Raw genomic sequence first — 55638 nt, forward strand, 5'->3', positions numbered from 1 at the left:
TCGCCCACGCCGCGCAGGTAGCCGGGATCGCGACAAGGGCCGTGGCCGCGTCAAGGAGCGCCGGGGTCATAAAACTGATATCGGCGCCGATGATAATGCCGCCGAAACCATCGAAGCAGCAGCACCAGCAAAGGCCGAAAGCGTGAAGCACGAGCGCAAAACAGAAAACAAGCCGCAGAACAACGCGCGCAACTCTCGGCCCTATCCGGCAAACGACGATAATCGTGAGCGCCGCCGCTATCGCGATCACGACGACGGCCCGACGCCGGTCGGCTTCGGCGACGACATTCCCGCCTTCATGCTGATCGCGGCAAACGCCAAGGTCTGATCGTCCGATGGGCAAGCCTGGCATTCATTTTCCAGGTCTCGGCGTCGGCCTGGTGATTTTGCGCGACGGCAAGATCCTGCTTTACAAGCGCATTCGTGTGCCTGAGGCCGATCACTGGAGCATCGTCGGCGGCAAAGTCGATCATATGGAGCCAATAGCCGAAGCCGCGCGCCGGGAAGCCGAGGAAGAAACCGGATTGACGATTGCTCGAACCGAACTTCTCGGTCATGCGGAAGTGATTTCAGGCGCCGATGCGCAGCATTGGGTCTCGTTTCTCTATATAGCTAGAGAAGTCAGCGGCGATGCGCAGTTGACGGAACCGGAAAAACTCTCGGATTTCGGCTGGTTCACGCGATCAGAACTGCCGACACCACTTTCCGACTTTGCCAAGGCCGCAATCGGTTATCTCGACAACGAAGACTTCCGCTGATCATTCGGCTCTAAGCGCCGCCTCATAGGCAAGCCGCACCCATTTAGCCATTTCATCCGGATCGTCATAAGCCGCGTCCGGGATCGACCAGTAAGGCATTTTCACCGGATTGCCCTTCTTGCCCTCATAGAACCATTGGCTGGAGCCTGCTGCGGCAAACTCCGGCGAGCTCTTGTCGTCGGCCTTGAGCAACACCTCGCCGCCAACTTCGACCGCAACGATACGGCCGAGGTGATAGATGCCCTTGCCGCCGAACATACGCTTGATCGTGACGGGGCCGAGCCCCTGAAACATTTCCTCTATACCGGCCGCGTCCATTGCTATCCCTTCAATATGCCGCCTGCTGCGGCAATCGCCTCCGGCGTATCCACGTCAAGATGCGCACTTTCGCCGATATCGACATCGACGACCGGCAGCCGCGCCGTCTCGACGATGTGGCGCGCGCCGACATCGCCTTCGAGTGAAAGCACTGCATAATACAATGATCGCGGCAGAATGACCGGATTTCCGCGTTTGCCTCCGGAGACCGCCCGAACGATCGCCCGGCCCTCGGCCTGCTCGAATGCGCCGATCAAGTGATCGAGGTCCGCCGTCGAGACCCCCGGCATATCAGCAAGCATGACAAGGACGCCCTCCGCGCCGTTCGCATGGGCATGTGCGAAGCCGGCCGCGAGAGAGCTTGCCATGCCGGAGGCATAATCGGCGTTGAAGACCGGCTGCACGCTCAAGCCTTCAAGTGCTGCTTCAATCTCAGCACGGCGATGCCCCGTTACGGCCGTAACCGATAAAGCCCTGCTGGCAACAGCAATGGATGCCGAGCGGCGCACCAGCGGCATGCCATCGAATTCCGCCAGCAGCTTGTGCTGGCCGCCCTCGCCCATGCGGCGCGCTCTGCCGGCGGCAAGCAGGACGATCGCAACGGAAGCGTCGGCACGTTTCCTGGCAGGCACATCGCGCGGCTGCGGCCGCGATTGTATCTCCATTAGCAGGCCTCCGACGCCCATTCCGGTCACCTCATGCGCGCTCGGCTCTTCACCGGCCAGAATGCGGTCGAGAACCCAGTCAAAACCGTTTTCCTTCGGACTGCGGGCGCAACCAGGCGCACCGACGACATAAGTCTCGCCGATGCTGCCGAGGACCATCAGATTTCCCGGATCGACGGGCATGCCGACGCTCAAGATACGCCCGCCCGCCTCGCGTATTGCCTGCGGAATGACATCCGCCGCGTCGATGACCGCCGAGGCACCGAAGACGATGACGAGCTTCGGCGCCTTCTCCGGAATCCTCATGATATCCTGGATCGAAGCGGCAAGAGCCTTGGTCTCATGCGGCACGCGCCGCTCCCGCAGCAGACGATTGCCGCAAGCAGCCAACCGCCGCTCAAGGATGCGCGCCGTCTTGTCCATCACCGACACTTTCAGCGAAGGCAGTTCCGTGGCAACCAGCGAAACGGCATGGTCGGCAAACGGCTTCACCTGAAATGGCCCACTCGCGCGAAGCTCCGCACAGGCGGCAATTATCTTCGCACCCGGAACCGCCAGGGGAATGATCTTGAAGGTCGCCACCATATCGCCGGCGCTGACATGTGTATGATCGGCAAGACAGGCGAGCGTGATCGCCGGGTCGATGCGGTTCAGGCGATCGACGGCCTCCCGGTCAGCCACGAAAAGCCCGTCCGCCGCAGCATAGATGTTGACGCGGCCGGTCGCAGCCTCCGAAAAGCGGAGATGATCGGGCGCGATTGCCTCACTCAGCCGTGCGGCCGCTTCGTCCTCGCCTAGATCGCCGTCCTCCAGGCGTGCCGCAACAATCTTCTCGATGCCCGAGCTCTTCAGCCGCTCGACGTCGGCAGCGTCAACCACATGCCCTTTGGGCAGAGTCCCATCCGGCATCTTGACGGAATGGGCGAGCATGAGCCCTTCCGCACCGCCGACATCGAATTCGCCAAAGATCATGCTTTGTCACCTTTCGGCGAGGAGACGTCGCGCGAGCGCAAGGCTTGGATGATCTGCGCAAGGATCGCAACGGCAATCTCCGCCGGGCTGGAGGCGCCGATATCAAGCCCGATAGGGCCATTGATCCTCGCCAGTTCGCCGTCGGAACAACCCTCCTTCTTCAGCCGCTCGAGACGCGAACCGTGGGTCTTGCGGCTGCCGAGCGCACCGACATAGAAACAGCCCGTTCGAAGCGCCTCGGCGATCGGGAAATCATCGATCTTCGGATCATGCGTGACCGCGACGACAGCGGTATAGGTATCGAGCGGACGGTCCTTCAGCACATCGACCGGCCAGTCGGCGGTGAGATCTATGCCGGCGAAACGCTCCGGCGTTGCAAAGGCGGTTCGCGGATCGATGATGCGGACATCGAAGCCGGCAAGCGCCGCCATCTGCGCCAGGACCTGGCTAATATGGACCGCGCCGATGATGACGATATGGGCTGGCGGCAGGTGCACGTTCAGAAAGTACCTGCCGCCATCGATGTCGCAGATGCCGGACTTGCCGGAGCGGAATGCCGCAGCGACGGTATCGCTCAGTGCGCTATCGACCGGCCCGCCTTCGACGATCACGCGATCCGTTCCATGCTCCAAGTTGGTGACCAGCATCACGGCCTTGCGTGCTCGGCGGGCGGCGTTCAGCCGCTCCAGATTGGCGGCGTCCATCAGGTAAGCCTTTCGACAAAGACGCGGATCCGGCCGCCGCAGGATAGCCCGACGCGCCAGGCGGTCTCGTCGGCAACCCCGAATTCCAGCATCTTCGCCTTGCCGTCGCCGATGACGTCCATCGCCTCCGCGATCACCGCACCTTCGACGCAACCGCCGGAGACCGAGCCCTCGAAATTGCCGTCACCATCGATTACCAGATGGCTGCCGGCAGGACGGGGCGCCGAGCCCCAGGTTTCGATGACGGTCGCGATCGCCACACTGCGGCCGCTTTTCATCCATTCCTCCGCCGTCATCAGCGGATCGAGGTCGAAAGACGTCTCGCTCATGCAAAACCTCTCATTCTGTCGAGATAGCGCCGCGGATCGTGCGCCGGTGATTTGCCCGCGTCGAGCGCCGCAGCAAGGTCGCTCAAGGATGATAGATTGTGAACCGGACGGAGTTCGTCAACATGCGGCAACATGGCGCGAACGCCGCGAGCCCGCGGCTCAAAGCCCTCGAAGCGCAGAAGCGGGTTCAGCCAGATCAGCCGCCGGCAGGATCGGTGCAGCCGGTCCATTTCTTCGGCCAGCAATTCGATGCCTTCCCGCTCCAGCCCGTCGGTGATCATCAGCACCAACGCGCCCTGCCCGAGGACGCGGCGTCCCCACAGCCGGTTGAACTCCCTCACCGTTTCGCCGATACGAGTGCCGCCCGACCAGTCCTTCACCGCGGCGGCACATTCGTTCAGTGCCTCGTCCGGATCCTTGTGGCGCATCTGCCTGGTGACATTGGTGAGCCGCGTTCCGAAAAGGAACGTATGGACGCGGCGCCGGCTCTCCGTCAGCACGTGCAGGAAATGCAGGAAGATACGGGTGTACTGGCTCATCGAGCCCGAAATATCCGCAAGCACCACCAAAGGCGGTTGGATCTCTTTCTGTTCGCGATAGCGCGGCAGGATCAGCGACCCGCCGGTGCGCAGCGCCGAGCGCATCGTCGCGCGCGGATCGACCTGCCGGTGAACATGCGATTGCCTGAAACGCCGAGTTGGAACGCTGTCGAGCGGCAGTTGCAGCCGGACCAGTTCTTTTCTCGCCAACGCAATTTCCGCCGCCGACATTTGCGCGAAATCCATCCGGCGAAAGACTTCGTTCCCGGAGGTGGTGAACCGCGCGTCGATCTCGATATCCGGCTCATCACGAGGGGGCCTATTGTCGCGCCGATCACCGAGAAGCGCATCGCTGGCGCGCGTTTCGCCCGCCTTCGCCTTTTCCCTTCGACGGTTGTCCGGCGCCTGCGGCAACATCATCGCAATCATCTTCTCCACGAGATCGCGGGAGCGCCAGAAAAGCCGGAAGGCTTCGTCGAAGACAGGCCTGTCCTCGTGCCGTTTGACGAAGACCGAAAAGAGCGCCGCGTGGAATTCCTCGCGCGAACCCATGCCGATCGCCTCGACAGCTTCGATAGCATCGGCAATGGATCCCGGACCGATCTTGAGCCCGGCGTTACGGAGCGCCCTGGCGAAGAAGACGATATTGTCGGCAAAGCGCCCCTCGGCCGGCGGCGGCGGAACGACGATCCCATCCTGCGCAGGTTGCGTTTTCATCTTTAACCCGCTGCCCTCAACTCGTCCTTGACCTCGGTCAGCACACGAGCGCCTTCGCCGCCATGAATGCGCGCAATGTCGTCCTGGTATTTCAGGAGCGTGCCGATCGTGTCGGAAATGGTCTCTGGATCGAGCGCCAGACGGTCGAGTTCGGTCAGCGCCGTCGCCCAGTCGATCGTCTCTGCCACGCCGGGGTTCTTGAAGAGATCGAGCGTGCGCAGCTTCTGCACATAGGCGATAATCTGCTGGGAGAGAGCCTCGTTGCAGCCGGGCACCTTCCGGCGGATGATCTCCAGTTCCTGCGCGGCCTCCGGATAATCGACCCAGTGATAGAGGCACCGGCGCTTCAACGCATCGTGCACTTCGCGCGTCCGGTTGGTCGTGATGATGACGATCGGCGGCTCGGCGGCCTTGATGGTCCCGAGCTCGGGGATCGTCACCTGGAAATCCGAGAGCACTTCCAGCAGGAAGGCTTCGAAAGCCTCGTCGGTACGGTCGAGTTCGTCGATCAGGAAGACCGGCGCACGGCCTTCCGCAGACGAAAGCGCCTGCAACACAGGGCGGCGGATAAGGTAGCGCTCGGAAAAGATATCGGATTCGATACGGCTGCGATCGGTCAATCCAGAGGCTTCGGCAAGCCGGATCTCCAGCATCTGCGCCGGATAATTCCACTCGTAGACGGCGGATGCGATATCGAGGCCTTCGTAGCATTGCAGCCGGATCAGCGGCCGGTCGAGCGCCTTCGACAGCACCTTCGCGATCTCGGTCTTCCCGACGCCGGCCTCTCCTTCGAGAAACAGCGGCCGCTTCATCTTCAGGGCGAGAAAGAGGACCGTCGCCAGCGACCGGCCTGCGAGATAATCCTCTCTTGCCAGCATGGCGATCGTCTCGTCGATAGACGCGGGCGGCGGCGGATGATCGGGCATGTCTCCTCCCTTTTAAGGGAGTTATAGCGTGTGGTAGTCGCGGTTCATATAGAGCAGCGCCGGTTTTGTTTCGTTGAAACGCACGGCCACGACCTCACCGAAAATGATGTGGTGGGTCGACATCTCCTTGATCTCCATCACCCTGCAATCGAAGGAGGCAAGCGAATCCCAGAGCACGGGCGCACCGGTGACCAGCTTGTCGAACTTGCCGGTCGCAAACCGCTCATCGTTGCTCATCGGCGTTCGTCCGGAAAAGGCGTCGGCCAGCGCCTGATGGTGCGCGCCGAGCGTGTTCAGCGCGAAAATGCCGCTTTGGAAGAAGATGTCGTTCTTCGGATTGCTGTTGTTGAGGCAGACGAGCACGCAGGCCGGATCGTCGGATACCGAACAGGCTGCGGTGATCGTCACCCCGCGGCGTGTCTCGCCAAGCACCGTCGTCACGAGCTGCACATGACCGCCGAAACGGCTCATGGCATCGCGATAGAGCTGCGGATCGATCGGCTGCCTGTTCAACAAATGCGGTCTCCTGCGGCCGCGCCGCCTATTCTTGTGCCGCTAATATGGATGCCATCGGTTACCTTTTCTACAATGAAGCCGACGAAATGCGGCGCATTCCGCCTGTTTTTCTTTGACGATTGCCGAAGGGCAGCTAAAAGGGCATGAAGGGCGACAGGGAACCGGCGATTTTCATGAGTATTCTGCGTGGCATAGCGGCTTTTTCGATGCTGTTTCTTGCAGCAGCCGAAAGCCATGCTGCGGGCGTTACGATCGGCGTCGTCGCTCCCCAGGGCGGCAACCTGCAGCAGCTTGGCGCGCAGGTCTTCGCCGGAGCGAACTATCAGATCACCAAGGATGGCAATACCGTCGTCACAATCAACGAGCCCTGCGAGGAAAACAGTGGTGCCGCGATTGCCGATGCGCTGGTGAACGCCAAGGTGCAAGTCGCAATCGGCTTTCTCTGCAGCGAAACGCTGGAAAGTGCATTGCCGAAGCTCAAGGATGCGAACATTCCGGCGATCACCGTCTCGGTACGCGCACGCATCCTGATGGAAGACGCATTGAAGAACGGCTGGCCGTTGTTTCGTCTGGCGCCGGCCGATGGCGCCGAAGCCGCACGCATCATCGACGCGATCCTCAACGACTGGGAGGCAGCGCCGATCGCCCTCATCGAGGACGGCACCATCCATGGCCGCGAACTGACCGAGGCCATCCGGAATGCGCTTGAGGAAAAAGGGCTGAAGCCCGTCTTTACGGACACCTATCGCCCGGGTCAGGACCAGCAGATCGCCCTCGTCCGCCGCCTGAAGAAGGCCGGCGCCACCAAGGTTTTCATCGGCGGCGACCGCGGCGACGTCGCAGTCATCGCCCGAGATGCCGCAGCTGAGAAGATTCCGCTCGCTATTTTGGGCGGAGATGCAATGCGCGCGGCAAACCAGCCGCTGCCGCTTCCGGACGGCGTGCGTGCGGTCACCATGCCGGAATTCGACACTCTGCAGCCCGCACAAGCCGCAGCGGCGGCATTGCGCGCGCAAGGCATCGAGCCTGAAGGCTATGTCCTGCCGGCAGCCGCAGCAGCGGCCGTCGCGCAGCAGGCGGCAACGGCCGCCACGGCAGAAGGAAAGACGGTGGCGGAAAAACTCGTCGGCACGAGGTTCTCTACGCCGATCGGCGATCTAACGTTCACGGCTGGCCACGAGCTTTCGGAGAACCCTTACAGGCTGCTGGAATGGCGCCGCGGCATTTTCGCCGCGCCCGCCGCGCCCGGCGATTAGCCCGAGACGAGAATGCCGTTTACGCAGAGTTCACGAGTGCAGCGTTGATGCTGTTGCCCGTTCGATTGAGCCCTGCTAAACCGCCGCAAGTTCCCCACGGAGAGAGAAGAGTGCCATGACCCTGCCGATCCGGATTGCCCCCTCCATTCTGGCTGCGGATTTTGCCAAGCTCGGACAGGAAGTGCGCGATGTGACGGCGGCAGGCGCAGACTGGATCCACCTCGACGTCATGGACGGCCATTTCGTGCCGAACATCTCCTTCGGCGCCGACGTCATCAAGTCGTTGCGCTCCTATACGGACGCGACCTTCGATTGCCACCTGATGATCTCGCCGGCCGATCCTTATCTGGAGGCTTTCGCCAAGGCTGGCTGCGACCGCATCACGGTTCATGCTGAGGCAGGACCGCATCTTCACCGCTCGCTGCAGACGATCCGCAATCTCGGTAAGAAGGTCGGAGTGACGGTCAATCCGGCAACACCGCTGTCGGCGATCGAGAACGTTCTCGACGACGTCGACCTCATCCTCATCATGTCGGTGAACCCTGGCTTCGGCGGCCAGAAATTCATTCCCGCGATGGCCGGAAAGATTGCAGCCGCGAAATCCCTGATCGGTGACAGGCCGATCGAGCTTGAGGTCGACGGCGGCGTCACGGTTGAGACCGCACCGATCGTCGGCAAGGCGGGCTGCAATGTGCTCGTCGCCGGTTCGGCGATCTTCAAGGGCGCCTCCGTCGAAGCCTACCGCACCGCCATCAGCGACCTGCGAAGCGCTGCAAAGGCCGGGCGCTCATGACATTGGCATATCGTTGACGATGGACCGGATACGCGCTGCCAGACCACCCATTTTCGAGCTGTTTGGCGGCGCCGCGCTTTGGGGCTTCATGATGATGGCCTCGGCGATGTCGGCGCTTTACATGCGCAATCGCTTCGAGACGGAACACACGGCCGAACTGGCGCTTCTCTATTTCGCCGGCGGCCTTTTCTCCTGGCCCTTCATGCTGCCGATCGGCCGCTTCTTCGCCTACCGGCGCCGGATCGAAACGCGCTTTGCCGCCTTCTTCGTCTGCCTGACGGCGGGCACGATGCTGATGACGGCATTTCTCTTTTCCATGGACTACCGCATTTTCTATTCGCGCTGGCATGCGCCGTTCGGCAGCCTGGTATGGACCTACCAGTTCATCTTCACCGGCGCGAACGCCGTCTATCAGTTCCTGGTCCTCGGTCTGCGGCTCTTCCTGCCGTTCGGCCTCGTCTTCCTGCTTGTAACCAGCTACGCGCTTGCAAAACGCATGCGTTGAGATTACCGCGCGTCTTTGCTACAGGGGCGCCAGAAAGTCTTCCTCGCAACGAAAGCAGTGAGCCATGATCCCGCGTTACTCCCGCCCAGAGATGGTCGCCATCTGGTCGCCCGAAACCAAGTTCCGCATCTGGTTCGAGATCGAGGCACATGCGTGCGACGCGCTGGCCGAACTTGGCGTCATTCCAAAGGAAGCAGCAAAGACGATCTGGGAAAAAGGAGGCGCGGCAGAGTTCGACGTCGCCAGGATCGACGAGATCGAAGCCGTCACAAAGCATGACGTCATCGCCTTCCTGACGCATCTTGCCGAATTCGTCGGACCGGACAGCCGTTTCGTGCACCAGGGCATGACCTCGTCCGACGTGCTCGACACAACGTTCAACATCCAGCTGGTGCGCGCCGCCGACATTCTGCTCGCCGATATGGACCGCGTACTCGCAGCGCTCAAGACCCGCGCCTTCGAGCACAAGGACACGGTCCGCATCGGCCGCAGCCACGGCATCCACGCCGAGCCGACCACCATGGGGCTCACCCTCGCCCGCTTCTATGCCGAGATGGGCCGCAACCACGCCCGCCTCGTCGCCGCACGCGCCGAGATTGCCACCGGTGCGATCTCCGGCGCTGTCGGCACCTTCGCCAATATCGACCCGCGCGTCGAAGAACATGTCTGCGCCAAGCTCGGCCTCACGCCTGAGCCGGTCTCGACCCAGGTCATTCCGCGCGACCGCCATGCGATGTTCTTCGCCACACTCGGTGTCATCGCTTCGTCGATTGAGAACATCGCGATCGAGGTCCGCCACATGCAGCGCACCGAGGTACTGGAGGCCGAGGAATTCTTTTCGCCGGGCCAGAAGGGCTCGTCTGCTATGCCGCACAAGCGTAACCCGGTGTTGACCGAAAACCTCACCGGCCTTTCCCGCTTGGTGCGCATGTCGGTCGTTCCGGCACTGGAAAACGTGGCGCTGTGGCACGAGCGCGATATCAGCCACTCGAGTGTCGAGCGCGCCATCGGCCCGGATACGACGATTACGCTGGATTTTGCCCTCAACCGCCTGGCCGGCGTCATCGAAAAGCTCGTGATCTATCCCGAGAACATGGAGAAGAACCTCAACAAGTTCCGCGGCCTTGTCCATTCGCAGCGTGTTCTCCTGGCCCTCACCCAGGCAGGCGTTTCCCGCGAGGACGCCTATCGCCTCGTGCAACGCAACGCCATGAAGGTCTGGGAACAGGGCAAGGACTTCCTCGAAGAACTGCTCGCCGACCAGGAAGTCCGTGCGGCACTTTCGGAAGATGATATCCGAGAGAAGTTCGACCTCGGTTACCACACCAAACACGTCGACACGATCTTCAAGCGCGTTTTCGGCTAACCCCCCGGCTGCATTCGAAAACGGCGCCGGAGCAACGGCGCCGATGTCATTTCTGCTTGCGCGTTTTCGATGGTGCAGCGCGTTTGCTTCCCTGCGATCTTTTGCGGCGTCCTTCCACCGCCGGCGATACATTGCTCGCCTCCGTCCGGCCTTTCCCTCTGGCGGCTTTCGCCACCAGCCGGTCTAGATGTTTCAAATCCTCCTCGTCGAGGTTTTCGATACCGATGAAGCGGTTCTCGGCATGGCTGGTCAGGATGAGTTCATCGAGCTTGGCCTGGATGGCTCGCGTGTCGCGCATCTGCGCGTTCTGCAGCACGAAAACCATGAGGAAGGTCACGATCGTCGTGCCTGTATTGATGATCAGCTGCCATGTTTCCGAATAGTCGAAGAACGGCCCCAACACCGCCCAGACAATGACGACCGCGACCGCGAGAACGAAGACGGCCGGCTTGCCCGCCCATTCCGACACGTTGGTGGCAAAGCGGGTAAAGACGTGCCGCGGTGCTGGCATGGAAGCCTCCTTCAAAGATATCGTCAGATTAACTTTGAAGGAGGTTGCAGGTTCCGCTCGCTTAACGCACAGACTGCATCGTGCCTTATACAGGCGTGACCAGTTTTCTGTAGAGATGCCATGTTGCGTGGCCGAGGATAGGCATCACCAGCGCCAGCCCGACAAAAAGCGGGATCGTGCCGATGACCAGCGCCGCAGCAATGATCAGGCCCCACAGCATGACCGGTACCGGGTTGACGACAGTTGCGCGGATCGAAGCCGCCATAGCAGCCACCAGCCCTACATCGCGATCGAGAAGCAAGGGAAACGTGACGACGGTCGTCGCCAGAACCACGATGGCGAAGACCAGCCCCAGCAGATTGCCCCAGATGATCAGTTGCATGCCTTCGGGCGTGCCGAAAATCTGCGAGGTGAACACTTCGATCGACCGCGGGAAAACATCGCCGAACAGGTTCGTGTATAGCGTCTGCGCTGCGACGAGCCAGACGATGAAGCAGCCGAACAGCAGCAGCCCGCCGACGATGATCGACGGCAAAGCCGGCGATTGCCTGACTTCGAGCGCATGCCTCCACGACGTATCGAGACCCGCCTCGCGGCGGCGGCTGATTTCATAGAGCCCGATGGCGGCAATCGGCCCGATCAGCGCAAACCCGGACATCAGCGGAAAGATCATCGGCAGAAGGTTTGCGTCCGATGACGCAAGGGCAAGAAAAATGCCGGCAATCGGATACATGAGGCATAAGAACACGTAATGGGAAGGCTTTTCGCGAAAATCGTCCAGCCCGCGACGTAACGCGTCGAAGACGTCTGCGGTGCTGATCTTGTTAATAGCGAGACGTGCGTAGCGCTCGCCTGATCCTGTCATAACATGAAATGCCGACATGGCTTTCTCCTCCGTAAGCCGATCGGCCGGCGGCGGAAATGCATCGGCATTGACGCAGCCGACACGAGAAACCGCAACCGGCAATGGCGCGAGCATAACGAATTTCACTGCCGTTGTCGCGCTTTCCCTTGACAGAACGGCCAAGCTTTCTCACATCGGCGGGATCATGAAAGCTTCTGACGTCGACATTCTCATCATCCCTGGCTACACGAATTCCGGCCCCGACCACTGGCAGACGCGCTGGGAAGCAAAGCTCAGCACTGCGCGGCGCGTCGAACAGGCTGAATGGTCAAAACCGGTCCGCGAAGATTGGGTCGCCCGCATCGCCGAGGAGGTGAACGCCTCGTCCCGCCCCGTCGTCCTTGTCGCCCACTCGCTCGGAATACCATCGGCGATCCATGCGATCCCGCATTTCAGGAAGAAGGTGGCCGGCGCTTTCTTCGTGGCACCGCCCGATGTCGCCAACCCGAAGATTCGCCCGAAGCACCTCATGACCTTCGGTCCCTACCCGCGCGATCCGCTGCCGTTCCCTGCAATCACAGTGGCAAGCCGCAACGATCCATTCGGCAGCTACGAGCATGCCGATGACGTTGCCGCAAGCTGGGGCTCGCTTCTGATCGACGCTGGTGAATCCGGCCATATCAACGCGGAGTCAGGCCACGGCCCCTGGCCGGAGGGAACGATGGTCTTCGCGCAGTTCCTGAGCCGCCTGAAGCCTTAGGCTCTGGAAAACCGAAAGTTTTCCACGTCTTTCAGGCACGGCTTAACAGTTATTTTATTCAATGACTTCAGACTGCCTGTACGCGAATTGAGCGAGTGCGCAGTGAAGCAGCGAAAACAGGTCAGCGCGATCAATACTGACAACAAGCTTGCGGTGAAGCAGGCACCGGATACCTCCGATCTGGCGGAGCGCGAGAGCCGTTGGAACTATGCGCTCGTCGGCTCTGGCCTCGGCGTCTGGGACCACAACAACCTGATCGGCACCAAATACTACTCCGATACATGGAAAGAAATCCGCGGCATGGCTCCGCACGAGGAGGCCGACGGAGACTACGAGGAATGGCTCAAGCTTCTTCATCCCGATGACCGCGATTTCGTCATCGGGGCCATTGAGAAGCAGATCGCAGGGGACCCGGATTATCACGTCTTCGAATACCGGGAGCGCCACAAGGACGGCGGCTGGGTCTGGATCGAATGCCGCGGCGCCTGCGTTGAATGGGACGAAAACGGCGTCCCTGCCCGCATCGTCGGCACGGATACGGACATCACGGCCCGCAAGCGATCCGAGGAGATGCTCGAGCACCTGTCGCGCAGGCTGGATCTCGCTCTCGAAATCTCGCGCATAGGCGTTTTCGAAGCCGATCTCAACGCCGGAACAGTCGAGTGGGACGACCGCTTGCTGGCGATGTACGGGCTTGAAGGCACGCCGCGCGTAAAGTTGAGCGAGGCATGGGAGCAGGCGCTGCACCCCGACGACCGCGAGCGCACGCTGAAGAACCTGGAGGCAAGTCTCGAAAAAGACCGCGGACTGCTGCAGGAGTTTCGTATCATCCGCGGCGATGGCGCCGAACGCGTCATTCGCGCCCGCTCGGCTTTCTTCCTGGATGCCGACGGCAAGCGCAAGCTCATCGGCGCAAATTGGGACGTCACCGAAGAGGTCAGTCTTCGCAACGATCTGCAGAAGGCAAAGGATCTCGCGGAAGCCCGCAATCAGGAACTCGAAGCCGCCAGGGAAAGCATCGAGCATCTGGCGCTTCACGATTATCTCACGGAACTGCCCAACCGCCGCTATCTCGACCGCATGCTTGACGAGCGTTCCGCCGGATGCCGCGAGAATGGCTTGACGCTCGCGATCCTGCATATCGACCTCGATCGTTTCAAGCAGATCAACGACACGCTCGGCCACCGCGCCGGCGACGCCATGTTGAAACACGCGGCCAGGGTGCTGAAGGAGAGCGTGCGCGCGAGCGATTTCGTTGCGCGCATCGGCGGCGACGAGTTCGTCGTACTTTGCACGATCGACAGCTCTCCGAAGAAGCTTTCCAATATGGCAGCCCGCATCATCCGCGAACTCAGCAAGCCGGTCCGCTACGAAGGTCATGACTGTCGCTTCGGCGCCAGCATCGGCATTGCCGCGGAAAGCGGCAAGGACCTCGATGCAAAGCAGTTGTTGCTCAACGCCGATATCGCGCTTTACCGCGCCAAGGGCGCAGGCCGCAACCGCCATGAATTCTTCTCGAAGGACGCCCGCCGCACCATCATCGCGGCGAAGCGCCTGTCGGACGAAATGCTGCTGGGACTGGAGCGCAACGAATTCATTCCCTTCTATCAATTACAGTTTCATGCCCAGACCCTGGAGGTTGCCGGCGTGGAGACGCTGGCACGCTGGCGGCATCCGGAGCACGGATTGCTGACACCAGGCCACTTCCTGACGATTGCCGAAGATCTTGACGTCGTCTCAGCGATCGACGGCCTGATCCTCGAAAAAGGGCTGGCTGATCGCGCCGCCTGGGCGAGAGACGGTTTCGTCACACCGAAGCTTTCGGTGAATGTCTCCTCTAGGCGCCTGGCCGATCCGGGCCTTGGCAAGAAGCTGCGGGTGCAGAAGATCGAGCCGGGGATCCTCTCCTTCGAGCTCTTGGAATCCATATCGCTTGACGATTGCGATGATGCAGTCCTGACCAATCTCAGGCAATTCCGCAAGCTTGGGATCGATATCGAGATCGACGACTTTGGTACCGGTCACGCATCGATCGTCAGCCTGCTCAAACTCAGTCCTCGCACGCTGAAGATCGACCGGGAGCTGATCCGCATGCTGCCGCAGTCGGCCGAGCAGAGAAAGCTCGTCCGTTCCATCATCGATATTGGCCGTTCGCTGAACATCCTCGTCACGGCCGAGGGTGTCGAAAGCATGGATCATGTCCGCATCCTTGGCGATCTCGGCTGCGACATGCTGCAAGGCTATGCCCTGGCGCGGCCGATGCCGGCCATGCAGATTCCGGCTTTTGTACGCAATGCGGGCTGGCGGCGGCACGACGGCGGCGCCTACGCCCTTCAGGGCGTTCTTCGCCAGCAGATCAAAAGCAACCGCAGCAAATAAAGCCTGCATAAGCGGCCGTGCTGGCGGCTTTGATTCCACCGCATCACAAAAAACTGTAAGCTTATCTCCAGAAAGTCTTCGATTCTCTTGGGCCGCGTTCCTACATATCTGGAATCCGGGGAAGGAGTGATAGGCGCATTGTGAAACTCTCTCTTTTCCTTTATGGGGACGCCACGAGATCCATCCACTCGCGCTATCCCAAGAGCGCCAACGACAGAGAACAACTAAAATGAACCGTCGCCGCCGTATCTACGAGGGCAAGGCCAAGATTCTATATGAGGGACCGGAACCGGGGACTTTGATCCAGTTCTTCAAGGATGACGCCACGGCCTTCAATAAGAAGAAACACGAAGTCATCGATGGCAAGGGCGTTCTGAACAACCGCATTTCGGAATACATCTTCAGCCATCTGAACAAGATCGGCATCCCGACGCACTTCATCCGCCGGCTCAACATGCGCGAGCAGTTGATCCGGGAAGTGGAGATGATCCCCCTCGAGATCGTTGTGCGCAACGTCGCTGCCGGTTCGCTGGCCAAGCGCCTCGGCATCGAGGAAGGCGTGGTTCTGCCGCGCTCGATCATCGAATTCTACTACAAATCCGATGCTCTCGACGATCCGATGGTCTCGGAAGAACACATCACCGCCTTCGGCTGGGCAAACCCTGCCGAGCTCGACGACATCATGGCGCTCGCCATCCGCGTCAACGACTTCATGACCGGCCTCTTCCTTGGCGTCGGCATCCAGCTTGTCGATTTCAAAATCGAATGCGGCCGGCTGTTCGAAGGCGACATGATGCGCATCATCCTTGCCGACGAGATTTCGCCTGATTCTTGCCGCCTCTGGGACATCGAAACCCACGAGAAAATGGACAAGGACCGCTTCCGCCGCGATATGGGCGGGCTTCTCGAAGCCTATTCCGAAGTCGCGCGCCGCCTCGGCATCATCAACGAAAACGAGCCTGTGCGCGGCACCGGCCCGGTTTTGGTCAAGTAAGACGTTCTGGTCAAAGACAGGGAAGAAGAAGTGATCAAGGCTCGTGTAACCGTCACGCTGAAAAACGGCGTTCTCGATCCGCAGGGCAAGGCAATCGAAGGCGCGCTGAGCGGCCTCGGCTTCACAGGCATCGGCCATGTCCGCCAGGGCAAGGTCTTCGACCTCGAGCTCGAAAGCGCCGACAAGGCCAAGGCCGAAGCCGACCTCAAGGCCATGTGCGAAAAACTCCTCGCAAACACGGTGATCGAAAATTACACTATTTCTCTCGACTGACGGTTGCGGAGAATGTGATGGCTGACCTGACGTAGGAATTGCTGTTTGAATCTTGAGGAAAATTCAGTCCGATGTCTCTACATTGAAGGAAGGACAGAGGGGCATTCGTCGAGATATCAACAGCCTGCGCAACCATATTGCACGTCATGCAGGGCGACACCAACAATCTGCATGGCACGATGAGCCAGGTACTTGATCGCCTGGGCCGCATTGAAAATCGTCTCGAACTTCGAGAATTGGCAGAAGCACAAGCAAGGTTTGAACCGCACCCATGAAATCAGCCGTCGTTCAACTTCCGGGCCTCAACCGCGATCGCGACATGATCGCCGCGCTTACGAAAATTTCCGGCCACGCGCCGGTGACAATCTGGCAGACGGAAACTGACATTCCCGACGTCGATCTGATCGTCATTCCGGGCGGCTTTTCCTATGGCGATTATCTGCGCTGCGGCGCGATTGCGGCCCGCATGCCGGTGATGCAGGCTATCGTCGACAAGGCTCACAAAGGCGTCAGGGTTCTTGGCGTCTGCAACGGCTTTCAGATCCTCGTGGAAGCCGGCCTGCTGCCGGGTGCGCTGATGCGTAACGCCTCGCTGAGGTTCGTCTGCCGCGAGATCAAGCTTGAGGTCGCCAACGCCGATACGGATTTCACCCGCGCCTATGCCAAGGGTCAGGTCATACGTTGCCCGGTCGCCCACCACGACGGCAACTATTTCGCGGATGCCGAGACGTTGGCTGAGATAGAAGGCAACGGCCAGGTGGTTTTCCGATATGCGGAAGGCACCAACCCGAACGGTTCGATCAACGACATTGCCGCGGTGATGAACGCCAAGGGCAACGTTCTCGGCATGATGCCGCATCCGGAAAACTTGATCGAAGCAGCCCATGGCGGCTCCGACGGCTGCGGGCTGTTTGCTTCGGCGCTCGAGGTAATCGCTGCTTAACCTTCGGCGCGTAAGACGCACTCAAGAGGTCCACCGGAGCAAGATTGATGCGCCCTTCCACGAATATCGCAGCGGTTGCGGCGGCAAGCATGCTGTGCATTTTGATCGCGTCGTGCCAGTCCAGGGCACCCGCCTCCGGCCCGGATCGCAGCGCGCTTTCCACCATGGAGCGCGTTGCCGTCGGCGCCAATTCGTGCTGGTTCAAATCCGGCGATGCTGCATTTTCAGCCTACCGCCTGGCGCCGGAACTCAATTCCTTCTCCGGCCGCCCACGAATCCTGGTTGTCCACAAGAACAGCCCGGAAGGCAGGCCACTGCTCGTCGTTCAGGCCGAAGGCAACCCAGCCCGCCTCCAGGCCTTCGGACCGATGATGTCCGAGCCGGTTTCCACCCGCATTGCTAGCGACGTGACCCGCTGGTCCGGCGGCGGCAAAACCTGCCGCTGATCAATCCCAAAAACGCGACTTGCTGATTTCTTTCGCCGCATCTGCCGGCGAAAGCCCGATGTCGCGCAGCTGCCAATCCGCCATCTCGCGCAGGGCTCGCCGCCCTTCGCGCTTCATGCTCCAGCAAGACAGTATGTCCTGAATCTTGGCAAGCAGCCCTTGGGTTGGCCTGGGTTGCAATTTGTACCGCTCGCCAATGGGAACAATTGATACAATATGCTGATCGATCTTCTGATTGATAGACATCGTCATGAAGGTCCGCTTCGTTACTGACGATTGTTCATACTCTTGACAGGTAAATGGTGACAATCTATCAAATTGTTACCATGACAAATTGGCTCCCTGATCTTTCGCGCGGCTCCGGCCCAGTCTACATGCGTCTGGCGGACAGCATCGAGTCCGCCATCGCCAGCGGCGCCCTCCCCGCAGGCAGCAAACTGCCGCCGCAGCGGAACCTTGCCTACGATATCGGCGTGACGATCGGCACAATCGGCCGGGCCTATGCTTTGGTGCACGAACGTGGACTGGTGGCGGGCGAAGTCGGGCGTGGAACCTATGTGCTTGATCGCGCGGAGACGGCGCCGGGCGAACAGGCCGATCCGCTGACGATTTCGCTTGGCGGCACGCGGGTTCTCGACGCGCCGGCAAACAAGATCCGCTTCGACACTACCGCGGCTCCCGATCTCGGCCAGGGCCGCATTATCGGTCAGATCCTCGCCGAAATCGGGGAGCAGAACATTTCGGAGATATCCTCCTACTCCCGCAATTTTCCGCGGAACTGGTTCCTGGCCGGGCAGAGGTGGCTGGCGCGAAATGGCTGGACGCCGGAGACGGAGAATATCGTTCCGACGCTAGGCGCCCATGCGGCCGCGGTTTCGATCATCTCAGCCGTGTCCTCGCCCGGCGATAAGATCGTCTTTGAGAACCTGAGCTACACGCAGGTGAGCCGCAGCGCCCGCCTGCTGGGTCGACGGACGATCACCGTCGATTCCGACGAAAACGGCGTGCTTCCTGATGACTTCGAGCGGCTATGCCAGCAGCAGCATCCCAAGCTCGCCTTTTTGATGCCAACCGCGCACAACCCGACGCTTGCAACCATGCCCTATGAACGCCGCGCCGCGATTGGTGCGACGGCCCGCAGGCATGGCGTCTGGCTAATCGAGGACGACCTTTATGGCGGCATGACGGGTGACGAAATCCCTTTGCTGGCGTCGCTGGCGCCCGACCGTACCTTCCTCGTCAACGGGCTTTCCAAATCGGTCGCTGCCGGCGTCCGCGGTGGATGGGTCGCCTGCCCGCCGCATTTTGCCCAGCGAATCAAGGTCACGCACAAGATGATCACGGGTGGCTTGCCGTTCATTCTCGCGGAGACCTGCGCACGCCTCGTCGAAAGCGGCATCGCCCATGCCATGCGCAAGGCAAGTATCACCGAACTTGCCACACGAGAGCGGCTCGTCCGCGAATTGCTGGACGGGTTCGATTTCGAATCACACCCGCATGTTCCCTTCCTCTGGCTGAGGCTTCCCGATCCCTGGATGTCCGGCACCTTCAAGAACGCCGCGTTTCGCGATGGCGTGCTCGTCGATGACGAGGATGAATTCAAGGCCGCCCGCGCCGACAAGGTCTATCACCGCGTGCGCATCGGCTTCTCCTCGCCGAAGAGCAAGGACGCGCTTGAAAACGGCCTGATCATTTTGAGAAGCCTGCTGGAAGGCGGCGGCTCGGCCTATGTCGGCGAAATTTAACATCTTCGCCGCCCGAAAGGATGGGGATTTTCAGGGGCGGCTCGGGCCGCCCTTTCGCGTTCTCGGGCGACGGGTTTAACCGCCTTCGATGGCCGTGTTCGGGCCGCTAGGATGTTGTTGTTGACCGCCGCGTTGACAGCTTAACATCTTCCCCCGCTTGAAAGCGGGGGATTTCCGAGGGGGCGCGAAGCTCCGGCGATCGTTATCGCTTCAACGGAGAGCCGCTGCCCTTCCTCCACGATCATAGACGCCGTGTTCCGACGCAGGATGTTGATTGCAGCATTGTGGTCGGCATGGGCGCGCAAGCCGCATTGGCAACAGCGGAAAGACGCTTGGCTTTCGCGGCTTTCCCTGTCCACGGCGCCGCAGGCCGAACAGGTCTGCGAGGTGTGGCGGGGATCGACCTTGCACAGGTATCCGCCCCGTTCTTCGAGCTTGTCGGCCAACACGGTTTCAAAGCCGTGCCAGCCTTGTTCGAGGATCGCCCGGTTCAGGCCCGCCTTCTGGCAGACGTTGGTTCCGGGCGCGTCCACGGTTCCCCTGGCGCTGCGCGTCATGTTGCGCGTGGCGAGGTCTTCCAGCACGACCGTTGCGAAGCGACGGGCGATATCAAGACTGGCCTTGTGCCGCCAATCCTGCCGGATGCGGGCAGCACGGGCCTGCAAGGCTGCAACCCGGCGGCGGGCCTTCGCGTGGCGACGCGACCCGCGCTTGCGCCGCGCCAGAACGCGCTGGGCCCGGCGCTTCCTGCGCTCGATCTCCGCAAGGCCGGCAGGCATCCACCAATGCTCCCCGGTCGAAAGCGTCAGCGTGTTCGCCACGCCCCGGTCGATCCCCACGGCGGGCAAATCGTTTTGCGGGACGGCATGGTCGATTTCGCAGGCGAAGGCGATGTGCCAGCCGTTCGCCGCCAGGCTCACCGTCACATTCATGGTCTTGCCACGCAGGCCGCATCTTCGCCAAGCTGTGTCGCGACTTCGAGGCCGAATTGATCGAGCGACGGCGAGGACGATCATGTTCACCTCTGGTGCATTACCCTCCGAAGATCGCCCTGTCGAAGCTGGTCAACAGCCTCAAAGGCGTATCCAGCCGACGTCGGCGCGAGAGCCGCCCGGAAATCACCGGGCGCTACTACAAGGGCGTTTTGTGGTCGCCGTCCTCCTTTGCGGCAAGCTGTGGCGGCGCACCGCTCTCGGTGATCGCCGAATATCTCAAATCCCAGCGGGAAGCGGCCCAAGGCCGCTCTCGCGTTCCTCCCCGGCCTGAACGCCGGGGTATCCCGCGAGGTTCACGATGAACATAAGACAGCGTGCTGGCTTGGCAGCGACTCATGCTACCAATCCTCCTGTTCTGCCCTTGGCGCGGAACAAGGAGGACACCGGATGACGATCCCTAATCGCGGGTTGGTGCTGCGTTCCTTGAGTATTTTGCTGGCGTCATTGATCGCCGACGTCTCGGACGTCTCGGCATCCGCTCATGCGGAGGAACGAATTTTCGATGAACTGCGTTTTGGCGCGTCAACCTCGACCCAGGGCGGCGACGAGCGTGAGGACGGCGTCTTCCCCGAAGTTACGGCATTCTTCGATCCCTTCGGCGCCGATTCCGCTACCGATTGGAAGCAAAAGCTGATGCGCCCCCGCATTCACCTCGGCACGTCGATCGGAACCGGGGGTGAAGCGACCCAGGTCTTCGCCGGCCTTTCCTGGACCGCCGATATCAATGACAAGCTTTTTGCCGAAGCCGGTTTTGGGGGCCTTATCCACACTGGCGATCTCGATGACGACGGCGATGGGCCGGCACTCGGCTGCCGACTGCTGTTTCATGAATATATTGGTCTGGGGTACCGTTTCGACACCCACTGGAACGTCACGGCGCAAGTTGCCCATTCCTCGCACGCAGATCTTTGTGACGGTCCGAACGACGGCATGACGCGCGCAGGCGTCCAGATCGGGTATAAATTCTAGGCGAACGCCTGGCCTCAAAGGCACTTCGTCCGCTCTTTGTTGACGGTGGGCATTTTCCTGTCGCGTGTCGCCCTTACATAGGTTAAAGACACCGCAAAACGCGCAACGGCAGGGACTTTCGAGAGCTCATGACCATATCCAATACCCGCCCGATCACCCCCGAACTCATCGCCAGCCACGGCCTGAAGCCGGATGAATATCAGCGGATACTGGACCTGATCGGCCGCGAGCCGACCTTCACCGAACTCGGCATCTTTTCGGCCATGTGGAACGAGCACTGCTCGTACAAATCTTCCAAGAAGTGGCTGCGCACGCTGCCGACCAAGGGGCCGCGTGTCATCCAGGGCCCAGGCGAGAACGCCGGCGTTGTCGATATCGACGACGGGGACTGTGTGGTCTTCAAGATGGAGAGCCACAACCACCCCTCCTATATCGAGCCGTACCAGGGCGCTGCGACTGGCGTCGGCGGCATCCTGCGCGACGTCTTCACCATGGGCGCCCGCCCGATCGCAGCGATGAACGCTCTTCGTTTCGGCGAGCCGGATCATCCGAAGACCCGCCATCTCGTCTCTGGCGTCGTCGCCGGCGTCGGCGGATATGGCAATTCCTTCGGCGTTCCGACGGTCGGCGGCGAGGTCGAGTTCGACGCCCGCTACAACGGCAACATCCTCGTCAACGCCTTTGCGGCGGGGCTCGCGAAGTCGAATGCCATTTTCCTGTCGGAAGCCAAGGGCGTCGGCCTGCCGGTCGTCTATCTGGGCGCCAAGACCGGCCGCGACGGCGTCGGCGGCGCGACGATGGCCTCCGCCGAATTCGACGAGTCGATCGAGGAAAAGCGCCCGACCGTCCAGGTCGGCGACCCCTTCACCGAGAAGTGCCTGCTGGAAGCCTGCCTTGAACTGATGCAGACCGGCGCCGTCATCGCCATCCAGGACATGGGTGCGGCCGGCCTCACCTGCTCGGCCGTCGAAATGGGCGCCAAGGGCGATCTCGGCATCCTGCTCGAACTCGACAAGGTTCCGGTCCGCGAAGAGCAGATGACCGCCTACGAGATGATGCTCTCGGAGAGCCAGGAGCGTATGCTCATGGTCCTCGAGCCGGACAAGGAGGCGGTCGCCAAGGCGATCTTCGTCAAGTGGGGCCTCGATTTCGCGATCGTCGGCAAGACCACCGACGACCTGCGCTTCTGCGTCGTGCATCAGGGCGAAGAAGTCGCCAATCTACCGATCAAGGACCTCGGCGACCAGGCGCCGGAATACGACCGCCCCTGGCGGGAATCCGGTAAGCGCGCTCCCCTCCCCGCTGAGCTCGTATCAGCACCGGACGATTATGGTAAGGCGCTGCTGCAGCTCGTCGGCTCGCCCAACCAGTCCAGCCGCCGCTGGGTCTACGAACAATACGATACGCTGATCCAGGGCAATTCGCTGCAGCTTCCGGGCGGCGACGCCGGCGTTGTCCGCGTCGAAGGCCATCCGACCAAGGCGCTCGCCTTCTCGTCCGATGTCACGCCGCGTTATGTCGAGGCCGATCCGTTCGAAGGCGGCAAGCAGGCCGTCGCCGAATGCTGGCGCAATATCACCGCGACGGGAGCCGAGCCGCTGGCTGCGACCGACAACCTCAATTTCGGCAATCCGGAGAAGCCGGAAATTATGGGCCAGTTCGTCGAAGCCGTAAAAGGCATCGGCGAAGCGTGCCGTGCGCTGGATTTCCCGATCGTTTCCGGCAACGTCTCGCTCTACAACGAGACGAATGGCATCGCGATCCTGCCCACCCCGACGATCGCAGGCGTCGGCCTGCTGCCAGACTGGCAGGCGATGGCGCGCATCGGCGGCGCATCCGAAGGCGATCAGCTGATCCTGATCGGCACCGACGGCAGCCATCTGGGCTCCTCGATCTACCTGCGCGATATCGTCGGCAGCATCGATGGTCCGGCGCCGGAAGTGGATCTCTTCGCCGAGCGCCGCAACGGCGATTTCGTTCGTTCCGCAATCCGCAACGGCCAGGTCACCGCCTGCCACGATATCTCTTCCGGCGGCCTCGCTCTGGCGCTCGCGGAAATGGCGATGGCATCGGGGACGGGCCTGATGGTGACGCTTGCCGAAGGCAAGGGCGCGCCGCATGCCCTCCTATTCGGGGAAGACCAGGCACGCTACGTCATCGCGGTCAAACCCGACGTCGCCGATTTCGTCTGCGCCAATGCGGAAGGCGCCGGCGTGCCCTTCCGCCGTCTCGGCACGCTCGCCGGCAGCGACCTCGTTGTCGATGATCTTTTGTCGCTCCCCATTCAGCAATTGCGCAACGCCCATGAATCGTGGTTCCCTGAATTCATGGATAGCGCAGAGGCACTTGTCGCTGCGGAATGATGTGCAAGGAGTTACGAACATGGCCATGAAACCCGGCGATATCGAAGACATGATCAGGGCCGGGATACCCGGTGCCAAGGTGACGATCCGCGACCTTGCGGGCGACGGTGATCATTACGCCGCCGAAGTCGTGGCCGAAGCCTTCCGGGGCAAGAGCCGCGTCCAGCAGCACCAGATGGTGTATGAGGCCCTCAAAGGAAACATGGGCGGCATCCTGCACGCACTGGCGCTGCAGACATCGGCCCCGGAATGATGCTTCGATAATTGGGAATGCCCGGTCACAAGCCGGGCATTTTTTGCAGTCCGCCATCGGCGACAAGCGCGGCGGGCACCGGTCCGGCCGTCAGCAGCGTGAAATCGAAGGTTGCGTGCAGGTCCGGCCCCAGCACGTATTGCCGGTGCACCCGCAGGAAATCCAGCTTGATCTTCTTGTAGTGTTCCGGCGTCAGCATCTGCTTGACGCGGATGAACTGCATTCTTGCCTGCGGCGCGTCCGGATGGCCCGCTGCGGCGACAACCGGCACCTTGTAGAAATGGATGGCGTCCGTCAGGCAGTGCACGTCGAGCCAGAAGACGGATCGGCAGCACGCGATCCGCCCGACACGGGCGCGCAGCGCTTTTGCGGGTGACAGCAGCGCGCATTGCAGCACCGCCGAACCAAGCGAAGCAAAGACGACCTGCTTGCCGTCGAAGAGTTCCGGCTCCTTCTCAAGGAGCGAACCGACGACATGCGCGGCAACGCTCGAGCCCATGCTGTGCGACGAGATCACATATTCGTCAGCATCCTCCAGCAGCGCCTCGCGCGCCGCAGTCGCACAGCGTACGAGCCATGCGTCGACCTCGGGGCGATCCATGCGCCCAAGCGCAACCGCCATTTCCCAATCCGCGAAGAGATGCAGGGCGTAGAAGCGTTCGGCGAAAGGTAGGAAAAGATAGACGAAGAAGGCAGCCGCCGCCGGCAGGCTCCAGACGATATGCCAAACCCGGAGACCGAAGCCCATCGGCGCCGAAGCGATCGTGGCCATCAGCATGAGGCCGAGCAGCATCAGCACGAACGGAAAGATGAAGAAAAGGCCGAAGCGCCAGGCATGGCGGAAATAGCCGGCCAATCCCCCGTCCACGATGATGCGGCCGCAGGCGGCAAAGCCGTCGACTATGCGCTTTACCGCCGGCTTGGCGCTAAGATGCTGTACCAGCACGTCATGATCGAAAACATGAACCCTGCTTGCGGTCTGCCAGAAATCGGACGCGGCGAGTACGTCGAATTTCGCAAACTCGTGGCAATCGCCTATTTCGCCTAACTGCGCCTGGAAGCCCCAAACCTTTCCGCTTTGTCTGGCCGTTCGCTCGTAGCGCGCCCGGTGAGCCTTCCCGTCCAGCGGTTCGAAACCCGGGAAGTGAAGTACCACCCTCTTCTTGATCAATTCCATAAATATCTTTCCGGCGAGCTCGGCCCGCCAATTCGCAAAACGCGCATGCATGTGAAATGTGGCGGAAAAAGCTCTCGTGCTGTTGAAGAGCGCTTGCTAACCGAAAGCATCGGGAATTCAATAGCCACGAAGCGTTTGGGTGCTGGAGGGATTTGAATGGCTGATATCGTGAAGGAACTCGTGAGCGGCGTTGTCGAGACCGTGCTCAAGGAAATCCTCAAGAAAACTGCGCTCCGAACCACCACCAAGCGAAAGAAGCGCCAGACACGCTCTTCCACGACCGGGCGCTTCACCCGCACTGGCTCAACAGCGAATAAACCCGCCCGCAAGCAGGTCAGCAAACGCCGCACTGCCACTGCCCGCAGCAGGCAGCGCAGCCGCTAGGCGTTCCGCCATCGTGCCATCATCCACCGTAAGCATGCTTATCTTTTTTTGATTTTGGCGGCTGGAATTTGAGCCGTCACATGCTATCTAAGGCTCACGATTGAAACGGCAGGCCTTTAACCTGCCTGTTGAAAGGATTAGGTCCCATGAGCGGTATCAACGAATTCATCGACAACGAAATCAAGACGAACGACGTCGTCCTTTTCATGAAGGGCACGCCGCAGTTTCCGCAGTGCGGTTTCTCCGGCCAGGTCGTCCAGATCCTCGATTACCTCGGTGTCGACTACAAGGGCATTGACGTGCTCGCCGATTCGGAAATCCGCCAGGGCATCAAGGACTATTCGAATTGGCCGACAATCCCGCAGCTTTACGTGAAGGGCGAGTTTATCGGCGGCTGTGACATCGTGCGGGAAATGTTCCAGGCCGGCGAGTTACAGCAGCACTTCCAGGAAAACGGCGTGACGGTTCGCGCCGCCTGACAGGTCACCGGGCGTCCGTCCGGTTTCCAAATCTGTTCTAATTCGAGTTCAAGGCGCTGTGCTCAACAGCGCCTTGACCTGTTTATGGGATTTTCATTGTGACAGATTCATCACAAGCCGTGTCCGCGGGCCAGACGCCCATGGGCAAGCGTGAATTCATCGCGCTCGCCGCCTTTTTGATGGCAACCAATTCGCTGGCAATCGATATCATGCTGCCGGCTCTGCAGCAGATCGGCGCCAATCTGGGCGTCGAAAGCGAAAACTACCGGCAATTCGTCGTCTCGTCCTATCTTCTCGGCTTCGGCGGCGCTCAGCTCTTCTATGGCCCGATTTCCGACCGCTTCGGCCGTCGCCTGCCGCTTCTCGTCGGTCTGGGGATTTATATCGCTTCCGCGATTGGGATTGCTTTCATACCTTCGTTTGCCGGCTTACTCGTCCTGCGTTTCATCCAGGGCATCGGCTCTGCCGCAACGCGCGTCATCACCATTTCGATCGTCCGCGACATCTACGGCGGCCGGCAGATGGCCGAAGTCATGTCGCTGATCATGATGGTGTTCATGATCGTGCCCGTCGTCGCGCCCGGGAGCGGCCAGATCATCATGCTCTTTGCGAGCTGGCACATGATCTTCGTCTTCATCGCCGCAATGGGGGCGGCAATCGCCGCATGGACCTTCTATCGCCTGCCGGAGACGCTCGATCCGCGCAACATGCGCCCCTTCACCGCGCGCTCAATCCTCAGCGGCTTCCAGCTCGTTCTGACGAACCGCATTGCACTTTGCTATACGCTTGCGACCACCTTCATCTTCGGCTCGCTGTTCGGATTCATCAACTCCGCGCAGCAGATCTATGTCGGCATCTACGATCTCGGCGTCTATTTCCCCTTCGCCTTCGCCGCTGTCGCGGTCTTCATGTCCATGGCGTCGTTTCTCAATTCGCGCTTCGTCGGCAAGTTCGGCATGCGGCGGCTGTCGCATGGATCGCTGCTCGGTTTCGTCGCCGTCAACACGCTCTGGATGATCGTGCAGGTCGTTGGCCCGCAGCCAATGCCTTTCTTCCTATTCATCGGCTTCTTCGGCATTGCGATGTTCCAGTTCGGCTGGATCGGCTCGAACTTCAACTCGCTCGCCATGGAGCCGCTCGGCCACGTGGCGGGCACCGCCTCCTCCGTCCTCGGCTTCATGAGCACGATCGGCGGCGCAATCATCGGCGCGGCAATCGGCCAAGCCTTCGACGGGACGGCGCTGCCGATGGTCTCCGGTTATTTCGCCGTGTCGATCATCGCACTCGTCTTCGTCCTGATCGCCGAGAAGGGCCGTCTGTTTCAGCCTCACAATCCGCGTCTCTGAGCAGGCCATCTAACCATTTTACATTGACTGGATTTGAAGAATGATCCCGCAGCATAAACCGCACACTGAAAATCAGGGCTCCAGCCGCATCGGCATGGGCTTTACGGAATTCGTCATAACCATCGCGATCATGACCGCCAGCATCGCCATGGCAATCGACAGTATGCTGCCGGCGCTTCCCGCCATCGGCCGCTCGCTGAGCGTGACGAGCACCAACGATGCGCAACTCATCATCGGTGTCTTCTTCTTCGGCTTTGGTGTCTCGCAGATCATCTTCGGCAGCCTGTCCGACACCTTCGGCCGCCGCCGCATCCTGCTCGGCGGCCTCGCCGTCTACGTGCTGGCGATGTTCGGCGCGGCACTGACCGGCAGCTTCGAGATGCTGCTCGTCATGCGCTTCGTCCAGGGGATTGGCGGTGCCGCGGTGCGCATCACCACGATGGCGGTTGTCCGCGACTGCTTCGGCGGCCGCGAAATGGCCCGCGTCATGTCCTACGTGATGATCGTCTTCATGATCGTGCCGATCGTCGCGCCTTCCGTCGGCCAGCTGATCATCAGCTACGCCGACTGGCATTGGATCTTCATCCTGCTCGGCATCGTCGGCGCGGTCCTCTTCCTCTGGGCACTGCTACGCCTGAAGGAGTCGCTGCCGGTCGATGAGCGCATCCCGCTCTCCGTCGGCTCGATCGTCGACGGCTTCAGGACCGTTCTCACCAACCGCATCACCTGCGGCTACATGATCGGGCTCACGATGTTCACGGGCGTAATCAGCGCCTATGTGATCTCCGTCCAGCAGGTTTTCGGTGAAGTCTACGGCCTCGGCGATTGGCTGCCGATCGCCTTTGCGGCAACGGCAGGCGGCATTGCCGTTGCCAACTTCGCCAACGGCTTCTTCGTGCGCACCTTCGGCATGCGCCGCATCTCGCACACCGCAATGATCCTCTTTACGGTGATTTCGGCATTCGGCTACGTCATGGCGCTCGATGCCAACGTCAATTTCGCGTTGGACTACGCTCTGTTCTCCATTCTGCTGATGATGTTTGCCGTCATCGCCACGAACTTCACGGCAATCAGTCTGGAACCGATGGGCAATCTTGCAGGCACGGCGACCGCCATCACCGGTTTCGTCTCGACCTCCGTCGGCGCGCTGCTCGGAGGAGGCGTCGGCCAGCTCTTCAACGGTACCGTCCAGCCGCTCTTTGCAGGCTTTGCGGTCTTCGGCGCAATCAGCATCGTCGCCACGCTCTTTGCCGAAAAGGGCAAACTCTTCACCCACCCGGGCGACAGCCCGCAACTCGACCCGGGTGCTGCGCATTTGTGATGGTGTGCCATGTCAGCCTGCGCCCTGCGCCCGAAGGCGGAACTTCGATTTGGAGAATTTGCGATTGGCGCGCGATCAGATATCTGACCCACCCGTGTCAGCCATACGTATCAGTTCGTCTTCTTCCTTCGAAACTCCCTCTGCCAGCCGGGCCGCGGCAACAAAGGGCAACCAGGCGAAAATATCGCCTAGGGCAAGGCCGCTGGCTCTTGCATAGGTTTCGGCATAGGAAGTGGCTATTTCGGGAGCTGCATGACGTATTAGGACATAGGTGCGACAGACATCGGCGGCCGGGCTGCCGGCGCATGCGTCCAACCAATCCACGACCATCGCTTGACCAGGTGAGCCGAGGACGTTTGAGGGATGAAAATCTCCGTGACAGAGAGCGTTCCCGTTCGGCAGCGTATCGAGCCCCCTCAGAAGCCTTTCACGATGTGCTGTATTTAAGGATGGCGCATGCCGAATATTTGAGGCCACTCTCGCCTTAAGCTCCGGAAGTGCGCGTGCGGATTGGCCGTGGATTTCCCTGTGCAGCCGCACCATTTCATCCAGGTATTTTGGAATCAACGCGGGCTGAGAGATCATCGCGTTGGCAAATGGCTGCCCGCGGGCCCGGGTCATCACCAGTCCCCAGCGGTCGCCATACTGTCCGACGTCTGAAACCTTTGGCGCCGGCAGGCCAAATGGCTCGATGTGCGCGAGAATCGCGGCTTCTCTGAACGCAGCACTTTTGGACGCGGTGACCCTGTAAAGCTTAAGGACCAGCGCCCCATGCTCGTAGACCTCCGCTTCCTTGCCGGTACCGAGCAGATCGCCAATATCAATGGAGCTCATCGAACCGGATCAGACAAATATTCCAGGTGCGCCTCGCTGGCCGCAACCAGGAACTTCTTCCGCACCTCAGCGGCCGGCGTCGCATCGTTGAAGGCATCCAGACATGTGATCTCGGCGCGGTAGAGCGCCGGGCCATCGTGGATCGGCCATTCGGTGACCATCAGCTTGTAGGCATCGTGAACCGTCCTGACGACGCGATAGCGTCCGCCGAGTTTGATCCTGACGGGCGGGAATTTCCGGATATCTTTTTTCTCCATGACGCAATACCTCACGCAAAACATTCGACTCAACGAATCACCGGGCGACTCGTTCCCGCGCAATCGCTCGGGTACCGAGCAGCGTGACGGCACGCCGCGCGCGACGATGCGGAGACTTTCCATGACGTTTTGTTCATCTGGCGTTCATATTTCTTGTGGCCATCGCCCTTTCGGGCTAATCTGCCCTGGCAACGATGGAGCAAGAGATGATCAAGACCACCGTCGCGGCTTCTGTATTTGCCGCTTATGCCTTTGCGATGTTCGCAATCGCATCCCTCCCGCAAAACTCGCCTGGCATCCCGGTCGATCAGGTGACGACAAGTTCGACGAACTAAGCCCAACCCGACACGAAAAACCCCGCTTAGAAGCGGGGCGGTATCGTGATCAAAACAGCTTGGGAGGAAATATGCATTTCTCCCTATATGTCGGGCATGGATCGAGGCTTACGCCCTCAATCCTCAGACCGTGAAAACCTCCCGCCGCAGCAACTCCCACGACGCCTTGTCCGGAGCGATCAGCAATCCGCCGCCGACGTGGTGCGGAAGGTAAGCCGTTCCATCGAAACGCGCCGCATGGGCGCCCGCCTCCTGGCAGATCAGCGTTCCCGCCAGATGATCCCAGGGCATCAGCTTATTGTACATCAGGTAATGCACGTGTCCTGATGCGAATGTCCGGTATTCATGCGCGGCGCAGCGGTAATTCACGAGGAAGCGTACCTTTGCGAGATTTGCGAGAATTTCCGGACGCTTCTCCTTCGGCAGATAGCCGGTCGAAGCCATACCGACCATCTGTTCCAATGCCACCGGCGCTGCCACCGAAAGCCGCTGCGCCTCGCCCTCCGGCCGTCGCAGCCAGGCGCCGCCCCCCTTTTCCGCCATCACCCAGTCGTCGCCCATCGGGTCGTAGATGATGCCGGCAACGGTTTCACCCTTCGACACGACCGAAGCCATGACGCCGAAGGCGGGAATGCCGGAAGCAAAATTGAAGGTGCCGTCGACTGGATCGACGACGATCGCAAGATCCGCTCCCTGCAGCTTGCCGAGCAGCGCAGGGTCGGCAGCAACCGACTCCTCGCCGATGAAGACTGCGTCCGGCCAGCGTTTTGCCGCCTCCGCCTTCATCATCCGCTCAGCCTGCTCGTCGGCTTCCGTCACCAGGTCAGTCGCCTCGGTCTTGACCCGTACGTCGCCGCTGCCAAGCCGCCGGAAGCGCGGCAATATCTCGGCCTTCGCCGCCCGCCTGAGGAGATCGGAGAGCGTCGTCACATCAACTGTCGAAGTCATGGCATGTCCTTACTTTTGAGCGTTCGCCCAGTTATGCGCTCTTCGGTGACGGCTCTGTGACCATCAGGCTGGAAAAATCGAAAAGCTGCGGATCGAGCAAGTGTGAAGGGTTCACATGCGCGAGCGCCCGCAGCATCGTATCCTTGCGGCCCGGCATGCGCCGCTCGATATCCGCAAGCATATCCTTCATCGCATTGCGCTGCAGGCCGTCTTGCGAGCCGCAGAGATCGCAGGGGATGATTGGAAACCGCATGGCCGCAGCAAACTTCGCCATGTCGTCCTCTGCGCAATATGCAAGCGGCCTGAGCACCATGAGGTCGCCTTCGTCGTTGAGCAGCTTCGCCGGCATGGAGGCGAGACGCCCGCCATGGAAAAAGTTCATGAAGAAGGTCTCGAGGATATCCTCGCGGTGGTGGCCGAGCACCAGGGCATCACAGCCCTCCTCCCGCGCGATGCGGTAAAGGTTGCCGCGGCGAAGACGGGAACAGAGCGAGCAGTAGGTCGCCCCCTCCGGTACCTTCTCCTTCACGATCGAATAGGTATCCCGATATTCGATGCGGTGCTTCACGCCGATCCTCGTCAGATAATCCGGCAGGATATGTTTCGGAAAGTTCGGCTGGCCCTGGTCGAGATTGCAGGCGATCAGCTCGACCGGCAGCAGTCCACGCCATTGCAAGTCGAGCAGCAGCGCCAGCAAACCGTAGGAATCTTTGCCGCCTGAAATGCCGACCAGCCAGCGCTTCTGACCCTTCAGCATGCCGAAATCGTCGAAGGCTTGGCGAACTTGCCGGAGCAGGCGCTTGCGCAGCTTGTTGAACGAGACGGAACCCGGGGCATCGGCAAAGAGCGCATGGCCGGTCACGCCGTCTCCCGCAGCCTCCCCGAATGCCTCATCAATGTTGGCTGCGATATTCATCGTCCTACCCAATCCAATAACTCTGCCTTAGCAGAAAGCCATGCGTCAACGAAGCATCAATCGCCAAAAACCGACCAGCCCGTGCGCGCTGCGAGCATCTCCAGCGCCACGGCCGCAAGCTGCGAATTGCCCACCTTGTTCAAACCTGGCGACCAGGCGGCGATCGAGGCGACCCCCGGGGCAACAGCGAAGATGCCGCCGCCGACGCCGCTCTTGCCGGGAAGGCCGACATGATAGGCGAAATCGCCCGAGCCGTCGTAATGGCCACAGGTGAGCATCAGTGCATTGATGCGCCGCGCGCGCTTCGGCGACACGACCGAATGGCCGGTCATGGGATTGCTGCCGCGGGCTGCAAGGAACAGCCCGGCCGTTGCTAGTTGCTCGCAGCTCATAGACAGCGCGCATTGATGGAAATAGACGCCAAGCACATGTTCGACCGGATGATCGATGTTCTTGTAGGCGCGCATGAAATTGGCGAGCGCGAAATTCCGGTATCCGGTCTGCGTCTCGGAGCGCGCCACCTTCTCATCGATCGTCACCGACTCGTCGTCCGCCAGATAGCGAACGAAGCGCAGCAGCTCGCCGATCGCCTCGCGCGGCGCATGACCGGCCATCACGACGTCGGTGACGGCGATTGCCCCGGCATTGATGAAGGGATTACGCGGGATTCCGTGCTCATGCTCGAGCTGGACAATGGAATTGAAGGCTGACCCGGAAGGTTCGCGCCCGACGCGCTTCCAGAGTCCCTCGCCGACCTTGCCGAGCGCTAAGGTCAGCATGAAGACCTTGGAAATGCTCTGGATGGAGAACGGCACGTCGGCATCGCCGGCGCGGTAGATCTTGCCGTCGACCGTCACGACCGCCATGCCGAACTGGTTCGGATCGATCTTTGCAAGCTCAGGGATATAGTCCGCGACCTTGCCCTCGCCGATGCGGGGGGTCAGCTCCTCGTAGATGCTGTCGAGGACGGCCTGCAAATCCACCATGGCTTTCTCTCCAGAGAACAAAAAAGCCGCCCAGGAGGCGGCTTTTCCGTATGCGAAAACGCCTCGCGTCGATTAACGCGAATAGAATTCGACCACCAGATGCGGCTCCATGACGACCGGATACGGAACGTCGGAGAGCGAAGGAACGCGTGCGAAGGTCGCAACCATCTTGTTGTGATCAACTTCGATGTATTCCGGAACGTCGCGCTCAGCGAGGCCGATGGATTCCAGAACGGTTACGAGCTGCTTCGACTTCTGGCGAACTTCGATGACGTCGCCGGCCTTGCAACGGTAGGAACCGATGTTGACGCGGACGCCGTTCACGGTCACGTGGCCGTGGTTCACGAACTGGCGGGCAGCGAAAACGGTCGGAACGAACTTGGCGCGATAGACGATCGCGTCGAGACGGGACTCCAGAAGACCGATCAGGTTTTCCGAGGTGTCACCCTTGCGGCGGTTGGCTTCGTCGAAGATCGCACGGAACTGCTTCTCGCGCAGGTCACCGTAGTAACCCTTCAGCTTCTGCTTGGCGCGCAGCTGCACACCGAAGTCGGAAAGCTTGCCCTTGCGGCGCTGACCATGCTGGCCCGGGCCGTATTCGCGGCGGTTCACCGGGGATTTAGGACGGCCCCAGATGTTTTCGCCCATACGGCGGTCAATCTTGTACTTGGACGATTCGCGCTTGCTCATCGTATTTCCTTTCAGAGTGTTAGGACGGTTTGTTGCCAAACCGCGCGAAGGAAACACGCCCTCCTTTGGCTTTCTTCCGAAAGCCCGACAGGACTATCCCATTACGCGAACAGGACAAATCCACGGGACATGTCAAATGAAACACCGGACATTGCTGCCCGGTGCTCACGCGGTCTTTAGGGGTTCGTCATGAAAATGTCAACAGCGGAGCGCGTTGGGGGATATCGCGTTTATCGCTATATTCAGCTGCTCGTTGATCGCTATCGCGAATATCACAATGCCGCACATCGGTCGCTCGAAAATTCTCAGGTTGGTTGGGCCACACGTGCAATTACAGAAAATGGCCTCATAAGAATTATTGCCAATCCCCGGTATCCTGACAGCACGAATTCTCCGCTGATGTTGTGGAATGCTAGCCGAACTAGAATTTCATCCGAGATATGAGTTTTGGCCGGAGGCGGTCAGAATTTGGATAGCCCGCTTTTTCAGACCGAATCGCTTACTGTCGTCCCGACAGACAACAGATAGATTCTGTTAGGATAGGCGGCCGATACGGCGGCTACCTTGCAACGTTCGACCGACGCATCAATACCGATGCCGTCATCGGCGGTGTCGAAGCCCTCCATCTGATTGAAGCTTAGCTGTGCGTCATTCCGCCGCTTGTCGCGCATCATCAGGCGCATTCGCATCGCCCGGCGCAGTCTGGCAGTTCATATCCGGGAAAGCCACAATGCGTTTGCCCGCGAAATCAGTGTGCACGACGATCGTACCCTGCTCCTCGAAATAGCCGAGGAGACGCCTGGCCCGGCGGGCCGAATGCGTGCCGTAGGCACGCGCTATCCGGGCGTCGGAGGGGCAAGGCTCGCCGCAGACCGCGGCCTTGGCCAGCATCAAGAACACGCCCTGCAGATCGTCGGTCACACCGGTTGAAAGCGACAGCGCCGTCGCCCAGGCTGCCGTCCCGGCCGTTGCGGCATCGACGCCCGACCGCGAGATTGCCACGTGCCGGCGGAACTCCGGAAGCGACATCGGCGGCCCGGGCACGCGGCGCATGCGCAGCCGCACCAGGAATTCCTGATAGAGTACCGAATCCGTCCGGAAACCCGAAGCCGGATCGTCGAGGATTTCCAAAAGCACGGCCGAAAGCCGTTCCTCGCGCTCCTCGGTGGAGAGATCCCGATGGTTTGCACGCGGCTCGGCCGGCGCTGCCGTCGCAGCGGGCGCGGAGCGCGAAAGTTCTGCCAGGATGTCCGTCGTCGGCCGTGGCGCCGGTGCCGTTCGGCGCATGATTGGCCGCTGGAATTCCTCAGGGTCAGGCGTGAAGATCAGATCCTCGACATCCCGCGGCGCATCCGGCAGCGGCATCAGCTTTGGGCTCGACGAGCGCGCTGAGGTTTCCACGGCACCGATCTGGATCGGCAGCGGACGGCGAGACAGTGCCGGACCGAGGGCCACGAAGTTGCCGCGCTTCAGATCGCGGAACATTTCGGCCTGACGCCGGTCCATGCCGAGAAGGTCGGCGGCACGCGCCATGTCGATGTCGAGAAAGGTGCGGCCCATCAGGAAGTTCGAGGCTTCCGCCGCAACGTTCTTCGCAAGTTTCGCGAGGCGCTGCGTGGCGATCACGCCCGCCAGCCCGCGTTTGCGGCCGCGGCACATCAGGTTCGTCATGGCGCCCAGCGACATTTTGCGGGCGTCTTCGGAAACATCGCCACCGACCGACGGGGCAAACATCTGTGCCTCGTCGACGACGACGAGCACCGGGTACCAGTATTCGCGATCGGCATCGAACATACCGTTAAGAAAGGCGGCCGCAGCCCGCATCTGCTGCTCGATGTCGAGACCTTCGAGCGTCAGGACGCAGGAAACGCGATGCTGGCGGATACGGTTGGCAATGCCCGCAAGCTCAGCCTCGGTCCGTTCGCCATCGACGACGACATGGCCGAACCGGTCGCTGAGCGTGACGAAGTCGCCTTCCGGATCGATGATGACCTGCTGGACCCATTGCGCGGACTGTTCAAGCAGCCGTCGCAGCAGATGCGACTTGCCGGAGCCGGAATTGCCCTGGACGAGAAGACGGGTCGCCAGAAGCTCCTCGATATCGAGCGTCGCCGGGGTGTTCCCTGACGCCATTCCCATATCGATACCAACCTGCAATGCAATGACCTATCAGATGAGACTCAATGATACGAAGCGCCATTGTCCTGAAACGGCGCGCTTCCGTCTATCAAAGATTTCCGGACATTTCGCCCACGCGTTTGCAAAACCCACAGCGAATGCGGATATTCCGGCTACGCGGTCTGGCGTTCATCGCCGGGCCGGCTTCCCAGGCTGCGCATGCGCCCACGCCATGCGCAATGCATTCTCGAGATCCTCCTCGCCCAGCCGCGACAGATCGGTGGCCGTCCAGCCCCGCCTGCCCCAGGCATTCGGCACCGGCGAGAAGGCATCCGGCAACATCATGCATTTGAATTGCTGTTCGTCGGGCGTTAAATTGAAGTTTGCCGTCCGGCCGTCGGCGGCGAGTGTGACGTAGATTCGCGCGACCTTGAATGCCATTCGATCGAAATGCGGGGCCTCGAGCGTACCCGCCAGTGATAGCGCGATGCGCCGCAAGTCTTCGCCCGTCGCCATTGCACGCAAACCTTCGAGGTTGATCCGATCGTGCACAGTATCCTATCACGATTGAGTACCGGAAGCGTCACCTGACCGTCAGCCCGAAGCCTTGCATCAAGCGCGTTGTGGCGAAATCCGGATTGCCCGAGGTGAAGACCGCAAAGTCGAAATCGTCGGGGTGAACGCCATCGGCCACCTGCGGCACAAGGCTGCGCGCCCGCCGAGCGATTGCCTCCGCCGGATCAAGCCAGTCCACGGGCCATGGCGCCAGCCTCCGGAAAAGGTTCGCCATGAAGGGATAATGCGTGCAGGCAAGCACGACGATGTCCGTCTTGCGACCGTCCTTTTCGACGAAGCACTGGTCGATTTCCGTCATGATGGCCTCGTCCGAGACGGCGTCGCCGCGGATATAGGCCTCCGCCATGCGCGCCAGGTTTTCAGAGCCCACGAGGCGTACGTGGCATTGCTGCGCGAAGGACTGGATCAGATCCCGCGTATAGGCGCGTTTGACCGTGCCGGGCGTGGCAAGCACGGAGACGAGGCCGGAACGCGTCCGCTCGGCGGCGGGCTTGATCGCAGGCACCGTGCCGACGAAGGTCTTCTGCGGAAAGGCGGCGCGCAGATCGGCACCGACCAGCGTGAAGGCGGTATTGCAGGCGATGACGCAGACTTCCGGATCGTATTCCCCGAGCAGCCTGCCAAAGAGCGTGATGATACGCTCCTTCAGCGCCTGCTCTTCCCAGCCCCCATAAGGAAATCCCGCATCGTCGGCGATGTAGATGAAGCCGCGTTCCGGCATCAGCACGCGGGCTTCGCGGAGCACAGTCAGCCCCCCGATACCGGAATCGAAGATCAAGACCGGTTTCAGCTCATTCGCCGCTGATGTCATCTTTTGGCTGTTCCTTGGCGTCTGCAGGCGGCCGGCTTCCGCGCGGATACTTGCGCGAGAAGCGGTCAAGGGAGGATATCACACCGCGCAGCACGCTGATTTCTTGTTCCGTGAAGGCGCGGCGGGAAAGGACTGCACGCAGATTGTCCACCATTTTCGGCTTTTTCCCGGCAGGATGGAAATAATTGCGTGCCTCTAGCGCCTCCTCCAACTGGTCGAAAAGGCCGAAGAGCTGCTCCTTCGTCGATTGCGTCTGCGACGTCGCCTGGAACGGCACGGTACCTGTATCCTCCATGCCGGATTTCATCCACTCGTAGGACATCAGAAGCACAGCCTGCGCGATGTTCAGCGAGGCAAAAGCGGGATTGACCGGGAAGGTCACGATCTCGTCGGCGAGCGCCACTTCCTCGTTGGTCAGGCCCCAGCGTTCACGGCCGAAAAGGATGCCAGTGCCCTCGCCCGAGCGAAATTTCGCCCGCAGCGTTTCGGCGGCTACCACCGGGGAACGCACCGGCTTGAAGCCATCGCGTTCGCGCGCCGTCGTCGCATAGACGAAATTGAGGTCGGCGACCGCCTGCTCCAGCGTCTCGAAAACCTTAGTGCCTTCGATGACGTGATCGGCTTTCGAGGCGGCGGCCTGTGCCTTCTCGTTCGGCCAACCGTCGCGCGGATTGACGAGGCGCAATTCGGCAAGGCCGAAATTCGCCATCGCTCGCGCCACCATGCCGATGTTCTCGCCCATCTGCGGCTCGACCAGAATGATGACCGGTCCTTCGGCCAAAAGTTTACGCTCGCTGTTCGTGCCTGCCATGAATGCCGTCCTTGCTTTCATGCGGGGAATAGCTTTGCACAACCGAAACGGCAAGGCCCATGCCTCACGATGGACCAGTTCGGGGTGCCGCCGATCAAATCGGACGTCGCCTTCACTCGCCCCTGGCGATGGCAACCATTTCCGCCTTCAGCGAGCGCATTTCCTTTGTCTCGGCACTCTCCATCATGATGTCGTCGATCAGTGGCTTGCCGCCATCAGTGACCATCTCGAAACGCACGGTCGAGATCGTCTGCGCGTCCGGGCCATCGCCGCAGGCCATCTTGCGGAAGCTGACGACGACCTCCTCCTTGCCCTCGGCAGCCGCCTGGGCTGTCAGCGTCAGGTCTTGGAGCGGGCATGCGTCCTGTGCGTTGACGATCACGTCGTAGTCGAAGGGCGAGATGCCGTCCTCCATCGCCGGGTGCTTCTCAGCCTCATGATACTTCGCCACAAAATCCTTGCTGTAGAGTTTGTCGAGCTTTCCGGGGCCGAAGATGTCGATCCATTCGGTTTCGTTGCCCGACCAGTTCTTGACGGTCGCATCCATGATTTCCTGCACCGGCGCCGGAATCTCCGCTCCATCGCAGACGGCAGGAAGACCAGCGAAGGCGAGAAACAGAAGGGCGATCGTCTTCATGATGAAATATCCGGTTCGAAAGGAAATAGCGACGGACACTAGCCGAATCTTCAGACTTGGCAAAGGCACGCCAAAATGCGCTTTGAACGGCGCTTGCGGCTTTGCGTTCCCGGCTCGCAATGCTATAGCGCTCGGGATTTTTTCGTCACCCACCCGGGACATGCGTCCCCATCCAGCTTACGAGGCAGATACATGAAGAAGATCAAGGTCGCCAATCCCGTCGCCGATCTCGACGGCGATGAAATGACTCGCATCATTTGGCAGCTCATCAAGGACAAGCTGATCCATCCGTATCTCGACCTCGACATCGACTACTACGATCTCTCGGTCGAAAACCGCGACGCGACCAACGATCAGGTCACCGTGGACGCCGCCAACGCCATCAAGAAATACGGCGTCGGCATCAAGTGCGCGACGATCACGCCGGACGAAGCCCGCGTGAAGGAATTCAGCCTCAAGGAAATGTGGAAGAGCCCGAACGGCACGATCCGCAACATCCTGGGCGGCGTCATCTTCCGCGAACCGATCATCTGCAAGAACGTTCCGCGCCTCGTTCCGGGCTGGACCAAGCCGATCGTCGTCGGCCGTCACGCCTTCGGCGACCAGTACCGCGCAACCGACTTCAAGTTCCCGGGCAAGGGCAAGCTCACCATCAAGTTCGTCGGCGAAGACGGCCAGGTCATCGAGAAGGAAGTCTTCAACGCGCCGGGTGCCGGCGTTGCCATGGCCATGTACAACCTCGATGAATCGATCCGCGAATTCGCGCGCGCCTCGATGATGTACGGCCTGATGCGCAAGTGGCCGGTCTACCTCTCGACGAAGAACACCATCCTCAAGGCCTATGACGGCCGATTCAAGGATATCTTCGAGGAAGTCTACGAGACCGAGTTCAAGGATCAGTTCAAGGAAGCCGGCATCACCTATGAGCACCGCCTGATCGACGACATGGTCGCTTCGGCGCTGAAGTGGTCCGGCGGCTACGTCTGGGCGTGCAAGAACTATGACGGCGACGTCCAGTCCGACACCGTTGCCCAGGGCTTCGGTTCGCTCGGCCTGATGACCTCGGTTCTGCTCACGCCGGACGGCAAGACGGTCGAAGCCGAAGCCGCACACGGCACGGTCACCCGCCACTTCCGCCAGCACCAGAAGGGCCAGGAGACCTCGACGAACTCGATCGCCTCGATCTTCGCCTGGACCCGCGGCCTCGCGCACCGCGCCAAGCTCGACGACAATGCCGAGCTCGCCCGCTTCGCCTCAACGCTGGAAAAGGTCTGCGTCGACACCGTCGAAGCCGGTTTCATGACCAAGGACCTGGCACTGCTGATCGGCCCCGACCAGCCGTGGCTCTCAACCACTGCCTTCCTCGACAAGATCGACTCCAACCTGCAGAAAGCCATGGGCGCCTGAGGCACCCGGAGACATCGAACAACGAAACGGCGGGTTCTTCCCGCCGTTTTCATTTCAGCGACAGAATGGGGAGCACCAGAATGACCACGACCATCCGCCCGCTGCAGCCGTCTGACCGCGCCGCCTGGGAGCCTCTGTGGGCCGCCTACCAGCGCTTCTACGACGTCGTTATTCCGCTGGAGACCACCGACCTGACCTGGAGCCGCTTCCACGACCGGGCCGAAGAGATGTACGCGCTGGGCGCCTTCGATGGCGATGGCCGCCTCACCGGCATCGTGCACGCCATCTTCCACCGCTCCTGCTGGCTGCCGCAATGGACCTGCTATCTACAGGACCTCTATGTCGAAGCCGACCAGCGCGGCCGTGGAACTGGAGCGGCCTTGATCGAGGCCGTTGCCGACCTTGCGCGTAAAAATGGCGCCGGACGCCTCTACTGGATGACACATGAGACCAATGCGACGGCGCGGCGCCTCTACGACCAGATCGCCGAACGCTCCGGCTTCATCCAGTACTGCAAGGCGCTTTGAGCGCAAGGCTTGATTTTGCTTGGGCGCACGCTAAACCGGAATTAAGAACAAGAGGAGGAGAACATGGCGGAAGAACTGGTATTCTATACGAACCCGATGTCGCGCGGCCGCATCGCCCGCTGGATGCTGGAGGAGACCGGCGTTCCCTACCGCACGGAAATCATGACCTTCGGCGGCACGATGAAGGCGCCGGAATACCTGACCGTGAACCCGATGGGCAAGGTGCCGGCGATCCGGCATGGCGATACGGTCGTCACGGAATGCGCCGCGATCTGCGCCTATCTCGCCGAGACCTTTCCGGAAAAGGAGCTCGCTCCAAGACCGAATGAACGGGGCAGCTATTACCGATGGATGTTCTTCGCCGCCGGCCCACTTGAAGCCGCTGCCACGAACCGTGCACTCGGCTTTGTGACCCCCGCAGAAAAAAGCAGGATGGCTGGTTACGGTAGCTTCGGCGACGTCATGGATACGCTCGAAAAAGCTGTCAGCGCCTCGCCCTATATCGCCGGCGACCGCTTCACGGCCGCCGATGTCTACGTCGGTTCGCATATCGGCTGGGGGATGGGCTTCGGCACGTTCGAAAAGCGCCAGGCCTTTGCGGATTATCTGGGCCGCGTGACCAACCGCGAAGGCTACAGGCGAGCCACCGCACTGGACGATGAAGTGATGAAGCAGATGCAATAGGCTTCATGCGAGCGGCATGTAGATATCCGTCAGCAATTCGGTCGGCGGAACGTCGCGGGGATTGTTGAGATATTCCTCGAACATCACGCTGTCCTTGATCTGCCTGCCGGATTTCGGAAGCCATTCCGCGTAGAGCCATTGATAGGCCTTGTACATGTCGGCGTAGGGTCCCTTATGGCGGAGAACGGCATATTCGCCGCCATCGATCGTCCGCAGTTCGAAAGGCGGTTCTATCGGAACGCCTGACCCGCCAGTCGCACAGGCGATGGAGCGCAGCTTTTCCGCCGGCACGATATCCGGATCGTCGAAATAGACACCGATCATCCGCATCTCCGGTTTTGCCAGGCCGCGGGCATGGAGCGCGCCGAAGAGCGTCTCGAACACCTTGCCGATCTGCATATAGGAGCCTCACATGGGGACGCCGATCAATTTGATCGGCTCTATCTTCCGTAAGGTTATGTCGAACATGGCCGCTGTCTTTCCGTTAGGTGAGGGTTCAAAGGTCTTATGGCTTCCCTCTTTCCGGTAGCGCGCCGGCGGCATGCCGTAGACAGACTTGAAGATGCGGTTAAAGGATTGGAGATTGGGATAGCCGGATCGCTTCGCAATCTCGCCGACAGTGAGATCCGTGCGGACGATATCGCCCGCCGCGCGATGCAGCCGCAGCCGCTTGACGGTCGCCGCCAGCGTCTCGCCGTAAATCGCGCGATAAATCTTGTGCCAGTGATAGCTCGACATGCAGGCGATTTCGGCAAAGGCGCTCCATATCCAGATCCTCGTCGAGATGATCGTGGATATAGGCCGAAACCCGCCGCAGGCGGTTTTCATAAAGTGCCCATGCCGTTTCGCCATTCATGTCAAAGCCCCGTGCAAATCGATCGGCTGCAGAAAACCATAAGGCGATTTGACAAATCCTGCGGAATTGCGTGCCGATCACGGGGGCACGCACACAAAAGGCGGAGGACTAGCCCCCGCCTTTCAAACCTCATCGGCAGGTGAAATCAGCTTGCAAGTGCTGCCGCCACCGCCTCGATCGCCTCGTCGGCCTTGGAGCCGTCTGGGCCGCCCGCCTGTGCCATGTCCGGCCGGCCGCCGCCGCCCTTGCCGCCAAGGGCAGCAGATGCGACGCGCACAAGATCGACGGCGCTGAACCGCGCCGTCAGGTCCGGCGTTACGGCAACGACTGCGCTTGCCTTGCCGTCGTCGGAAACGCCGATCAGCGTCACGACGCCCGAACCGATGCTTGATTTGCCATCGTCGGCAAGCCCCTTGAGATCCTTCGGATCGACGCCGGTGATCGCCTTGCCGAGGAATTTTACGCCGGCAACCTCACGCGCCGCGTCCGTCGAGCCGCCCTGCCCGCCGCCCATGGCAAGCTTGCGCTTGGCATCGGCGAGTTCCCGCTCGAGCTTGCGGCGCTCGTCCATCAACGCTTCGACGCGCGAAAGCACGTCGGCAGGCTGAACCTTCAGCGACGAAGCAAGCGTTTTCACGCGCTCGTCCTGTTCGACCAGATATTCGCGGGCGTTCTCACCGGTGACCGCCTCGATGCGGCGGACACCCGCGCCGACGGCACTTTCGCTAAGGATGCGCACAAGCCCGATCTGACCGGTCGCGGCGACATGCGTGCCGCCGCAGAGTTCGATCGAATAAGGCTTGCCGGCCTTCGTGCCGCGCACGCCCTGCCCCATAGCGACGACGCGCACTTCATCGCCGTATTTCTCGCCGAACAGCGCCATCGCACCTTCGGCAATCGCGTCATCCACGCTCATCAGCCGCGTCGTTACCGGCGCGTTCTGCAGCACGATCTCGTTTGCCATATCCTCAACGACCTTGAGCTCTTCGGCGGACATCGGCTTCGGATGCGAAACATCGAAACGCAGGCGTTCGGGCGCGACCAGCGAACCCTTCTGCGCCACGTGCGTACCCAGCACTTCGCGCAGCGCCTCATGCAGCAAGTGCGTTGCCGAGTGATTGGCGCGCAGGCGCGACCGGCGGGCATGATCGACGGTCAGCGCGACGGCCTCGTCGGTCTTCAGTAAACCTTCGACGACAGTCCCTGAATGCACGAACAGGCCTTCGCCCTTCTTCTGCGTATCGGTGATTTCCACTTTCGCATGGTCCGAGCTGATGATGCCTGTATCGCCCATCTGGCCGCCGGATTCGCCGTAGAACGGCGTCTGGTTGACGACGATCTGCACCTTGTCGCCGGCCGAGGCGGATGCGACGGCGGCACCGTCCCTGACGATCGCCTGGACGACGCCTTCGGCGGTCTCCGTGTCGTAGCCCAGGAATTCGGTCGCGCCATGCTTCTCCTTGAATTCGAACCAGATGGTCTCGGTCGCCTTGTCGCCGGAGCCGGCCCAATGCGAGCGGGCTTCGGCCTTCTGACGCTCCATCGCATCGGTAAAGCCGGCGAGATCGACGCCGATTTCGCGGGCGCGCAGCGCATCTTGCGTCAGGTCGAGCGGGAAGCCGTAGGTGTCATAGAGCTTGAATGCCGTCTCGCCGTCGAGCATATCGCCCTTGCCGAGCGTCATCGTCGCGTCGGAAAGCAGCGACAGGCCGCGCTCCAGCGTCTTGCGGAAACGGGTTTCCTCGAGTTTCAGCGTCTCGGAGATCAGTGCTTCGGCGCGTGCGAGTTCCGGATAGGCGCGGCCCATCTGCTGGACGAGCGCCGGCAGCAGCTTCCAGACCAGCGGTTCCTTGGCACCCAGGAGCTGCGCATGGCGCATGGCCCGGCGCATGATGCGGCGCAGCACGTAGCCGCGGCCTTCGTTCGACGGCAGCACGCCATCGGCAATGAGGAATGCGGATGAGCGCAGATGGTCGGCGATGACGCGGTGGCTCGCCCGGCGCTCACCCTCGGCCCTGACGCCGGTTGCCTCCTCCGAAGCTTCGATCAGCGCGCGAAACAGATCGATATCGTAATTGTCGTGCTTGCCCTGCAGCACGGCCGCCAGGCGCTCCAGTCCCATGCCGGTATCGATCGAGGGACGCGGAAGGTCGACGCGCTCTTCCTTCGTCAACTGCTCATATTGCATGAAGACGAGGTTCCAGATCTCGATGAAGCGGTCGCCGTCTTCCTCCGGAGAGCCGGGAGGGCCGCCCCAGATGTGATCGCCGTGATCGTAGAAGATCTCCGAACAGGGACCGCACGGGCCGGTATCGCCCATCGCCCAGAAATTATCGCTGGTCGGAATGCGGATGATCTTTTCGTCCGAAAGCCCGGCGATCTTCTTCCAGAGGTTAAAGGCTTCGTCGTCCGTGTGATAGACGGTGACCAGCAGGCGCTTGGCGTCGAGACCGAATTCCTTGGTGATCAGGTTCCAGGCAAGCTCGATCGCCCGTTCCTTGAAATAATCGCCGAAGGAGAAATTGCCGAGCATCTCGAAAAAGGTATGGTGGCGCGCGGTATAGCCGACATTGTCGAGGTCATTGTGCTTGCCGCCGGCGCGGACGCATTTCTGTGCCGTCGATGCCGTCCTGTAGGGGCGCTGTTCCAGGCCCGTGAAGACGTTCTTGAACTGTACCATGCCGGCATTGGTGAACATCAGCGTCGGGTCGTTGCGCGGCACGAGCGGGCTCGACGGCACGATCTCGTGGCCGTTCGTCTTGAAATAGTCGAGGAAGGTCGACCGGATATCGTTCACGCCGCTCATGCTATGCCCTTCAATGCTGCCCAAGGCAGGTCAAACTCAAATCCAGTGGCTTTTATCGTCCGCATTAACCACTGTCCAGCAGACAAAGAAAACCGGCCGCATTCTGATCAAGGAATGCGGCCGGTTTCGATACATCAAAACTGAAGCTGCAAATTACATATCCGTGTCTGTATCGCCATCGTTGGCGTCCGGCCCGCCATTCTGCAGGAAGCGGTCAGCAATCAGCCCCGCATTCTGCCGAAGCGCCATCTCGATCTCGCGGCCGAGATCCGGGTTGTCGCGGATGAAGAGCTTGGCATTCTCGCGGCCCTGGCCGAGGCGCTGGCTGTTATAAGAGAACCAGGCACCGGATTTCTCGACGATGCCGGCCTTGACGCCGAGATCGATCAGTTCGCCAGTCTTCGAGACACCCTCGCCATACATGATATCGAATTCCACCTGCTTGAAGGGAGGCGCCATCTTGTTCTTAACGACCTTGACGCGGGTCTGGTTGCCGACAACCTCTTCGCGCTCCTTGACCGCGCCGATACGGCGGATGTCGAGCCGGACGGAGGCGTAGAACTTCAGCGCGTTGCCGCCTGTCGTCGTTTCGGGCGAGCCGAACATGACGCCGATCTTCATGCGGATCTGGTTGATGAAGATGACCATGGTGTTCGACTTGGAGATCGACGCCGTGAGCTTGCGCAGCGCCTGGCTCATCAGGCGCGCCTGTAGGCCCGGAAGGCTGTCGCCCATCTCGCCCTCGATTTCGGCGCGCGGTGTCAGCGCTGCAACGGAGTCGACGACGAGAACGTCGACGGCGCCGGAGCGCACCAGCGTATCGGTGATTTCGAGCGCCTGCTCGCCGGTATCCGGCTGCGAGATCAGGAGGTTCTGGAGATCGACGCCGAGCTTGCGGGCATAGACCGGATCGAGCGCATGTTCTGCATCGACGAATGCGCAGATGCCGCCCTTTTTCTGCGCTTCGGCGATCGTCTGCAACGCAAGCGTCGTCTTGCCGGAGCTTTCCGGTCCGTAGATCTCGATGATGCGGCCCTTGGGCAAACCGCCGATGCCGAGCGCGATATCGAGGCTGAGGGAACCGGTCGAAATAGTTTCGATCTCGACAACATTCTCGTTGGAGCCGAGTTTCATGATCGAGCCCTTGCCGAACGACCGCTCAATCTGTGAGAGTGCCGCTTCAAGCGCCTTGCTTTTGTCCACCGATTTGTCCTCTACGAGCCGCAATGAATTTTGAGACATCCGATCCACCTTTAGGTTATTGAAGCCGCTTGAGCAATGTCTGGTTTGTACCCTATTTGTTCCAGTCGCGCAATAGGTGCCCAAACAATTGAAAGAAAAAGGTAAAACAGCTCGTGTTCTATATATGTTTTATCGATGCAAAGCAACGCCTTAGGAGGCGTCACGCCAAGGCTGCCGCATCCGGCGCCATGCTACGATTCGTTTCCTCCATCGGCTGGGAGCATTCAGGGCGATGAAAAGAATCCTCGTTCTCGGCGGCGCACATATCGATCGGCGCGGGCGCATTTCCGGCGAGACGGCGCCAGGCGCCAGCAACCCGGGCGCTTGGTTCGAGGAACCGGGCGGCGGCGGCTTCAATGCTGCGAGAAACCTTGCACGGCTCGGCGTGGACGTCACCATGATCTCGCCGCGCGGGGGCGATCCGGCGGGCGAGATGGTGACGGAGGCGGCTTATGCAGCCGGCATCAATGACCGGCCGTTCGTCTTTCTCGATCGCAAGACACCGAGCTACACGGCCATTCTGGAGCGGGACGGCAACCTAGTGATCGCGCTCGCGGACATGGAGCTTTACCGTTACTTCGTCCCGCGCCGGCTGGCGATCCGCTGGGTGCGCGAAGCCTTCGCCGCAAACGACCTCATCCTTTTCGATGCGAACCTGCCGGAAGAGACGATCGCAGCGATCGTCAGCCGCGCCAATTCGCTCGGCGTACCGGTGGCCGCGATTGCCATATCGCCGGCAAAGGTGGTCAAGCTCAAGCCCTGCATCTGCGGCATCGACCATCTCTTCCTCAACGAGGCGGAGGCCGCAGCCCTGACCGGCCAATGCCCGGACAAGCCGGAGGATTGGGCGTCACTGCTCGGTGATATCGGCCTGAAGAGCGGCGTCATCACGCGCGGGCAGCGCGAACTGATCGCCTTCAGCAAGGGTGGCACCTTCTGCCTGCAGCCGCCGTCGGTCGAGACCATCGCCGACGTAACGGGCGCCGGAGATTCGCTTGCAGCCGGCGTCCTCTTTGCCTTGATGCAGGATCTGCCGCTCGAGGAAGCCCTGCGGCACGGCGTGGCCGCTGCTGCACTCACGGTCCAGTCGCCCTATGCCGTCAACGAAAAACTCTCCGCGGAACTGCTTGTGGAAACCCTTGCCCTTGTTCAGCGTGCCAGAATTCTGCATTGAAGCGGCAACATCGATGAAACGGAAGAAGACAATGACGAAACCGATCTCCCCCCTCCTGCCGGTCTCCTATTCCAAGGAGGTTGCCGCTGCAAAGCAGCGCGGCGCGCCGCTGGTGGCGCTTGAATCGACGATCATCACGCACGGCATGCCCTACCCCGGCAATATCGAAATGGCGCGCAGTGTCGAGGCGATTATCCGTGAGCAGGGTGCCGTTCCGGCAACGATTGCCGTCGTTCACGGCGTCCTGCATATCGGCTTGGAGCCGGAACAGCTTGAGAAGCTCGCGAAGGAAAAGGACGTGATGAAAGTCTCGCGCGCCGATCTCGCCTTCGCGATCGCCGAGCGCCGCACCGGTGCCACGACGGTAGCTGCCACGATGATCGCCGCTGCCCGTGCCGGCATCAAGGTCTTTGCGACCGGCGGCATCGGCGGCGTGCATCGCGGTGCCGAAGAGAGCTTCGACATCTCGGCCGACCTGCAGGAGCTTGCCCGCACCGGCGTCATCGTCGTCTGCGCCGGCGCAAAGGCGATCCTCGATATCCCAAAGACGCTGGAAGTGCTGGAGACCAGCGGCGTTCCTGTCGTCACCTACGAGAGTGCCGAGTTCCCGGCCTTCTGGTCCCGTTCCTCGGGCCTGCGCAGCCCGCTGACGTTGAACAGCCCGGCCGCCATCGCCAATTTCCAGATCACCCGCGAACAGCTTGGCATCGAGGGCGGCATGCTGATCGCCAATCCGGTCCCGGAAGAAGATGAAATTCCGCGCGAGGAGATGGAGATCTATATCGAGCGCGCACTCGACAGCGCCGAGCGCGACGAAATCAGCGGCAAGACCGTGACACCTTATCTTCTCAGCACGATATTCGATCTGACCGACGGACGGAGCCTGCAGACGAATATCGCGCTCGTCGAGAACAATGCCCGCCTGGCGGCAGAAATTGCCGTGGCGCTCGACGATTGAGATTTTGACGGGAGGCGCTTGCCGCCTCCCCTATTCGCCTTCCAGGGTTTCCTTGACGACGACGGCGAGCTGCTTCAGCGAGAAGGGCTTCGGCAGGAACCCAAACTTGGCGTCCGGAGGCAGGTTGCGGGCGAAAGCGTCTTCCGCATAGCCGGAAACGAAGATGAATTTCAGGTCCGGATATCGCTTGCGCAATTCGCGCAGCAGCGACGGGCCGTCCATTTCCGGCATGACGACGTCAGAAACGACGATGTCCACCTTGCCCTCCAGCTCGTCCATGATGTCGAGCGCTTCGACGCCTGAGCCGGCCTCGTGCACGGTGTAGCCGCGCGTTTCCAGCATGCGCTTGCCGCCGCGGCGCACCGCTTCCTCGTCCTCTACGAGCAGGATGACGGCGTTGCCCGTCAGATCTTCCGGTTGTTCCGGCTGAGCTGCGGCCGGCATTTGTTGAGCCGCACCGGCCTCGGCTGCCGCAACAGCGTCCGCCTCGGCGGCGACAGCCGCGTCGATGGCGTGGCGCGGCAAGAAGACCCGGAAGGTCGTTCCCTTCCCGACTTCGGATTCCGGCTGAATATAGCCGCCGGACTGTTTGACGATGCCGTAGACCATCGCCAGCCCAAGACCCGTGCCCTTGCCCACCTCCTTGGTTGTGAAGAAGGGCTCGAATATCTTGTCCATGATGTCGGGCGCAATGCCGGTGCCGGTATCGGCCACCTCGATCAGCACCATGTCCTCATGCGGCATGTAGGAATAATTGAAACCGGCCACTTCCGCCGCCGTCACGTTGCGGGTGCGCAGCGTCAGCTTGCCGCCCTCGGGCATCGCGTCGCGCGCATTGACGCAAAGATTGATAAGCACCTGCTCGAACTGCGACAGGTCAGTCTTCACCGGCCAGAGATCGCGGCCGTATTCGACATCGAGCTTGACGTTGGTGCCGGATAACAGCCGGTCGACAAGCATGCGCAGGTCGCCGACGACATCCGTGAGGTTCAATACCGTCGGACGCATCGTCTGCTTGCGCGAGAAGGCAAGCAGCTGGCGGACGAGAACCGCGGCGCGGTTCGCATTGCGCTTGATTTCCATCAGGTCGGCAAAGCTTGCATCAGACGGCCGCGCTTGCAGCAGCAGATGGTCGGAAGACAACAGGATCGCCGTCAGCACGTTGTTGAAGTCGTGCGCGATTCCGCCGGCAAGCGTGCCGACCGCATTCATCTTTTGCGTCTGCGCCATCTGCGCTTCCAGCGCCTTTTGTTCCGTCATCTCGACGGCATAAACGATCGCGGCCTCTTCCGGCGCCTCGTCGCTCTGGTCGATGACAGCGTTGACGTAGAAACGGAAATGACGCGCTTCATCGTTCGGCATGCGCGAGTCGATCGGCGGGATATCGCCCTGGCGGTCCTTTGCCGCGACCAGGGCATCCTTCAGCCTCTGTCGATCGCTTTCCTGAAGGATGACTTCCAGCGCTGCGCCATTTTCGACGTCATCGCGCGAAACGATGCCGGAGAAGAGCTTGAGGAATGGCGCATTCGTGCGCAGGATCCGACCGTCGCCGTCGACCGAGGCGATCGCCATCGGCGTGTTGTTGAAGAAGCGCGTGAAGCGCATCGCCGCGGCAGAAGCGGATTGCTCGTTCTCGCCGCCCGATTGCCGCCTGAGCACGATCGTCCGGCTCTCGCCCGGCGCGCCGTCGCGCATGGAAGTCACGCTGTGTATGATCTGCACCGGCAGGCTCTGTCCGTTCGCCTTCTTGAGGTCGAGGTCGAGCGTATCGGTTTTCTTAAGACCGGGCTCGGCCTGCACCGACTGAATCAGTGCCAGCCCGCCGCCTGCCACGAGATCTCCGATCGTCATCGAGCCCGGCACGAATTTCGTGAGGTCGAGTCCCAGCCATTCGGCAAGTGTTGCGTTCAGGTAGAAAATCTCGCCCTTGCGCCCTGCCGAGAAGAAACCTGCCGGCGCATGGTCGAGGTAATCGATCGCGTTCTGCAGTTCCTTGAAGAAGCGCTCCTGGTCATCGCGCTCGGCGGTGATGTCGCTGATCTGCCAGATATGCAGCGGCTTGCCGGAGCCTTCCTCGGTTCGCAAGGTTCGCGCCTTGAGACGGTACCAGTGAGCGCCAGAATTGTTCGTTGCCGGGCCAAGGGTCCGCAGCAGACGGAATTCCTCCTGGCCTTCCTTGCCCTCGCGCAGCCCGTTCGACAGACGGTAAAGCGCCTCGTTCGATTCCCGGTGGCGTGAAAGCAGCGCTTCGAGCGTCTGCACTTCGGTCGGTTTGCGGGCGCCGGTCAGCTTTCCATAGGCCGCGTTGGCATAAATGATCCGGCCCTTCCCATCGGTAATCAGCGAACCGTCCGGATGGCTGTTGAGAAATGACCTGGCGAGACTATCCGATTGCCGCTGGGGCATGACCTCGATGAAGCCGATGACCGAGGAAACGAGGAAGAAGATGCCGACCATGGCCAGCACGCCCAGCACGCCGAGGACCATTTCGTTTTCGAGCGAATCCTTGAAGTACACAAAGCTGCCTGCGGCTGCGACAAGCACAAGCGCCAGAAGAATGATGCGGACAGCCGTTCCCGAGCGTCCTCCGCGATCCACGATCGGGGCATTGTAGTCGTCAGCCTGACGTGGTGTCGTCATCTATTCCTCACATGAGCCTGTCCAACATTCGCTTATAATCTCAAGACAAAGCAGGAATCAGGCGTTCGTTCCTTCTTAGCAAGTTGCTGCGTCCGCAAAAACACTGTGAAGAGCCAAGAATGCTTGAATTCACAACGAACGGCGCCACTTTCGACAACCAAGCGCGCCGCAGAAACATGCACTGGCGTTCGGACATGACTGGACAATCAGGCTGCCTATTGCCTAAGGAGCTGAAAAGCCGTCATGTTATGGCGAACGCGGCAACCGGAGTAGAAGATCATGTTCGACGAAGTGATGGGCGCCTATGGCAGCCGTTTCCTCCTCGCAGCGGGCGGCGTCGGCATCGCGCTGGTGCTCCTGATCGGTATCTTGTGGATCCTCCGCAGCCGAGCGCCCTCACCCTTTGTACGCGGCGGCAAGAACCGTCTGCCGCGATTGCAGGTGCTGGATGCCGCAGCCGTCGATACGCGCCGCCGGCTGGTGCTCGTGCGCCGTGACGACGTTGAGCATCTGATCATGATCGGTGGTCCGACCGACATCGTTATCGAAAGCCGCATCCTGCAGGATACAGATGAGGGTTCCGACCACGCCTTCATAGCGCCCTTAGCCCCGCCGGCGCCTCGGCCGGAGCCTGTCGTCTCGACGCCCGAAGAGCCGCCCGTCAAGCCGGCAAGACCGGTCACAGCTTTCGAGCGCGAACCGGAACCTGACGAGCCCTATGCTCCGGCTCCGGCTCCGGCACCCGCGCCTGCCGTCGAGCCGCGTCTGCATCCCGTGGCAACCGCTCCTGCCGTAGCGCCCGCAGAACAGGAGCCCGCAGCGCCGTCTGCGGCAACATCGGCCGTGGCGGCAAAAATCGAGCGGGAGCCTGCCAGCCCTGCTGCTTTGCCGCCGATCATTCCGAGGCCTGCGGAGCGGCCCGCCGCCGCCCCGGTGATCGAGGCAGCCAGCGCCGCCGACATCCTCGACGCGGCGCGCCAGCGCGTTCTGCCGCAGCAGCGGATGGAGCCGCAGGTCTCGACGCCGCCAGCACAGAGCCTTCCGACCGTCGCCGAAGGCATACCTGTCGTGACCGGCGACGCTGCCACCACCTCGAAGGCAGCGCCCAGCGACTTCGAGCGCATTCTTCAGGAAGAGATGAACAATACGCTTGCGGCGCAGCGCATTGTTCCCGCTGCGAACGCCCCTGCCCGCCCGGTTCCGCCGCAGCCCGGCAACCCGCAGCGCCGCGATCCGGACATGGCACCGATCACCGGCGCCGATGCCGACCTTCAAAAGGAAGTGGCCCGCATCTTTGGCGAAATGAGCGTCAATCGCGAAAAGTAAGCCGCCCTGCCTGCAGGAAAGCTCTCGCAAGAAAAAAGGCACCGCAGACTGCGGTGCCTTTAATTTCTACGAAGAACTTTGAAAAGCTCACTCGTCGCGATAAACCTTTTCGCGCCGCTCGTGGCGCTCCTGCGCCTCGATCGACAGCGTTGCGATCGGACGTGCGTCGAGACGCTTGATGCCGATCGGCTCGCCGGTTTCCTCGCAGTAGCCATAGGTGCCGTCTTCGATCCGCTGCAATGCTGCATCGATCTTGGAAATCAGCTTTCTCTGGCGGTCGCGGGCGCGAAGTTCGATCGCCCGGTCCGTTTCGGAAGAGGCTCGATCCGCTAGGTCCGGATGGTTGGCGCTTTCTTCTGCGAGATGATCGAGTGTCTCGCGCGCTTCTCTAAGGATATCGTTTCTCCAGGCAACAAGTTTGGCTCTGAAGTAAGCCCGCTGGTTTGCGTTCATGAATTCCTCGTCTTCCGAGGGAACGTAGCTGCTAAGATCGATCTTCTCACTCAACGCGATTCTCCTGAAGAACATCTCATATGGCGGGGTGTATATCCCAAGCGCTATCGCGGGTTCAAGCCAAATACGACAGGTAAACAGATTTTTAAATCTGTCATATTTTTAAGCTAACAGACTATTTTCGCACCACTATTAGGAATGCTGGTTGTTGCTTCCCGTTCAAGAACGCGTGTTGAGCTTACTGTTTTGCGCCATCGCTATGCCGATGCGGTTGACGGCGGTGATCTGCGGACGCTACTGAAAAGGCTCCTTCGCTCGTGGAATCTTCTATGGCCGCAACCTTGCCTTCGCCTTCACGAATCTATCTGTTGCGGCATGCAGAAGCCGCCTGGGCGCAGCCCGGCGAACGGGATTTTGACCGGCCTTTGAATGAAAAGGGCTATGACGACGCGGAACTCGTGGCAGACCGCGCCGCCGACAAAGGCTACCGGCCGGAGCTTTTGATAAGCTCCACTGCGAGGCGCTGCCGCGAGACCACGGACGCCGTGCATCGCGCTATGGGATTGTCGCTCGACATCCGCTACGTCGACCAACTCTACAACGCCACCCCCGAGGTCTACCTCGATATCATCGACAGCCAGACCGCGGGCTCCGTCATGCTTGTCGGTCACAACCCGACAACCGAGCAGACGCTTGAAGCGCTCATCGGTCACGATGCCCTGCTCCGTGCATTGCCGGACGGCTTTCCCACGGCGGGCCTTGCAGTCCTCGATTTCGACGGCGCGTCTGCAGGGTGGAAGCTTACCGACTTCGTGCACGACTGACGTCTTTCGCGCCGCTTCTTTTTCGGACAGCATCCACGTCCTATATGCTTGAGCACTGACAATCGGAATTCCGCCTTGCCGCCAAGCCTGACATCCCTTACCGGCGACGCGCGTATCGCGCTCGACAACCTCGCAGACCGCGCCTCGAGTCTCGTCAAACCGACGATCCGCCTCGGCGTCACCGGGCTTTCCCGGTCCGGTAAGACGGTCTTCATCTCGTCCCTCGTGCATAATTTGCTGCATGGCGGACGCCTGCCGCTTTTCGAGCCGTTTCAGTCCGGCCGGGTGTCGGCCGTGCGACTGGAACATCAGCCGGATGACGCCGTGCCACGTTTCCAGTACGAGGATCATATCCGGGCGCTGGTGAAGGACCGTGTCTGGCCGGATTCGACCCGCGCCATATCCGAACTGCGCATCACGCTGAATTATCAGAGCGCCAGTGGCTGGAACCGTCTGTTCTCGCCCGGCCGTCTCTCGATCGATATCGTCGATTATCCCGGAGAGTGGCTGCTTGATCTACCGCTGCTGGCCAAGGACTACCGGACCTTCAGCGAGGAGACGCTGGCGCTCGCCCGCAGCGGCATCCGCGCGGAACTTTCTCGCGGCTGGTTGGCACTGACCGGAGCCATCGACGTCAAGGCGCCCGCCGATGAGATGCAGGCGCGCGATCTCGCGACGGCTTTCACCGATTACCTGAAAGCCTGCAAGGCCGACGAGCGCTCGCTGTCGACATTGCCGCCCGGCCGCTTCCTGCTCCCCGGCGACCTTGAAGGTTCTCCCGCGCTCACCTTCGCGCCGCTCGCTTTGCCTTCCGAAGGCAAACCGCCCAAAGGTTCGCTCTGGGCAATGATGGAGCGCCGCTACGAGGCCTACAAATCCGTCGTCGTCAAACCCTTCTTCCGCGAACATTTTGCCCGGCTCGACCGCCAGATCGTTCTCGTCGACGCGCTGCAGGCGATAAACCGCGGCCCGGAGGCGATCCAGGATCTGGAGCGCGCGTTGACGGATGTGCTTGCCTGCTTCCGTCCCGGTACGAACTCGCTGCTTTCGTCGCTCCTCGGCCGCCGGATCGACCGCGTTCTCGTGGCCGCCACGAAAGCCGATCATCTGCATCACGAAAGCCACGACCGCCTCGATGCGCTGACGCGCCGCCTTGTCGAGCGCGCCGTCCACCGGATCGGCATGGCAGGCGCCGGCATCGACGTCATGGCACTTGCCTCGGTGCGCGCCACGCGGGAGGCGACCGTCAAGCGCGACGGCCACGATCTGCCGGTGATCGTCGGCACGCCAATCGATGGCGAAACGATCGCCGGCGAGCGCTTCGACGGCATCAGGAAGACGGCGGTCTTCCCGGGCGACCTTCCGCAAGACCCCGAAAGCCTGTTCGACGGCATTGAATCTGCCAGCCGCGATGTCCAATTGCCGGATGTGAACATTGTGCGCTTCCGGCCGCCGCAGCTCGAGGAAACCGGCAGCGGCATCAAGCTTTCGGTCCCGCATATCCGGCTCGACCGGGCCATGCAGTTTCTGTTTGGAGACCGCCTCGCATGAGCAAACCCGCTTCTGGAGATTCGGACCGGCCGCGCCGCACACCGGCGGCCTTTGCCTATGAGGACGATCCGCGCGCCGTCGAGACGGACAGGAAGCAGGAGGCCCGCAAGCCGGCAAGCTTCGGCGGCGAAGTCGTCCTCACATCGGACGAAGACGACCCCTTCATCAATTCGGACAAGGATATCGCCCCCTTGCCGGTCGCAGTGCCGCGCAAACGGCGCACCTCCTTTGCCAAGATCGCACTAACTGCTTTCGGCGTCCTGCTTTCGCTCGCCTTCGGCCTGTGGACCGACAGCCTGATACGCGACCTCTTTTCCCGCGCCGACTGGCTTGGTTACACGGCGCTGGCGGCGCTCGCGATCGGCATCCTCGCCGTCGTCGCCATCGTGATCCGCGAAACGGCGGGTATAATGCGCCTCGCGGCGGTGCAGACGATCAAGGCCGAGGCGGAAGCCGCCATACTGGAGACGAAGCCCGCCAAGGCACGCGCCCTGGTGAAGAACCTTTCAAACCTGCTTGCCGGAAAGCCGGAAACCGCCAAGGGCCGCGCAACCTTGAAAGCCGCCGAAGGCGACATCATCGACGCGCCGCATCTCGTCGCACTCGCTGAACGCGAATTGCTGGCGCCTCTGGACCGCCAGGCAAGAGCGCTGATCGTCAATTCATCGAAGCGCGTTTCGATCGTCACCGCTGTCAGTCCGCGCGCGATCGTCGATCTGCTCTAC

59 protein-coding genes and 1 pseudogene (2 of these 60 running past the window's edge) are annotated in these 55638 nt (G+C 61.1%); 31 read left to right on the top strand and 29 right to left on the bottom strand.

Annotated features, from left to right (window positions below):
- Both QA644_RS09250 and QA644_RS09255 read left to right on the top strand, forming a co-directional pair.
- On the top strand, nt 1-328 hold the final stretch of the coding sequence (locus QA644_RS09250) for a DEAD/DEAH box helicase (RefSeq protein ID WP_074068298.1). It extends 1166 nt beyond the left edge of the window; only the last 328 of its 1494 coding nucleotides appear in the window; its start codon lies off the left edge, out of view; its stop codon occupies nt 326-328.
- A gap of 7 nt (nt 329-335) precedes the next feature.
- Complete coding sequence (locus tag QA644_RS09255; protein ID WP_283072116.1) at nt 336-758, top strand: NUDIX domain-containing protein; 423 nt, start codon at nt 336-338, stop codon at nt 756-758.
- Here QA644_RS09255 and QA644_RS09260 read toward each other — a convergent pair whose 3' ends face one another.
- The 7 genes from QA644_RS09260 to QA644_RS09290 are packed head-to-tail and all read right to left on the bottom strand — an operon-like array spanning nt 759 to nt 6444.
- Nucleotides 759-1076 carry a TfoX/Sxy family protein gene (locus QA644_RS09260; protein WP_039845002.1) on the bottom strand — a complete coding sequence of 106 codons (318 nt, stop codon included), beginning with the start codon at nt 1074-1076 and terminating at the stop codon, nt 759-761.
- A 2-nt stretch (nt 1077-1078) separates the two neighbouring features.
- Nucleotides 1079-2713 (bottom strand): molybdopterin-binding/glycosyltransferase family 2 protein, encoded by a 1635-nt coding sequence (locus QA644_RS09265; protein WP_283072118.1) that lies wholly within the window; start codon nt 2711-2713, stop codon nt 1079-1081.
- Nucleotides 2710-3417, bottom strand: a complete 708-nt coding sequence (locus QA644_RS09270) for an XdhC family protein (RefSeq protein WP_283072119.1) — start codon at nt 3415-3417, stop codon at nt 2710-2712. The genes QA644_RS09265 and QA644_RS09270 overlap by 4 nt, the downstream gene beginning before the upstream one ends.
- Nucleotides 3417-3746 carry an XdhC family protein gene (locus QA644_RS09275; RefSeq protein ID WP_074068307.1) on the bottom strand — a complete coding sequence of 110 codons (330 nt, stop codon included), beginning with the start codon at nt 3744-3746 and terminating at the stop codon, nt 3417-3419. Before QA644_RS09275 ends, QA644_RS09270 begins: the two co-directional genes overlap by 1 nt.
- The gene (locus QA644_RS09280) at nt 3743-5002 is read right to left on the bottom strand and encodes a VWA domain-containing protein (protein ID WP_283072120.1); all 1260 of its coding nucleotides are present in this window, start codon (nt 5000-5002) and stop codon (nt 3743-3745) included. The genes QA644_RS09275 and QA644_RS09280 overlap by 4 nt, the downstream gene beginning before the upstream one ends.
- 2 nt (nt 5003-5004) lie before the next feature.
- Entirely contained in the window at nt 5005-5928 is a 924-nt protein-coding gene (locus tag QA644_RS09285; RefSeq protein ID WP_283072121.1) for a MoxR family ATPase, read from the bottom strand.
- Nucleotides 5929-5949: 21 nt separating this feature from the next.
- Nucleotides 5950-6444 carry a flavin reductase gene (locus QA644_RS09290; RefSeq protein ID WP_039845008.1) on the bottom strand — a complete coding sequence of 165 codons (495 nt, stop codon included), beginning with the start codon at nt 6442-6444 and terminating at the stop codon, nt 5950-5952.
- Between the two features lie 173 nt (nt 6445-6617).
- On the opposite strand from QA644_RS09290, the gene QA644_RS09295 reads away from it, so the two are divergent.
- The 4 genes from QA644_RS09295 to purB all read left to right on the top strand — a co-directional run bounded on the left by QA644_RS09295 (nt 6618) and on the right by purB (nt 10364).
- Nucleotides 6618-7700 (top strand): ABC transporter substrate-binding protein, encoded by a 1083-nt coding sequence (locus tag QA644_RS09295; protein ID WP_074070279.1) that lies wholly within the window; start codon nt 6618-6620, stop codon nt 7698-7700.
- Nucleotides 7701-7815: 115 nt separating this feature from the next.
- A complete protein-coding gene (gene rpe, locus QA644_RS09300; RefSeq protein WP_074068315.1) occupies nt 7816-8493 on the top strand; it encodes a ribulose-phosphate 3-epimerase in 678 nt (225 codons plus the stop codon).
- A 19-nt stretch (nt 8494-8512) separates the two neighbouring features.
- Nucleotides 8513-8998: a hypothetical protein gene (locus tag QA644_RS09305; RefSeq protein WP_283072122.1), complete on the top strand. Its 486-nt coding sequence runs from the start codon at nt 8513-8515 to the stop codon at nt 8996-8998.
- Between the two features lie 64 nt (nt 8999-9062).
- A complete protein-coding gene (gene purB, locus QA644_RS09310; protein WP_074068320.1) occupies nt 9063-10364 on the top strand; it encodes an adenylosuccinate lyase in 1302 nt (433 codons plus the stop codon).
- Between the two features lie 46 nt (nt 10365-10410).
- Here purB and QA644_RS09315 read toward each other — a convergent pair whose 3' ends face one another.
- On the bottom strand, nt 10411-10875 hold the full coding sequence (locus QA644_RS09315) for a low affinity iron permease family protein (RefSeq protein WP_283072123.1): 465 nt from the start codon (nt 10873-10875) through the stop codon (nt 10411-10413).
- Nucleotides 10876-10960: 85 nt separating this feature from the next.
- Complete coding sequence (locus tag QA644_RS09320; RefSeq protein WP_283072124.1) at nt 10961-11758, bottom strand: DUF2189 domain-containing protein; 798 nt, start codon at nt 11756-11758, stop codon at nt 10961-10963.
- 166 nt (nt 11759-11924) lie between these two features.
- Here QA644_RS09320 and QA644_RS09325 point away from each other — a divergent pair, with 166 nt between their 5' ends.
- The 6 genes from QA644_RS09325 to QA644_RS09350 all read left to right on the top strand — a co-directional run bounded on the left by QA644_RS09325 (nt 11925) and on the right by QA644_RS09350 (nt 17514).
- On the top strand, nt 11925-12479 hold the full coding sequence (locus QA644_RS09325; RefSeq protein WP_194730134.1) for an alpha/beta hydrolase: 555 nt from the start codon (nt 11925-11927) through the stop codon (nt 12477-12479).
- A gap of 129 nt (nt 12480-12608) precedes the next feature.
- Nucleotides 12609-14858, top strand: a complete 2250-nt coding sequence (locus QA644_RS09330; protein ID WP_283072354.1) for an EAL domain-containing protein — start codon at nt 12609-12611, stop codon at nt 14856-14858.
- A gap of 229 nt (nt 14859-15087) precedes the next feature.
- On the top strand, nt 15088-15852 hold the full coding sequence (purC, locus tag QA644_RS09335) for a phosphoribosylaminoimidazolesuccinocarboxamide synthase (protein ID WP_022715264.1): 765 nt from the start codon (nt 15088-15090) through the stop codon (nt 15850-15852).
- 30 nt (nt 15853-15882) lie between these two features.
- The gene (gene purS, locus QA644_RS09340) at nt 15883-16125 is read left to right on the top strand and encodes a phosphoribosylformylglycinamidine synthase subunit PurS (protein WP_039845014.1); all 243 of its coding nucleotides are present in this window, start codon (nt 15883-15885) and stop codon (nt 16123-16125) included.
- 271 nt (nt 16126-16396) lie between these two features.
- Nucleotides 16397-17068, top strand: coding sequence for a phosphoribosylformylglycinamidine synthase subunit PurQ (gene purQ / locus QA644_RS09345; protein ID WP_283072125.1), 672 nt, complete (start codon nt 16397-16399; stop codon nt 17066-17068).
- Nucleotides 17069-17115: 47 nt separating this feature from the next.
- Nucleotides 17116-17514, top strand: a complete 399-nt coding sequence (locus tag QA644_RS09350; RefSeq protein WP_074068330.1) for a hypothetical protein — start codon at nt 17116-17118, stop codon at nt 17512-17514.
- Here the strand turns inward: QA644_RS09350 and QA644_RS09355 are convergent, their stop codons facing one another.
- Nucleotides 17515-17766 carry a DUF1127 domain-containing protein gene (locus QA644_RS09355; RefSeq protein ID WP_283072126.1) on the bottom strand — a complete coding sequence of 84 codons (252 nt, stop codon included), beginning with the start codon at nt 17764-17766 and terminating at the stop codon, nt 17515-17517.
- Nucleotides 17767-17840: 74 nt separating this feature from the next.
- On the opposite strand from QA644_RS09355, the gene QA644_RS09360 reads away from it, so the two are divergent.
- Nucleotides 17841-19259 (top strand): PLP-dependent aminotransferase family protein, encoded by a 1419-nt coding sequence (locus QA644_RS09360; protein WP_283072127.1) that lies wholly within the window; start codon nt 17841-17843, stop codon nt 19257-19259.
- 140 nt (nt 19260-19399) lie between these two features.
- Here QA644_RS09360 and QA644_RS09365 read toward each other — a convergent pair whose 3' ends face one another.
- Nucleotides 19400-20191, bottom strand: a complete 792-nt coding sequence (locus QA644_RS09365; RefSeq protein ID WP_283072128.1) for a transposase — start codon at nt 20189-20191, stop codon at nt 19400-19402.
- A 56-nt stretch (nt 20192-20247) separates the two neighbouring features.
- Between QA644_RS09365 and QA644_RS09370 the strand changes: the two genes are divergently transcribed.
- The 4 genes from QA644_RS09370 (at nt 20248) to QA644_RS09385 (ending at nt 23839) form a co-directional block, all read left to right on the top strand.
- Nucleotides 20248-20556 (top strand): transposase, encoded by a 309-nt coding sequence (locus QA644_RS09370; RefSeq protein WP_283072129.1) that lies wholly within the window; start codon nt 20248-20250, stop codon nt 20554-20556.
- An 85-nt stretch (nt 20557-20641) separates the two neighbouring features.
- On the top strand, nt 20642-21223 hold the full coding sequence (locus QA644_RS09375) for an acyloxyacyl hydrolase (RefSeq protein WP_283072130.1): 582 nt from the start codon (nt 20642-20644) through the stop codon (nt 21221-21223).
- A gap of 128 nt (nt 21224-21351) precedes the next feature.
- Nucleotides 21352-23586: a phosphoribosylformylglycinamidine synthase subunit PurL gene (gene purL / locus QA644_RS09380; protein ID WP_283072131.1), complete on the top strand. Its 2235-nt coding sequence runs from the start codon at nt 21352-21354 to the stop codon at nt 23584-23586.
- 19 nt (nt 23587-23605) lie between these two features.
- Nucleotides 23606-23839 (top strand): BolA family transcriptional regulator, encoded by a 234-nt coding sequence (locus QA644_RS09385; protein ID WP_039845020.1) that lies wholly within the window; start codon nt 23606-23608, stop codon nt 23837-23839.
- Nucleotides 23840-23864: 25 nt separating this feature from the next.
- Here the strand turns inward: QA644_RS09385 and QA644_RS09390 are convergent, their stop codons facing one another.
- Complete coding sequence (locus tag QA644_RS09390) at nt 23865-25016, bottom strand: hypothetical protein (RefSeq protein WP_283072132.1); 1152 nt, start codon at nt 25014-25016, stop codon at nt 23865-23867.
- Between the two features lie 156 nt (nt 25017-25172).
- Here QA644_RS09390 and QA644_RS09395 point away from each other — a divergent pair, with 156 nt between their 5' ends.
- The 4 genes from QA644_RS09395 (at nt 25173) to QA644_RS09410 (ending at nt 28546) form a co-directional block, all read left to right on the top strand.
- Complete coding sequence (locus tag QA644_RS09395) at nt 25173-25400, top strand: hypothetical protein (protein ID WP_074068338.1); 228 nt, start codon at nt 25173-25175, stop codon at nt 25398-25400.
- Between the two features lie 146 nt (nt 25401-25546).
- Nucleotides 25547-25879, top strand: a complete 333-nt coding sequence (gene grxD / locus QA644_RS09400) for a Grx4 family monothiol glutaredoxin (RefSeq protein WP_022715234.1) — start codon at nt 25547-25549, stop codon at nt 25877-25879.
- A 140-nt stretch (nt 25880-26019) separates the two neighbouring features.
- The gene (locus tag QA644_RS09405; protein ID WP_283072355.1) at nt 26020-27225 is read left to right on the top strand and encodes a multidrug effflux MFS transporter; all 1206 of its coding nucleotides are present in this window, start codon (nt 26020-26022) and stop codon (nt 27223-27225) included.
- 40 nt (nt 27226-27265) lie between these two features.
- On the top strand, nt 27266-28546 hold the full coding sequence (locus QA644_RS09410; protein WP_194729796.1) for a multidrug effflux MFS transporter: 1281 nt from the start codon (nt 27266-27268) through the stop codon (nt 28544-28546).
- A 75-nt stretch (nt 28547-28621) separates the two neighbouring features.
- Here QA644_RS09410 and QA644_RS09415 read toward each other — a convergent pair whose 3' ends face one another.
- Both QA644_RS09415 and QA644_RS09420 read right to left on the bottom strand, forming a co-directional pair.
- Nucleotides 28622-29380 (bottom strand): aminoglycoside phosphotransferase family protein, encoded by a 759-nt coding sequence (locus tag QA644_RS09415; protein WP_283072133.1) that lies wholly within the window; start codon nt 29378-29380, stop codon nt 28622-28624.
- Nucleotides 29377-29637 (bottom strand): DUF982 domain-containing protein, encoded by a 261-nt coding sequence (locus QA644_RS09420; RefSeq protein ID WP_283072134.1) that lies wholly within the window; start codon nt 29635-29637, stop codon nt 29377-29379. Before QA644_RS09420 ends, QA644_RS09415 begins: the two co-directional genes overlap by 4 nt.
- Before the next feature lie 206 nt (nt 29638-29843).
- On the opposite strand from QA644_RS09420, the gene QA644_RS09425 reads away from it, so the two are divergent.
- Entirely contained in the window at nt 29844-29972 is a 129-nt protein-coding gene (locus QA644_RS09425; RefSeq protein ID WP_257788081.1) for a hypothetical protein, read from the top strand.
- Between the two features lie 123 nt (nt 29973-30095).
- Here QA644_RS09425 and QA644_RS09430 read toward each other — a convergent pair whose 3' ends face one another.
- The 10 genes from QA644_RS09430 to QA644_RS09475 form a co-directional block, all read right to left on the bottom strand.
- Nucleotides 30096-30920, bottom strand: coding sequence for an inositol monophosphatase family protein (locus tag QA644_RS09430; RefSeq protein WP_194729798.1), 825 nt, complete (start codon nt 30918-30920; stop codon nt 30096-30098).
- 31 nt (nt 30921-30951) lie between these two features.
- A complete protein-coding gene (gene ttcA / locus QA644_RS09435) occupies nt 30952-31836 on the bottom strand; it encodes a tRNA 2-thiocytidine(32) synthetase TtcA (RefSeq protein ID WP_283072136.1) in 885 nt (294 codons plus the stop codon).
- 56 nt (nt 31837-31892) lie between these two features.
- Nucleotides 31893-32822, bottom strand: coding sequence for a glutaminase (locus QA644_RS09440; RefSeq protein ID WP_194729800.1), 930 nt, complete (start codon nt 32820-32822; stop codon nt 31893-31895).
- 72 nt (nt 32823-32894) lie between these two features.
- Complete coding sequence (gene rpsD / locus QA644_RS09445) at nt 32895-33512, bottom strand: 30S ribosomal protein S4 (protein WP_022715225.1); 618 nt, start codon at nt 33510-33512, stop codon at nt 32895-32897.
- Nucleotides 33513-33997: 485 nt separating this feature from the next.
- Nucleotides 33998-34195, bottom strand: a complete 198-nt coding sequence (locus QA644_RS09450; protein ID WP_283072138.1) for a hypothetical protein — start codon at nt 34193-34195, stop codon at nt 33998-34000.
- Complete coding sequence (locus tag QA644_RS09455) at nt 34161-35669, bottom strand: ATP-binding protein (protein WP_283072139.1); 1509 nt, start codon at nt 35667-35669, stop codon at nt 34161-34163. Before QA644_RS09455 ends, QA644_RS09450 begins: the two co-directional genes overlap by 35 nt.
- A gap of 150 nt (nt 35670-35819) precedes the next feature.
- Nucleotides 35820-36146, bottom strand: coding sequence for an MmcQ/YjbR family DNA-binding protein (locus QA644_RS09460; protein WP_074068355.1), 327 nt, complete (start codon nt 36144-36146; stop codon nt 35820-35822).
- A 67-nt stretch (nt 36147-36213) separates the two neighbouring features.
- Nucleotides 36214-37017, bottom strand: a complete 804-nt coding sequence (gene murI, locus QA644_RS09465) for a glutamate racemase (RefSeq protein WP_074068357.1) — start codon at nt 37015-37017, stop codon at nt 36214-36216.
- Entirely contained in the window at nt 36998-37828 is an 831-nt protein-coding gene (locus QA644_RS09470; protein ID WP_074070284.1) for an RNA methyltransferase, read from the bottom strand. Before QA644_RS09470 ends, murI begins: the two co-directional genes overlap by 20 nt.
- A 112-nt stretch (nt 37829-37940) precedes the next feature.
- Nucleotides 37941-38465, bottom strand: a complete 525-nt coding sequence (locus tag QA644_RS09475) for a hypothetical protein (RefSeq protein ID WP_283072142.1) — start codon at nt 38463-38465, stop codon at nt 37941-37943.
- Between the two features lie 192 nt (nt 38466-38657).
- On the opposite strand from QA644_RS09475, the gene QA644_RS09480 reads away from it, so the two are divergent.
- The 3 genes from QA644_RS09480 (at nt 38658) to QA644_RS09490 (ending at nt 41083) form a co-directional block, all read left to right on the top strand.
- Complete coding sequence (locus QA644_RS09480; protein ID WP_283072143.1) at nt 38658-39872, top strand: NADP-dependent isocitrate dehydrogenase; 1215 nt, start codon at nt 38658-38660, stop codon at nt 39870-39872.
- Nucleotides 39873-39952: 80 nt separating this feature from the next.
- Nucleotides 39953-40399: a GNAT family N-acetyltransferase gene (locus QA644_RS09485; RefSeq protein ID WP_283072144.1), complete on the top strand. Its 447-nt coding sequence runs from the start codon at nt 39953-39955 to the stop codon at nt 40397-40399.
- 63 nt (nt 40400-40462) lie between these two features.
- On the top strand, nt 40463-41083 hold the full coding sequence (locus tag QA644_RS09490; protein ID WP_039845036.1) for a glutathione S-transferase family protein: 621 nt from the start codon (nt 40463-40465) through the stop codon (nt 41081-41083).
- 3 nt (nt 41084-41086) lie between these two features.
- Here the strand turns inward: QA644_RS09490 and QA644_RS09495 are convergent.
- The 3 genes and pseudogenes from QA644_RS09495 to recA form a co-directional block, all read right to left on the bottom strand.
- Nucleotides 41087-41939: pseudogene (locus QA644_RS09495) on the bottom strand (AraC family transcriptional regulator).
- 145 nt (nt 41940-42084) lie between these two features.
- Nucleotides 42085-44745, bottom strand: a complete 2661-nt coding sequence (alaS, locus tag QA644_RS09500) for an alanine--tRNA ligase (RefSeq protein WP_283072146.1) — start codon at nt 44743-44745, stop codon at nt 42085-42087.
- A 153-nt stretch (nt 44746-44898) separates the two neighbouring features.
- Nucleotides 44899-45987: a recombinase RecA gene (gene recA, locus QA644_RS09505; RefSeq protein ID WP_028739637.1), complete on the bottom strand. Its 1089-nt coding sequence runs from the start codon at nt 45985-45987 to the stop codon at nt 44899-44901.
- Between the two features lie 232 nt (nt 45988-46219).
- On the opposite strand from recA, the gene QA644_RS09510 reads away from it, so the two are divergent.
- Together QA644_RS09510 and QA644_RS09515 are read left to right on the top strand one after the other, a co-directional pair.
- A complete protein-coding gene (locus QA644_RS09510) occupies nt 46220-47161 on the top strand; it encodes a carbohydrate kinase family protein (protein ID WP_283072148.1) in 942 nt (313 codons plus the stop codon).
- 31 nt (nt 47162-47192) lie between these two features.
- Nucleotides 47193-48119, top strand: coding sequence for a pseudouridine-5'-phosphate glycosidase (locus tag QA644_RS09515; RefSeq protein ID WP_283072150.1), 927 nt, complete (start codon nt 47193-47195; stop codon nt 48117-48119).
- Nucleotides 48120-48149: 30 nt separating this feature from the next.
- Here QA644_RS09515 and QA644_RS09520 read toward each other — a convergent pair whose 3' ends face one another.
- The gene (locus QA644_RS09520) at nt 48150-50759 is read right to left on the bottom strand and encodes a cell cycle histidine kinase CckA (RefSeq protein WP_283072152.1); all 2610 of its coding nucleotides are present in this window, start codon (nt 50757-50759) and stop codon (nt 48150-48152) included.
- Between the two features lie 279 nt (nt 50760-51038).
- On the opposite strand from QA644_RS09520, the gene QA644_RS09525 reads away from it, so the two are divergent.
- A complete protein-coding gene (locus tag QA644_RS09525; RefSeq protein ID WP_283072154.1) occupies nt 51039-52085 on the top strand; it encodes a flagellar biosynthetic protein FliO in 1047 nt (348 codons plus the stop codon).
- 87 nt (nt 52086-52172) lie between these two features.
- On the opposite strand, the gene dksA is transcribed toward QA644_RS09525, so the two are convergent.
- The gene (gene dksA / locus QA644_RS09530) at nt 52173-52592 is read right to left on the bottom strand and encodes an RNA polymerase-binding protein DksA (RefSeq protein WP_028739636.1); all 420 of its coding nucleotides are present in this window, start codon (nt 52590-52592) and stop codon (nt 52173-52175) included.
- Nucleotides 52593-52867: 275 nt separating this feature from the next.
- Here dksA and QA644_RS09535 point away from each other — a divergent pair, with 275 nt between their 5' ends.
- The 3 genes from QA644_RS09535 to QA644_RS09545 form a co-directional block, all read left to right on the top strand.
- Nucleotides 52868-53362, top strand: a complete 495-nt coding sequence (locus QA644_RS09535; protein WP_283072156.1) for a histidine phosphatase family protein — start codon at nt 52868-52870, stop codon at nt 53360-53362.
- 75 nt (nt 53363-53437) lie between these two features.
- Nucleotides 53438-54913: a YcjX family protein gene (locus tag QA644_RS09540; RefSeq protein WP_239598586.1), complete on the top strand. Its 1476-nt coding sequence runs from the start codon at nt 53438-53440 to the stop codon at nt 54911-54913.
- Nucleotides 54910-55638, top strand: the 5' portion of a protein-coding gene (locus QA644_RS09545) for a TIGR01620 family protein (protein WP_194729812.1). Its footprint extends 354 nt past the window's final position; the window shows 729 of its 1083 coding nt (coding positions 1-729); it begins with the start codon at nt 54910-54912; its stop codon lies off the right edge, out of view. Before QA644_RS09540 ends, QA644_RS09545 begins: the two co-directional genes overlap by 4 nt.

Source organism: Rhizobium sp. CC1099 (assembly GCF_029714385.1).
Lineage (GTDB): Bacteria > Pseudomonadota > Alphaproteobacteria > Rhizobiales > Rhizobiaceae > Rhizobium.

Excerpts from the sequence above, each read along its gene's own strand:
- QA644_RS09510 (WP_283072148.1), top strand. The coding sequence starts at position 46,220 with ATGAAAAGAATCCTCGTTCTCGGCGGCGCACATATCGATCGGCGCGGG.
- QA644_RS09360 (WP_283072127.1), top strand. The coding sequence starts at position 17,841 with ATGACAAATTGGCTCCCTGATCTTTCGCGCGGCTCCGGCCCAGTCTAC.
- QA644_RS09520 (WP_283072152.1), bottom strand. The coding sequence starts at position 50,759 with ATGACGACACCACGTCAGGCTGACGACTACAATGCCCCGATCGTGGAT.
- QA644_RS09490 (WP_039845036.1), top strand. The coding sequence starts at position 40,463 with ATGGCGGAAGAACTGGTATTCTATACGAACCCGATGTCGCGCGGCCGC.
- purB (WP_074068320.1), top strand. The coding sequence starts at position 9,063 with ATGATCCCGCGTTACTCCCGCCCAGAGATGGTCGCCATCTGGTCGCCC.
- QA644_RS09305 (WP_283072122.1), top strand. The coding sequence starts at position 8,513 with ATGGACCGGATACGCGCTGCCAGACCACCCATTTTCGAGCTGTTTGGC.
- QA644_RS09475 (WP_283072142.1), bottom strand. The coding sequence starts at position 38,465 with ATGAAGACGATCGCCCTTCTGTTTCTCGCCTTCGCTGGTCTTCCTGCC.
- QA644_RS09470 (WP_074070284.1), bottom strand. The coding sequence starts at position 37,828 with ATGGCAGGCACGAACAGCGAGCGTAAACTTTTGGCCGAAGGACCGGTC.
- QA644_RS09320 (WP_283072124.1), bottom strand. The coding sequence starts at position 11,758 with ATGTCGGCATTTCATGTTATGACAGGATCAGGCGAGCGCTACGCACGT.
- QA644_RS09395 (WP_074068338.1), top strand. The coding sequence starts at position 25,173 with ATGGCTGATATCGTGAAGGAACTCGTGAGCGGCGTTGTCGAGACCGTG.
- QA644_RS09265 (WP_283072118.1), bottom strand. The coding sequence starts at position 2,713 with ATGATCTTTGGCGAATTCGATGTCGGCGGTGCGGAAGGGCTCATGCTC.
- QA644_RS09365 (WP_283072128.1), bottom strand. The coding sequence starts at position 20,191 with ATGAATGTGACGGTGAGCCTGGCGGCGAACGGCTGGCACATCGCCTTC.
- rpe (WP_074068315.1), top strand. The coding sequence starts at position 7,816 with ATGACCCTGCCGATCCGGATTGCCCCCTCCATTCTGGCTGCGGATTTT.
- QA644_RS09420 (WP_283072134.1), bottom strand. The coding sequence starts at position 29,637 with ATGGAGAAAAAAGATATCCGGAAATTCCCGCCCGTCAGGATCAAACTC.
- QA644_RS09270 (WP_283072119.1), bottom strand. The coding sequence starts at position 3,417 with ATGGACGCCGCCAATCTGGAGCGGCTGAACGCCGCCCGCCGAGCACGC.
- alaS (WP_283072146.1), bottom strand. The coding sequence starts at position 44,745 with ATGAGCGGCGTGAACGATATCCGGTCGACCTTCCTCGACTATTTCAAG.
- QA644_RS09375 (WP_283072130.1), top strand. The coding sequence starts at position 20,642 with ATGACGATCCCTAATCGCGGGTTGGTGCTGCGTTCCTTGAGTATTTTG.
- purC (WP_022715264.1), top strand. The coding sequence starts at position 15,088 with ATGAACCGTCGCCGCCGTATCTACGAGGGCAAGGCCAAGATTCTATAT.
- QA644_RS09485 (WP_283072144.1), top strand. The coding sequence starts at position 39,953 with ATGACCACGACCATCCGCCCGCTGCAGCCGTCTGACCGCGCCGCCTGG.
- QA644_RS09425 (WP_257788081.1), top strand. The coding sequence starts at position 29,844 with ATGATCAAGACCACCGTCGCGGCTTCTGTATTTGCCGCTTATGCCTTT.
- QA644_RS09255 (WP_283072116.1), top strand. The coding sequence starts at position 336 with ATGGGCAAGCCTGGCATTCATTTTCCAGGTCTCGGCGTCGGCCTGGTG.
- QA644_RS09260 (WP_039845002.1), bottom strand. The coding sequence starts at position 1,076 with ATGGACGCGGCCGGTATAGAGGAAATGTTTCAGGGGCTCGGCCCCGTC.
- QA644_RS09515 (WP_283072150.1), top strand. The coding sequence starts at position 47,193 with ATGACGAAACCGATCTCCCCCCTCCTGCCGGTCTCCTATTCCAAGGAG.
- purL (WP_283072131.1), top strand. The coding sequence starts at position 21,352 with ATGACCATATCCAATACCCGCCCGATCACCCCCGAACTCATCGCCAGC.
- QA644_RS09450 (WP_283072138.1), bottom strand. The coding sequence starts at position 34,195 with ATGCGCCTGATGATGCGCGACAAGCGGCGGAATGACGCACAGCTAAGC.
- QA644_RS09460 (WP_074068355.1), bottom strand. The coding sequence starts at position 36,146 with ATGGCGACGGGCGAAGACTTGCGGCGCATCGCGCTATCACTGGCGGGT.
- QA644_RS09440 (WP_194729800.1), bottom strand. The coding sequence starts at position 32,822 with ATGGTGGATTTGCAGGCCGTCCTCGACAGCATCTACGAGGAGCTGACC.
- QA644_RS09355 (WP_283072126.1), bottom strand. The coding sequence starts at position 17,766 with ATGACGATGTCTATCAATCAGAAGATCGATCAGCATATTGTATCAATT.
- QA644_RS09315 (WP_283072123.1), bottom strand. The coding sequence starts at position 10,875 with ATGCCAGCACCGCGGCACGTCTTTACCCGCTTTGCCACCAACGTGTCG.
- grxD (WP_022715234.1), top strand. The coding sequence starts at position 25,547 with ATGAGCGGTATCAACGAATTCATCGACAACGAAATCAAGACGAACGAC.
- QA644_RS09405 (WP_283072355.1), top strand. The coding sequence starts at position 26,020 with ATGGGCAAGCGTGAATTCATCGCGCTCGCCGCCTTTTTGATGGCAACC.
- QA644_RS09390 (WP_283072132.1), bottom strand. The coding sequence starts at position 25,016 with ATGGAATTGATCAAGAAGAGGGTGGTACTTCACTTCCCGGGTTTCGAA.
- recA (WP_028739637.1), bottom strand. The coding sequence starts at position 45,987 with ATGTCTCAAAATTCATTGCGGCTCGTAGAGGACAAATCGGTGGACAAA.
- QA644_RS09525 (WP_283072154.1), top strand. The coding sequence starts at position 51,039 with ATGTTCGACGAAGTGATGGGCGCCTATGGCAGCCGTTTCCTCCTCGCA.
- QA644_RS09385 (WP_039845020.1), top strand. The coding sequence starts at position 23,606 with ATGGCCATGAAACCCGGCGATATCGAAGACATGATCAGGGCCGGGATA.
- QA644_RS09410 (WP_194729796.1), top strand. The coding sequence starts at position 27,266 with ATGATCCCGCAGCATAAACCGCACACTGAAAATCAGGGCTCCAGCCGC.
- murI (WP_074068357.1), bottom strand. The coding sequence starts at position 37,017 with ATGACATCAGCGGCGAATGAGCTGAAACCGGTCTTGATCTTCGATTCC.
- QA644_RS09430 (WP_194729798.1), bottom strand. The coding sequence starts at position 30,920 with ATGACTTCGACAGTTGATGTGACGACGCTCTCCGATCTCCTCAGGCGG.
- QA644_RS09415 (WP_283072133.1), bottom strand. The coding sequence starts at position 29,380 with ATGAGCTCCATTGATATTGGCGATCTGCTCGGTACCGGCAAGGAAGCG.
- rpsD (WP_022715225.1), bottom strand. The coding sequence starts at position 33,512 with ATGAGCAAGCGCGAATCGTCCAAGTACAAGATTGACCGCCGTATGGGC.
- purQ (WP_283072125.1), top strand. The coding sequence starts at position 16,397 with ATGAAATCAGCCGTCGTTCAACTTCCGGGCCTCAACCGCGATCGCGAC.
- QA644_RS09350 (WP_074068330.1), top strand. The coding sequence starts at position 17,116 with ATGCGCCCTTCCACGAATATCGCAGCGGTTGCGGCGGCAAGCATGCTG.
- QA644_RS09480 (WP_283072143.1), top strand. The coding sequence starts at position 38,658 with ATGAAGAAGATCAAGGTCGCCAATCCCGTCGCCGATCTCGACGGCGAT.
- ttcA (WP_283072136.1), bottom strand. The coding sequence starts at position 31,836 with ATGAATATCGCAGCCAACATTGATGAGGCATTCGGGGAGGCTGCGGGA.
- QA644_RS09535 (WP_283072156.1), top strand. The coding sequence starts at position 52,868 with ATGGCCGCAACCTTGCCTTCGCCTTCACGAATCTATCTGTTGCGGCAT.
- QA644_RS09295 (WP_074070279.1), top strand. The coding sequence starts at position 6,618 with ATGAGTATTCTGCGTGGCATAGCGGCTTTTTCGATGCTGTTTCTTGCA.
- QA644_RS09275 (WP_074068307.1), bottom strand. The coding sequence starts at position 3,746 with ATGAGCGAGACGTCTTTCGACCTCGATCCGCTGATGACGGCGGAGGAA.
- QA644_RS09325 (WP_194730134.1), top strand. The coding sequence starts at position 11,925 with ATGAAAGCTTCTGACGTCGACATTCTCATCATCCCTGGCTACACGAAT.
- QA644_RS09280 (WP_283072120.1), bottom strand. The coding sequence starts at position 5,002 with ATGAAAACGCAACCTGCGCAGGATGGGATCGTCGTTCCGCCGCCGCCG.
- QA644_RS09285 (WP_283072121.1), bottom strand. The coding sequence starts at position 5,928 with ATGCCCGATCATCCGCCGCCGCCCGCGTCTATCGACGAGACGATCGCC.